Annotated in this window: 54 protein-coding genes (1 of these 54 only partly in view); 23 read left to right on the top strand and 31 right to left on the bottom strand. The window is 75.8% G+C overall.

What is annotated here, in order from left to right; all coding sequences use genetic code 11:
- The 5 genes from ACIF8T_RS26680 to ACIF8T_RS26660 all read left to right on the top strand — a co-directional run.
- Window positions 1-475, top strand: the 3' portion of a protein-coding gene (locus ACIF8T_RS26680; protein ID WP_400038636.1) for a nucleotidyltransferase family protein. Its footprint begins 224 nt before the window's first position; only the last 475 of its 699 coding nucleotides appear in the window; its start codon lies off the left edge, out of view; its stop codon occupies window positions 473-475.
- Window positions 472-759, top strand: a complete 288-nt coding sequence (locus ACIF8T_RS26675) for a hypothetical protein (RefSeq protein WP_400038635.1) — start codon at window positions 472-474, stop codon at window positions 757-759. The genes ACIF8T_RS26680 and ACIF8T_RS26675 overlap by 4 nt, the downstream gene beginning before the upstream one ends.
- Window positions 756-1,523 (top strand): metallophosphoesterase, encoded by a 768-nt coding sequence (locus ACIF8T_RS26670; RefSeq protein ID WP_400038634.1) that lies wholly within the window; start codon window positions 756-758, stop codon window positions 1,521-1,523. Before ACIF8T_RS26675 ends, ACIF8T_RS26670 begins: the two co-directional genes overlap by 4 nt.
- A 335-nt stretch (window positions 1,524-1,858) precedes the next feature.
- On the top strand, window positions 1,859-3,523 hold the full coding sequence (locus tag ACIF8T_RS26665; protein ID WP_400038633.1) for an alkaline phosphatase D family protein: 1,665 nt from the start codon (window positions 1,859-1,861) through the stop codon (window positions 3,521-3,523).
- A gap of 172 nt (window positions 3,524-3,695) precedes the next feature.
- Complete coding sequence (locus ACIF8T_RS26660) at window positions 3,696-5,072, top strand: alpha-lytic protease prodomain-containing protein (RefSeq protein ID WP_400038632.1); 1,377 nt, start codon at window positions 3,696-3,698, stop codon at window positions 5,070-5,072.
- A gap of 98 nt (window positions 5,073-5,170) precedes the next feature.
- Here ACIF8T_RS26660 and ACIF8T_RS26655 read toward each other — a convergent pair whose 3' ends face one another.
- From ACIF8T_RS26655 to ACIF8T_RS26635, 5 genes are read right to left on the bottom strand one after another with little or no spacing between them, the layout of a single operon-like run.
- Window positions 5,171-6,274, bottom strand: a complete 1,104-nt coding sequence (locus tag ACIF8T_RS26655; protein ID WP_400038631.1) for a serine hydrolase domain-containing protein — start codon at window positions 6,272-6,274, stop codon at window positions 5,171-5,173.
- On the bottom strand, window positions 6,271-7,188 hold the full coding sequence (locus ACIF8T_RS26650) for a DUF6895 family protein (protein WP_400038630.1): 918 nt from the start codon (window positions 7,186-7,188) through the stop codon (window positions 6,271-6,273). The genes ACIF8T_RS26655 and ACIF8T_RS26650 overlap by 4 nt, the downstream gene beginning before the upstream one ends.
- On the bottom strand, window positions 7,185-8,156 hold the full coding sequence (locus tag ACIF8T_RS26645) for a DUF6895 family protein (RefSeq protein ID WP_400038629.1): 972 nt from the start codon (window positions 8,154-8,156) through the stop codon (window positions 7,185-7,187). Before ACIF8T_RS26645 ends, ACIF8T_RS26650 begins: the two co-directional genes overlap by 4 nt.
- Window positions 8,153-8,848 (bottom strand): hypothetical protein, encoded by a 696-nt coding sequence (locus tag ACIF8T_RS26640; RefSeq protein WP_400038628.1) that lies wholly within the window; start codon window positions 8,846-8,848, stop codon window positions 8,153-8,155. The genes ACIF8T_RS26645 and ACIF8T_RS26640 overlap by 4 nt, the downstream gene beginning before the upstream one ends.
- 21 nt (window positions 8,849-8,869) lie before the next feature.
- Window positions 8,870-9,058, bottom strand: a complete 189-nt coding sequence (locus tag ACIF8T_RS26635; RefSeq protein WP_400038627.1) for a hypothetical protein — start codon at window positions 9,056-9,058, stop codon at window positions 8,870-8,872.
- Window positions 9,059-9,309: 251 nt separating this feature from the next.
- Between ACIF8T_RS26635 and ACIF8T_RS26630 the strand changes: the two genes are divergently transcribed.
- Window positions 9,310-9,702: a DUF2267 domain-containing protein gene (locus tag ACIF8T_RS26630; RefSeq protein WP_400038626.1), complete on the top strand. Its 393-nt coding sequence runs from the start codon at window positions 9,310-9,312 to the stop codon at window positions 9,700-9,702.
- Between the two features lie 82 nt (window positions 9,703-9,784).
- Here the strand turns inward: ACIF8T_RS26630 and ACIF8T_RS26625 are convergent, their stop codons facing one another.
- Window positions 9,785-11,248, bottom strand: coding sequence for an aminotransferase class I/II-fold pyridoxal phosphate-dependent enzyme (locus tag ACIF8T_RS26625; RefSeq protein ID WP_400038625.1), 1,464 nt, complete (start codon window positions 11,246-11,248; stop codon window positions 9,785-9,787).
- A 149-nt stretch (window positions 11,249-11,397) separates the two neighbouring features.
- Here ACIF8T_RS26625 and ACIF8T_RS26620 point away from each other — a divergent pair, with 149 nt between their 5' ends.
- From ACIF8T_RS26620 to ACIF8T_RS26600, 5 genes are all read left to right on the top strand, one after another.
- Complete coding sequence (locus ACIF8T_RS26620; protein WP_400038624.1) at window positions 11,398-12,576, top strand: amidohydrolase; 1,179 nt, start codon at window positions 11,398-11,400, stop codon at window positions 12,574-12,576.
- Between the two features lie 150 nt (window positions 12,577-12,726).
- On the top strand, window positions 12,727-13,215 hold the full coding sequence (locus ACIF8T_RS26615; protein WP_400038623.1) for a DUF1360 domain-containing protein: 489 nt from the start codon (window positions 12,727-12,729) through the stop codon (window positions 13,213-13,215).
- A gap of 5 nt (window positions 13,216-13,220) precedes the next feature.
- Window positions 13,221-14,048: an AAA family ATPase gene (locus ACIF8T_RS26610; protein WP_400038622.1), complete on the top strand. Its 828-nt coding sequence runs from the start codon at window positions 13,221-13,223 to the stop codon at window positions 14,046-14,048.
- The gene (locus ACIF8T_RS26605) at window positions 14,045-14,578 is read left to right on the top strand and encodes a DoxX family protein (protein WP_400038621.1); all 534 of its coding nucleotides are present in this window, start codon (window positions 14,045-14,047) and stop codon (window positions 14,576-14,578) included. Before ACIF8T_RS26610 ends, ACIF8T_RS26605 begins: the two co-directional genes overlap by 4 nt.
- Before the next feature lie 101 nt (window positions 14,579-14,679).
- A complete protein-coding gene (locus ACIF8T_RS26600) occupies window positions 14,680-15,240 on the top strand; it encodes a hemerythrin domain-containing protein (RefSeq protein WP_400038620.1) in 561 nt (186 codons plus the stop codon).
- Between the two features lie 270 nt (window positions 15,241-15,510).
- Here the strand turns inward: ACIF8T_RS26600 and ACIF8T_RS26595 are convergent, their stop codons facing one another.
- On the bottom strand, window positions 15,511-16,554 hold the full coding sequence (locus tag ACIF8T_RS26595) for an NAD-dependent epimerase/dehydratase family protein (protein WP_400038619.1): 1,044 nt from the start codon (window positions 16,552-16,554) through the stop codon (window positions 15,511-15,513).
- A 528-nt stretch (window positions 16,555-17,082) separates the two neighbouring features.
- On the opposite strand from ACIF8T_RS26595, the gene ACIF8T_RS26590 reads away from it, so the two are divergent.
- Window positions 17,083-18,333: an MFS transporter gene (locus ACIF8T_RS26590; RefSeq protein WP_400038618.1), complete on the top strand. Its 1,251-nt coding sequence runs from the start codon at window positions 17,083-17,085 to the stop codon at window positions 18,331-18,333.
- A gap of 258 nt (window positions 18,334-18,591) precedes the next feature.
- Here the strand turns inward: ACIF8T_RS26590 and rfaE2 are convergent, their stop codons facing one another.
- From rfaE2 to ACIF8T_RS26540, 10 genes are all read right to left on the bottom strand, one after another.
- Window positions 18,592-19,998, bottom strand: a complete 1,407-nt coding sequence (gene rfaE2, locus ACIF8T_RS26585) for a D-glycero-beta-D-manno-heptose 1-phosphate adenylyltransferase (RefSeq protein ID WP_400038617.1) — start codon at window positions 19,996-19,998, stop codon at window positions 18,592-18,594.
- On the bottom strand, window positions 19,995-20,630 hold the full coding sequence (locus tag ACIF8T_RS26580; RefSeq protein ID WP_400038616.1) for an SIS domain-containing protein: 636 nt from the start codon (window positions 20,628-20,630) through the stop codon (window positions 19,995-19,997). The genes rfaE2 and ACIF8T_RS26580 overlap by 4 nt, the downstream gene beginning before the upstream one ends.
- Before the next feature lie 211 nt (window positions 20,631-20,841).
- Complete coding sequence (locus tag ACIF8T_RS26575) at window positions 20,842-22,122, bottom strand: glycosyltransferase (RefSeq protein ID WP_400038615.1); 1,281 nt, start codon at window positions 22,120-22,122, stop codon at window positions 20,842-20,844.
- Complete coding sequence (locus ACIF8T_RS26570; RefSeq protein WP_400038614.1) at window positions 22,119-23,084, bottom strand: glycosyltransferase; 966 nt, start codon at window positions 23,082-23,084, stop codon at window positions 22,119-22,121. The genes ACIF8T_RS26575 and ACIF8T_RS26570 overlap by 4 nt, the downstream gene beginning before the upstream one ends.
- Entirely contained in the window at window positions 23,081-24,166 is a 1,086-nt protein-coding gene (locus ACIF8T_RS26565) for a glycosyltransferase family 9 protein (protein WP_400038613.1), read from the bottom strand. Before ACIF8T_RS26565 ends, ACIF8T_RS26570 begins: the two co-directional genes overlap by 4 nt.
- Window positions 24,167-24,698: 532 nt before the next feature.
- Window positions 24,699-25,742 (bottom strand): glycosyltransferase family 2 protein, encoded by a 1,044-nt coding sequence (locus ACIF8T_RS26560; protein WP_400038781.1) that lies wholly within the window; start codon window positions 25,740-25,742, stop codon window positions 24,699-24,701.
- A 23-nt stretch (window positions 25,743-25,765) separates the two neighbouring features.
- The gene (locus tag ACIF8T_RS26555; protein WP_400038612.1) at window positions 25,766-27,427 is read right to left on the bottom strand and encodes a carbamoyltransferase; all 1,662 of its coding nucleotides are present in this window, start codon (window positions 27,425-27,427) and stop codon (window positions 25,766-25,768) included.
- A gap of 98 nt (window positions 27,428-27,525) precedes the next feature.
- Entirely contained in the window at window positions 27,526-28,488 is a 963-nt protein-coding gene (locus ACIF8T_RS26550; RefSeq protein WP_400038611.1) for an NAD-dependent epimerase/dehydratase family protein, read from the bottom strand.
- Between the two features lie 378 nt (window positions 28,489-28,866).
- On the bottom strand, window positions 28,867-29,382 hold the full coding sequence (locus ACIF8T_RS26545; RefSeq protein ID WP_400038610.1) for a hypothetical protein: 516 nt from the start codon (window positions 29,380-29,382) through the stop codon (window positions 28,867-28,869).
- A 118-nt stretch (window positions 29,383-29,500) separates the two neighbouring features.
- Window positions 29,501-29,824: a hypothetical protein gene (locus ACIF8T_RS26540; protein WP_400038609.1), complete on the bottom strand. Its 324-nt coding sequence runs from the start codon at window positions 29,822-29,824 to the stop codon at window positions 29,501-29,503.
- 286 nt (window positions 29,825-30,110) lie between these two features.
- Here ACIF8T_RS26540 and ACIF8T_RS26535 point away from each other — a divergent pair, with 286 nt between their 5' ends.
- Window positions 30,111-30,980, top strand: a complete 870-nt coding sequence (locus ACIF8T_RS26535) for a fructosamine kinase family protein (RefSeq protein WP_400038608.1) — start codon at window positions 30,111-30,113, stop codon at window positions 30,978-30,980.
- Window positions 30,981-30,983: 3 nt separating this feature from the next.
- Here the strand turns inward: ACIF8T_RS26535 and ACIF8T_RS26530 are convergent, their stop codons facing one another.
- The 6 genes from ACIF8T_RS26530 to ACIF8T_RS26505 form a co-directional block, all read right to left on the bottom strand.
- Window positions 30,984-32,642 carry a catalase gene (locus ACIF8T_RS26530; protein ID WP_400038607.1) on the bottom strand — a complete coding sequence of 553 codons (1,659 nt, stop codon included), beginning with the start codon at window positions 32,640-32,642 and terminating at the stop codon, window positions 30,984-30,986.
- 161 nt (window positions 32,643-32,803) lie between these two features.
- On the bottom strand, window positions 32,804-33,577 hold the full coding sequence (locus tag ACIF8T_RS26525; protein ID WP_400038606.1) for an alpha/beta fold hydrolase: 774 nt from the start codon (window positions 33,575-33,577) through the stop codon (window positions 32,804-32,806).
- Between the two features lie 163 nt (window positions 33,578-33,740).
- Window positions 33,741-33,977 (bottom strand): hypothetical protein, encoded by a 237-nt coding sequence (locus tag ACIF8T_RS26520; protein ID WP_400038605.1) that lies wholly within the window; start codon window positions 33,975-33,977, stop codon window positions 33,741-33,743.
- A gap of 349 nt (window positions 33,978-34,326) precedes the next feature.
- Window positions 34,327-35,850, bottom strand: coding sequence for a helix-turn-helix domain-containing protein (locus ACIF8T_RS26515; protein WP_400038604.1), 1,524 nt, complete (start codon window positions 35,848-35,850; stop codon window positions 34,327-34,329).
- Window positions 35,851-36,198: 348 nt separating this feature from the next.
- Entirely contained in the window at window positions 36,199-37,776 is a 1,578-nt protein-coding gene (locus tag ACIF8T_RS26510; protein ID WP_400038603.1) for an MFS transporter, read from the bottom strand.
- Between the two features lie 475 nt (window positions 37,777-38,251).
- Entirely contained in the window at window positions 38,252-38,725 is a 474-nt protein-coding gene (locus tag ACIF8T_RS26505) for a MarR family winged helix-turn-helix transcriptional regulator (protein WP_400038602.1), read from the bottom strand.
- Between the two features lie 174 nt (window positions 38,726-38,899).
- Between ACIF8T_RS26505 and ACIF8T_RS26500 the strand changes: the two genes are divergently transcribed.
- From ACIF8T_RS26500 to ACIF8T_RS26485, 4 genes are all read left to right on the top strand, one after another.
- Window positions 38,900-39,520 carry an L-threonylcarbamoyladenylate synthase gene (locus ACIF8T_RS26500; RefSeq protein ID WP_400038601.1) on the top strand — a complete coding sequence of 207 codons (621 nt, stop codon included), beginning with the start codon at window positions 38,900-38,902 and terminating at the stop codon, window positions 39,518-39,520.
- A 218-nt stretch (window positions 39,521-39,738) separates the two neighbouring features.
- Entirely contained in the window at window positions 39,739-40,503 is a 765-nt protein-coding gene (locus tag ACIF8T_RS26495; RefSeq protein WP_400038600.1) for a dienelactone hydrolase family protein, read from the top strand.
- 182 nt (window positions 40,504-40,685) lie between these two features.
- Window positions 40,686-42,191, top strand: coding sequence for a metallophosphoesterase family protein (locus ACIF8T_RS26490; protein ID WP_400038599.1), 1,506 nt, complete (start codon window positions 40,686-40,688; stop codon window positions 42,189-42,191).
- A gap of 98 nt (window positions 42,192-42,289) precedes the next feature.
- A complete protein-coding gene (locus tag ACIF8T_RS26485; protein ID WP_400038598.1) occupies window positions 42,290-43,318 on the top strand; it encodes an LLM class flavin-dependent oxidoreductase in 1,029 nt (342 codons plus the stop codon).
- 1 nt (window position 43,319) lies between these two features.
- On the opposite strand, the gene ACIF8T_RS26480 is transcribed toward ACIF8T_RS26485, so the two are convergent.
- The 5 genes from ACIF8T_RS26480 to ACIF8T_RS26460 form a co-directional block, all read right to left on the bottom strand.
- Window positions 43,320-44,294 (bottom strand): TauD/TfdA dioxygenase family protein, encoded by a 975-nt coding sequence (locus ACIF8T_RS26480; protein ID WP_400038597.1) that lies wholly within the window; start codon window positions 44,292-44,294, stop codon window positions 43,320-43,322.
- An 85-nt stretch (window positions 44,295-44,379) separates the two neighbouring features.
- Complete coding sequence (locus tag ACIF8T_RS26475; RefSeq protein WP_400038596.1) at window positions 44,380-44,802, bottom strand: RidA family protein; 423 nt, start codon at window positions 44,800-44,802, stop codon at window positions 44,380-44,382.
- Window positions 44,803-44,973: 171 nt separating this feature from the next.
- Window positions 44,974-45,441 (bottom strand): peroxiredoxin, encoded by a 468-nt coding sequence (locus ACIF8T_RS26470; RefSeq protein ID WP_400038595.1) that lies wholly within the window; start codon window positions 45,439-45,441, stop codon window positions 44,974-44,976.
- Complete coding sequence (locus ACIF8T_RS26465) at window positions 45,438-45,818, bottom strand: DoxX family protein (protein ID WP_400038594.1); 381 nt, start codon at window positions 45,816-45,818, stop codon at window positions 45,438-45,440. Before ACIF8T_RS26465 ends, ACIF8T_RS26470 begins: the two co-directional genes overlap by 4 nt.
- A gap of 76 nt (window positions 45,819-45,894) precedes the next feature.
- Window positions 45,895-46,677 (bottom strand): AraC family transcriptional regulator, encoded by a 783-nt coding sequence (locus ACIF8T_RS26460; RefSeq protein WP_400038593.1) that lies wholly within the window; start codon window positions 46,675-46,677, stop codon window positions 45,895-45,897.
- 90 nt (window positions 46,678-46,767) lie between these two features.
- Between ACIF8T_RS26460 and ACIF8T_RS26455 the strand changes: the two genes are divergently transcribed.
- The gene (locus tag ACIF8T_RS26455; protein WP_400038780.1) at window positions 46,768-47,937 is read left to right on the top strand and encodes an MFS transporter; all 1,170 of its coding nucleotides are present in this window, start codon (window positions 46,768-46,770) and stop codon (window positions 47,935-47,937) included.
- Between the two features lie 6 nt (window positions 47,938-47,943).
- On the opposite strand, the gene ACIF8T_RS26450 is transcribed toward ACIF8T_RS26455, so the two are convergent.
- Complete coding sequence (locus ACIF8T_RS26450; protein ID WP_400038592.1) at window positions 47,944-48,462, bottom strand: MarR family winged helix-turn-helix transcriptional regulator; 519 nt, start codon at window positions 48,460-48,462, stop codon at window positions 47,944-47,946.
- Between the two features lie 194 nt (window positions 48,463-48,656).
- On the opposite strand from ACIF8T_RS26450, the gene ACIF8T_RS26445 reads away from it, so the two are divergent.
- From ACIF8T_RS26445 to hemC, 3 genes are all read left to right on the top strand, one after another.
- Window positions 48,657-49,637 (top strand): ATP-dependent DNA ligase, encoded by a 981-nt coding sequence (locus ACIF8T_RS26445; RefSeq protein WP_400038591.1) that lies wholly within the window; start codon window positions 48,657-48,659, stop codon window positions 49,635-49,637.
- Window positions 49,638-49,786: 149 nt separating this feature from the next.
- A complete protein-coding gene (locus ACIF8T_RS26440) occupies window positions 49,787-50,563 on the top strand; it encodes an NPP1 family protein (RefSeq protein ID WP_400038590.1) in 777 nt (258 codons plus the stop codon).
- A gap of 176 nt (window positions 50,564-50,739) precedes the next feature.
- On the top strand, window positions 50,740-51,675 hold the full coding sequence (gene hemC, locus ACIF8T_RS26435) for a hydroxymethylbilane synthase (RefSeq protein ID WP_400038589.1): 936 nt from the start codon (window positions 50,740-50,742) through the stop codon (window positions 51,673-51,675).
- A 64-nt stretch (window positions 51,676-51,739) separates the two neighbouring features.
- On the opposite strand, the gene ACIF8T_RS26430 is transcribed toward hemC, so the two are convergent.
- Complete coding sequence (locus ACIF8T_RS26430) at window positions 51,740-52,261, bottom strand: hypothetical protein (RefSeq protein ID WP_400038588.1); 522 nt, start codon at window positions 52,259-52,261, stop codon at window positions 51,740-51,742.
- A gap of 574 nt (window positions 52,262-52,835) precedes the next feature.
- Here ACIF8T_RS26430 and ACIF8T_RS26425 point away from each other — a divergent pair.
- Window positions 52,836-53,627 carry an RNA polymerase sigma factor SigF gene (locus ACIF8T_RS26425; protein ID WP_400038587.1) on the top strand — a complete coding sequence of 264 codons (792 nt, stop codon included), beginning with the start codon at window positions 52,836-52,838 and terminating at the stop codon, window positions 53,625-53,627.
- Window positions 53,628-53,678: 51 nt separating this feature from the next.
- Here the strand turns inward: ACIF8T_RS26425 and ACIF8T_RS26420 are convergent, their stop codons facing one another.
- A complete protein-coding gene (locus tag ACIF8T_RS26420; protein ID WP_400038779.1) occupies window positions 53,679-53,999 on the bottom strand; it encodes an ANTAR domain-containing protein in 321 nt (106 codons plus the stop codon).
- 230 nt (window positions 54,000-54,229) lie between these two features.
- Between ACIF8T_RS26420 and ACIF8T_RS26415 the strand changes: the two genes are divergently transcribed.
- Complete coding sequence (locus ACIF8T_RS26415; protein WP_400038586.1) at window positions 54,230-55,048, top strand: VOC family protein; 819 nt, start codon at window positions 54,230-54,232, stop codon at window positions 55,046-55,048.
- Window positions 55,049-55,158: the final 110 nt, after the last annotated feature.

The following is a 55,158-nucleotide window of genomic DNA, read 5'->3' as shown; positions in this document are numbered from 1 at the left end:
GGCCGCGTACGCCCACGGCGGCGAGAAGAACCTGCAGCACGACGTCGACTTCTGCATCCGGCCCGAGGACGCGGAGGCGGTGGCCGCCACCCTGCGCGAGGCCGGCCTGACGGTCTACACGCCGCCGGAGGACTGGCTGATCAAGGCCACCTGCTTCGGCCAGGACGTCGACATCATCTTCGAGCTCGCGCACCGGCCCGTCAGCACCGAGATGCTCGACCGGGCCGAGGAACTGTCGGTGGAGTCGGTGCGCATGCCCGTGCTGGCGCCGACCGACCTGGTGTGGAGCCTGCTCGCCGCGTTCTCCGAGCACCACTGCGACTTCGGCGCGGTGCTGCCCATCGCGCGGGCGCTGCGCGAGAAGGTCGACTGGGAGCGGGTGCGCGACGACTGCGGCGAGGAGCCCATGCCCGCCGCCTTCTTCTTCCTCCTCGAACGCCTCAACGTCATCGCCCCGCGGAAGGAGCAGCCATGAGCGTCCAGGGCCCGCAGCACGCGGGCGGCACGGCGGCGGCCCAGAACCTGGACTACCGCGTCGCCCACCTCCAGGACCGCCTCGCGTCCGGCGACCTCGGCGAGCTGGGGGTGCGCATCGAGGTCCGCGGTGACGCGGTCCTGGTCACCGGCACCGTCCCCTCGACACCGTGCCGCACCGAGGTGCTGCGCCTGGTGGCGGACGAACTGGCCGGGCACCCGGTGCACTGCGACATCGTGGTCACCGAGACGTCCTCACCCGACCACGCGGAGGAACTCGCATGATCCGGATCGCCGCCGTCGGAGACATCCACATGGGCCCCGACAACCAAGGGGTGCTCCGTCCCGCCTTCGAGACCCTGCCCGACTGCGCCGACGTGCTGCTGCTCGCCGGCGACCTGACCCGGCACGGCACCCCGGACGAGGCCCGGGTGGTGGCCCGGGAGATCGAGGGGCTGGGGGTCCCGGTGGTCGCCGTCCTCGGCAACCACGACCACCACGACGACCGGCCGGACGAGGTCACGGCCATCCTGGAGGACGCCGGAGCGCACGTCCTGGAGGGCCGGGGCACGGTCGTGGTCAGCGACGGCAAGCGCATCGGCGTGGCCGGCACCAAGGGGTTCGGGGGCGGTTTCGTCGGCCGCTGCGCCGGGGAGTTCGGCGAGCCGGTGATGAAGGAGTTCGTCCAGCACTCCCGGCAGTGCGCCGACGGCCTGCGCAAGGCCCTGGAGGAGCTGGAAGCGGAGGGCTGCGACGCGCGCATCGCCCTCACCCACTACTCCCCCGTCCCGGAGACGCTGGCCGGCGAGCCCCTGGAGATCTATCCGTTCCTGGGCAGCTACCTGCTCGCCGAGGCGATCGACACGGCCGGCGCCGACCTCGCCGTGCACGGGCACGCGCACGCCGGCACGGAGCACGGGATGACGAGCGCCGGGGTGCGGGTGCGCAACGTCGCCCAGCCGGTCATCGGCCGCGCCTTCCACGTCTACCACCTGCCGGGGCGCGAGCGCGTGACGTCCGGCATGTCCTCCGGGGCGGCCACCGGCTGAGCCCGCCGCCCCACCACCCCGCGAGGGCCACCGCCCCGCCGAGCCGCCGGCACCGCGCCGGCGGCTTCTTCCTGCGCTGCGCCGCACCCCGTACCCCCTCTCGTGTGACCGCCCCGCACGGCGTGCCCGTTTCGCCGATCTTGTCTGCTTAGCATGCAGGCTCCGTGATCAGCGGGCCCGTGTCGCGCGGCCGCAGCACGGCCGGCGGCCGCGGACCGCGTCCGCCGGCCGGGGCTCGGCGCCGGTCCGCGCGGGGGCGGCCGCCCGGGGGGCTCCTCGCTCGTCGTGCCGTTCGCCCGTCGGAACCGCCCGCTCCCCCGACGAGAGGACACCAGATGGCGCTGACGGGCCGTCACCGACCACCCGCGGGACACGCGTTCTCCCCGCACGACGCCGTACTGCGCGCCGCCGCCCCGCGCCTCGCCCGCCGCCGCTTCCTGACCGTCACCGCGGCGGCGGCCGCGCTCGCCTTCACCACCAACCTGCCGGCCCGCGGCGCGGTCGCCGCCCCGGAGCGCGACGCGGCGCGGATCCCGGACGACCCGTTCACCCTCGGAGTCGCCTCCGGGGACCCCCTGCCGGAGTCGGTGGTGATCTGGACGCGGCTCGCGCCCGAGCCCTTCGAGGCGGACGGCGGTCTGGGCGAGGAACGGGTCACCGTCGAATGGGAGGTCGCCGTCGACGAGTTGTTCGGCGCCGTCGTCCGTTCGGGCACCGCCACCGCCCACGCCGAGTACGGGCACAGCGTGCACGTCGACGTCACGGGTCTCTTCCCGGGCAGCACGTACTTCTACCGGTTCCGCGTCGGCACCTTCATCAGCCCCACGGGGCGCACCCGCACGGCGCCCGCCGCGTTCAGCCCCGTCTCCGGCCTGCGGCTGGCCGCCGTCGCCTGCCAGGCGTACACCGACGGCTACTTCACCGCGCACCGGCATCTCGCGCAGGAGGACGTCGACCTGGTCTTCCACCTCGGCGACTACCTGTACGAGTACCCGGTGGACTCCGCGGGCGGCGCCCGCCAGTACGCCGGCGGCACCCTGCCCGACGTCTTCAACCGCGAGACGCTGACGCTGGCGGACTACCGGCTGCGCTACGCCCTGTACAAGAGCGACCCGGACCTGCGCGCCGCGCACGCCGCCCACCCGTTCGCCGTCACCTGGGACGACCACGAGACGGAGAACAACTACGCGGGCGCCCTCGACGAGAACGGCACCCCGCCCGAGCAGTTCCTGCTGCGCCGGGCCGCCGCCTACCGGGCGTACTGGGAGAACCAGCCGCTGCGCGCGGCCCAGCTGCCGAAGGGACCCGACGCGCTGCTGTACCGCCGCCTGCAGTGGGGCACGCTCGCCCAGTTCGACATCCTCGACACCCGGCAGTACCGCTCCGACCAGGCCTACGGCGACCGGCCGCACGCGCCGGGCCCCGAGTCCGACGACCCGGCGCGCACCCTGACCGGCGCGGCGCAGGAACGCTGGCTGCTCGACGGCTGGAAGGCCTCCGGGGCGCTGTGGAACGTGCTGCCGCAGCAAGTGTGCTTCTCCCAGCGCAAGTTCGACGTCACCGCGGACGCCCCGCTGTCCATGGACGCCTGGGACGGCTACCGCGCCTCGCGCGACCGGATCGTCGCGGGCGCGAAGGCGGCCGGCGTCGACAACTGGATGATCCTCACCGGCGACGTCCACGTCGGATACGCCTTCGACGTCAAGGAGGACTTCGACGACCCCGGGTCCGCGACCCTGGGCACGGAGTTCACCTGCACCTCCGTCACCAGCGGCCGGGACGGCACCGACCGGCCGGCCAACTGGGACACCTACATGCAGGCCAACCCCCACATGAAGTTCTACAACGGCCGCCGCGGCTACGTGCGCGTCGAGCTGGGGCGCCAGTCGGCCCGGGCCGACTTCCGCACCCTCCCGGCGGTCACCACGCCCGACGCCCCCGTCAGCACGGCCGCGTCCTTCGTCACGGAGGTGGGCGCCCAGGGCCTGAAGCCCGCCTGACCCGCGCCGTGTCCGCCCGCGTACGCCGCCTGCCCCGTCCCCGTACTGCACATGGCGCCCCTTCGCGGCACCAAAGCGCGAAAGACCGGGGCCCGGCACATCGGTCCGGGCCCGCCGGGCAAGGCCTAAGGCTCCGCGGCGGCTTCGCCCGTGATCGAAGGAGATGCATCGAATGGCCCACAGACATGCCGTGACCGGCCGCCGTGCCGCGCTGACCGCGCTCGGCGCGCTCCTGCTCGCCCAGCTCCCGGCCGCCGTGGCCGCCGAGCCGTCCCCCACGTCGGTGCCCGCGCCCGGCGCCGCCCAGACCCTCGGGGCGGACAAGCCGGCGGCGGCGGTGCTGCACGCGATGGAGCGCGACCTCGCGCTGACCTCCGCGCAGGCGGCCGAGCGGCTGGTCAACGAGGCGGAGGCCGGCACCCGCGCGGGCCGGCTGGCCGGTGCGCTGGGCGACCGCTTCGCCGGGGCCTGGGTCCGCGGCACGACCTCGCAGGAACTCACCGTCGCGACCACCGACGCCGCCGACGTGGCCGCCATCGAGGCGCAGGGCGCGAAGGCCGCGGTCGTGAAGACGTCGCTGGCCGCCCTGCGGGCCGCCAAGGGGAAGCTGGACGCCGCCGCCCGGCGGCTCGACACCCGCGACACCCCGCTGTGGTACGTGGACGTCCCCGCGAACCGGGTCGCGGTGCAGGCCACCAGCGAGGCCGCGGCGAGCGCGTTCGTCAGGGCGGCGGGGCTCGACGGCCAGGACGTGGGCGTGCGGGTGACGGCGGACCGGCCGCGTCTGATGGCGGAGATCACCGGCGGGGACGCCTACTACATCGACGGGACCGCCCGCTGCTCGGTCGGTTTCTCCGTCACCAAGGACCAGCAGCAGGGCTTCGCCACCGCCGGTCACTGCGGCAGGCCGGGCTCGAAGACGGCGGGCTTCGACAAGGCGGAGCAGGGCGAGTTCCAGGCCTCCGCGTTCCCCGGCAAGGACATGGCCTGGGTGGCCGTGAACGGGCAGTGGACGGCCACCGCCCACGTCAAGGGCGAGTCCGACCAGAAGGTGGAGGTCGCCGGCTCGGCCGAGGCGCTCGTCGGGGCGTCGGTGTGCCGCTCCGGCTCGACCACCGGGTGGCACTGCGGGACGATCGAGCAGCACGGCACGAGCGTCAGCTACGCCGAGGGCACGGTCGACGGGCTGACCCGGACGACGGTGTGCGCCGAGCCGGGCGACTCCGGCGGGCCGTACGTGGCGGGTGCCCAGGCGCAGGGCGTCACCTCCGGCGGCTCCGGGGACTGCAAGAACGGCGGCACGACGTTCTACCAGCCGCTCAACCCGCTGCTCGGCGAGTTCGGCCTCACCCTGAAGACGAAGGCCGCGCAGGCGCAGACGCCGGGCCCGCAGGACAACGGCACCGTCGACGCGTGGGTCGCGGGCCGCGTCTACCAGGCGGGGGCCACGGTCACCCACGACGGGGTGCGCTACCACTGCCTGCTGACGCACCAGGCGCAGACCGCGTGGGCGCCCACGGGCACGCCCGCCCTGTGGCAGCGCGCGTGACGTCCGCTCCGCGGGCCGCTGCGGGCCGTCCGACGCCGGTCCCCGCCGGCGCCGGGCGGCCCGTCGGCCGGTGCGCCCGGCACGGGTGACGGTGGTCCCTACGCCTCCGCCAGCAGGTCGTACGCGGTGCTCATGAAGGGGTCGCGGGCGCGGAAACGGCGGGTGCACAGCGCGGCGAGGGCCGTGCCGGTGTCGGGCCGGAAGCCGAGGAGGGCCTGCTGGCCGAGGGTCGCGCCGCTGTGGAAGTACATCGGTCCGCCGTCGGTCGGGTGCCGGACCCAGGCGACGGTGTGCTCGTGCACGAGGTCCGGGCCGCGCCGCAGGACGGGGGTGCGCACCGCGCGCAGGGCGGCGGCCAGGTCCGGGTCCGGCACGCGGGACGGGTCGAGGTGGGCTTCGAGGAAGGTGAGCAGGTCGTGGGGGGTGGCCCGCAGGGCGCCCGCCGCCTGGAAGCCACCGGCGTCGAAGGGCGGCACGGGTGTCGTGCCGTCGGCGCCGTGGCCGGTGGCGTCGACGCCCGGGCCGGTGGCCCGCAGGTCCGTGTCCTTCAGCTCCAGGGGGCGCAGCACGCGTCCGGTGACCAGGTCCTCCCACGGGGTGCCGGTCGGCGCGCGCAGGGCGTGCCCGAGGACGGCGACGCCGAAGTTGGAGTAGCGCCACCGGGTGCCGGGCCGGTGGCGCGGCCGGTGCCGCAGGAAGGCGGCGACGACCCGGTCGGCCGGGTAGCGGGCGTAGGGGTTGGTGCGCCAGGCGGGCAGGCCCCGGAGGCGGAAGTCGGCGGGCAGGCCGGGCAGTCCGGAGGTGTGGGTGATCAGGTGGGCGAGCGTCACCGGGTCCCCGCCGGGCGCCCGGCCGCCGTCCAGGCACGCGGCGGCGGGCTCGCCGCCGGACAGGACGCCCTCCTGGAGGAGCCGGGCCAGCAGCAGTCCGGTGAACGTCTTGGTGGCCGAGCCGATCTCGTAGCGCAGTTCCTCGCGGGGCCGCGGCGGGGGTGGGGCGGTGCCGCCGCTGTGCACGGTGCGGCGGCCGTGCCGGGAGACGGCGAAGACGGTGTCGGGCGCGTCGGAGGCGGCGACCGCGCTCGCCAGGCGCTCGCGCAGGCGCGCGTCGTCCGCGGTGCCGTCCGCCGGGACGGCGGCGGCCGGGGCGGCCGCGTCGCCGGACGGCTGCCCCGGCCAGGGGGTGCGGCGGCCGGCCGTCATGACGCGCGGGCCAGCGCGGTCAGGGCGCGCGAGGTGGCCAGGACGGAGGCGAACGCGGCGACCAGCGTGGGGTGGTAGACGATGTCGAACACCTCGTCGGGGTCGCCCTCGGGCATCTCCCGCACGGCCGGCATGGCGCCGTCGGGCTGCTGCGCGGCGGCGAAGCCCTGCCAGGCCCGTTCGTCCAGGGTGGGGTCCGGCAGGCAGGCGTCGACGACGAGCAGTTCGCCGAGCAGGTCCCAGCGTTCGAGGTCGAGCCAGTCGTCGAGCCAGGCCGGGAGCCAGGCGGCGAGGTAGGCGGCGAGGCCGGGCGGCAGGCCGTCGGGCCTCTCGCCCCAGTCCGTCAGGTGGAAGACGTTGTGGGTGACGTCGTAGGCGATGCGCGCGTCGACCGTCCACGGCTCCGGGGTGGCGGCCAGCCAGGTGCCGCCCAGGGCGTCGGCCTCCGGCGGCCGGGGCGGCAGGCCGTAGCGGCGCTGGAACGCGGACTGGCCGAGCCGCCGGGTGGGGGTCTTCTCGCACGCGGTCCAGCTGTCCAGCCGGTGGTTCAGGGCGACGGCCCGCTCCAGGTCCGGGTGGCTGTAGCCGAGTTCCTTGAACGGGACGTACACCTCGAACGGGATGGGCGAGATGGGCTCGGTGCGCTGTCCGCGCACCAGCATCCGGCCGCCGTCGAGGACCTCCCGCCAGGCGTGGTCCACGAGCCGGCGGGCCAGCCGGGACTGGCGGGAGCCCGCCACGCCCTCGCGGAAGAGCACCTTGCAGATCATGGCGAGTTCGCCGACGGGCTTGAAGCGCTCCAGGAAGCCGACCTCGGGGTCCGCCTCGGGTTCCAGGCGGAAGCCCTCCCGGTGGGCCCACAGCCATTCCAGGGCGCCGACGCCGACGTGGTGGATCAGGCGGGTGTCGGTCATCCCAGCACTCCTTGTCCGCCGTGCCGGCGGGGGACGCCCGCCGGCGCCGGCTCGTCGGGACGCCCGAGGGTGAGGGCCTCGGCGAAGACGGCCATGAGGGTGGAGTGGTAGTGGAGGAGGAAGTACTGGTCGCTGTCCTCCCCGACGCCGTCGCCCTCCTCGGGGAGGGCGCCGGAGGCGTGCTGCGCCGCCGCGATCCGCGCCCAGGCGTCCTGGAGGACGGCGGGCTCGGGCCGGCGGGGCAGGCTGGCCGCGACGGCCAGCAGTTCGCAGCCGAGGTCCCACATCCCGGCGTCCAGGCAGGTGTCGAGCCAGGGCGGCAGCCAGTCGGCGAGGTAGCCGGCCAGGTCGGGGGGCAGGCCCGAGGGCCCGGCGTCGCCCCAGTCGGTGAGGTGGAAGACCACGTGGGTCAGGGCGTATCCGGACTCACGTTCGAAGGTCCACGGTTCCGGCAGTCCGCCCAGCCAGGTGCGGCGCAGGGTGCGCGGCATCGAGCCGCCGGAGCGGCGGACGGCGCAGCGCTCCTCGGCGTTGAGCACGCCGAGCCGCCGGGTGGGCTGCTGTTCGGTGAGCCGCCAGCCCCGGGTGCGGGCCACCACGGCGGTGGCCGCCTCGTAGCCGGGGTGGCGCAGGCCCGCCGCGGCCAGGGTGGCGTACACCTCCAACGGGTAGGTGGCGAAGGGCTCCAGGCGCTGCAGGCGCAGGAACAGCTCGCCGCGGCCGGTCTGCTCCCAGGCGTAGGAGAGCAGGTCGGCCGCGCACGCGTGGAGCGGGTCGGAGGGCGCCGTGCGGCGGCACACCGTCCCGCAGACCCGGGCCAGTTCGCCGAGCGGCTTCCAGATGCGGTTCACCTGGGCGTGGGCCGCGAGCGCGTCCTCGCCGAGCGCGAACTCGGCGCGGTGGCCGGAGATCCACGCCAGCGCGGCCTCGGCCACCCGCCGGATGCCGCGGGTGTCCAGGGCCGTCATACGGGGGCTCCCGCGCGCGCCAGCCGCGCGGCCCGCACCTGGAGCGCGACGAGCGGGTCGTCGCCGCCCATCAGCTCCACGAAGTCCAGGCCGGTGTCGAGTCCGAGCGTGGACGGCACGCCGTCGAGCAGGGTCAGCCAGCGTCCGGCGCCGGCGGCCTGCCGCCAGTCCCGGCGGCGCACCGCGCGGACGAAGCCGCGGGCGACGTCGACGGGGCGGTCCGCGGCCAGGCGTGCCACCGCGCTGTCCTCGCCGGGCAGCGCGAGCGGGGCCAGGACGGCGAGTTGGTGGGTGAGGAACTGCCAGCTCGCGCCGTCGAGCCAGCCGGTGCCGGGTTCGCCGTCCGGGCCGTCGGCGACGCCCGGGTCGAAGCGCCGCAGCGCGCGCCGCATGCCCCAGTGGCTCCACACCACGGTGGGGGCGGCGTCGGCGCGGGGCGGGTAGGCCTCCACGGCCTTGCGGAACACGGCGAGTTCGTCGGGCGGGGGCGGGAGGTGCAGCAGCGTGCCCGGCAGCAGCGCGTCGGCTCCCAGCACGCGTACCGCCGCCAGTGTCAGGCCCTCGGTTCCCGCCTCGGCGGCCGCCGGAGCGGCCGCGCGAGCGTGGTCCCCGCCCCGGAGGGCGGAGACCACTGCGGAAGCGAGGTCCTGCACCGCGCCCTGCAGGAGGGTCGAAGTGCCTGACTGCTCCATGGACTGCTCCTGTCGGTCCACTCAGCCCTTCTTCGGGCGCGGGGTGGGCGGCGACAGCAGCAGGCCGATGCCGCCCTGCTGCAGCGCGAGCGCGCCGCACTGACGGCTGTCGCGATAGATGCCGTCGGCCTCGACCGGGTCGAGTGCCGCCTCGATGTCGGCGCTCTTGATACCGGTCAGTTCCTTGGCGGTCTTCTCCGTGGAAGGCATAGCACCATCTCCCTGGGACTGAAGCGATTACCTTCACCCTCCGGATCACCGGAATGGGACAAATCATGCCAACTTTCACAAAAGTAACTTCAGTAACAATTTCAACATCTTGGGTGTGAGTGACCGGTGGGGCGGGGGGCGTTGACGACGGGTCAGCCGCACCGGGCCCGCGGCCGCCCGTCGTTATGAGCGAGGGGCGCGGGGGCACCCGGGCGGAAAGCCACGACCGGCTCGACGAGAGAGGCGCATCCATGCGGTACGACGAGTTCCTCGCGCGGGTCAGGGACCGCGGTGAGTACGCGAACCAGGAGGAGGCGGCGAAGGTCACCGAAGCGGTCATGGAGGTCCTGGCGGGCCGCATCACCGCGGAGGCGGCCCGGAACCTGGCCGCCCAGCTGCCCGCCCCGCTGGACGTGACGGTGACGGCCGCGGCCAACGAGCACCCCGAGTCCTACGGGGTGCAGGAGTTCTGCCGGCGCGTGGCCCAGCGCGCGGGCGGGCACGAGCGCACCGCGCAGTGGGACGCCGGCGCGGTGCTGACGACGCTGGCCGACACGGTCTCGGGCGGTGAGCTCAACCACCTCGTCAGCCGGCTGCCCAGCGGGTACGCGGTGCTCTTCGGCAAGGCGGACCTCGCCGGCTGAGACGGCCCCGGGCGGCCCCCGGACACGACGCGTCCCCCGGCACCTGGTGCCGGGGGACGCGTCGTACCGCGCCGGGCGGCGGTCAGTCGCGCGCCACCACGCGCAGGGTGCGCACCGAGGAGTCGGCCGCGTCCGGGATCAGCATCCCGTGCTCCACGCCGCTGCGCAGGTAGTCGAGCACCTCGTCGGTGATCACCTCGCCGGGCGCCACCACGGGCACGCCCGGCGGGTACGGGCTGATCATCTCCGCGGAGATCCGCCCCGCGGCGCGCTCGGCGGGCACGTGCTCGACCGGCGCGAAGAACGCGTCGCGGGGCAGCATGGCCTGTTCCAGTTCGAGCGCCGAGGGATCGGGCAGCCGGACCGGCGGACGCCGCTCGATGGAGTCCGCGTGCTCCACGAGGGCGCGCAGGGCGTCCACCAGGACCCGCTCGGTCTCGTCGTCGTCGGCGTGGGTGACGGAGGCGCTGATGCGGCAGGTGTCCGAGCCGCCGACGTCCACGTGCCGGTGGGCGCGCAGCCACTCGGCCGCCTGCATGCCGCTGATGCCGAGCTCCCGTACGTCGATCACGATCTTGAGCGGGTCGAGCGCGGCGGCGTGGCCCTCCTCGACGACCTCCCGGCCCATGGGCCTGAGCCCCGGCAGGTCGGCGGCGGCCGCCCGGACGCGCTCGGCGCGGCGCAGGGCCGCCTCCAGGAGGCCGTGCCCCTGTTCGACCATCTGGCGGCGCCAGCCGTCGAGCGTGGCGTACACGAGGGTGGAGGCGCTGGTGGTGCCCAGCAGGTCCTCCCGCTGCTTGAGGGCCTCCGGGGAGATCCGGTCGTACTGGAGGTGGAAGACGGAGCTCTGCTCGACGGCGCCGCCCATCTTGTGGACGCTGGTGACCACCAGGTCGGCGCCGGCGTCCATGCCCCAGGCGGGCAGCTCCGGGTGGAAGGGCAGGTGGGCGCCCCAGGCCTCGTCCACGATGACCGGCACGCCGAACTCGTGGCACACCCGGGCCACTCCCCCGATGTCCGCGCAGGTGCCCCAGTCGGTGGGCGTGATGAGCAGCATGCCCTTGGCGTCCGGGTGTTCCTCCAGGCGCTTGCGCACGTCGTCGGGCTCCGGCGGGTGGGCGAGGTGCCGTTCGACGTCGAACTTCGGGTGCACCCAGATGGGTTCGACGCCGTTGACGACGACGGCCGCGATCACCGACTTGTGGGCGTTGCGCGACAGCAGCAGCTTCTCGCCGGGTCCGGCCACGGCGAGCATCGCGGTCTTCACCGACAGGGAACTGCCGCAGGTGGAGAAGAACGCGTGTTCGGCGCCGACCGCGTCGGCCATCAGCTCCTGCGCCTGTTCCAGCACGCCCTGCGACTGGCGCCGGTCGTCCAGCCCGTTGAGCGACAGCACGTCGGAGCGGAACACGTCGAGGCCGACGACCTCGGCCACGCGCGGGTCGACTCCGCGCCCCTGCTTGTGGCCCGGCGGACCGTAGGCGATGTCGCCACGGCGCCGGAACTCCTGCAACGCCTCCAGCACGGGTACGCGCGAGTGATCCATCGTTCCTCCCAACCGGCCCAGGGCCCGGTACGGCCCGGCGGGCACACCGGGTCGTGTTGCACCGCAAGGGCGGCCGAAACCCGGCGGGTGTCGCGGCGGCCGCCGGTGAAACCCGTCCGGCGCACCGCACCCGACGCCGAGGAGGTCCCGTGGCCCGCACGCTGGACGACGTCCACCAGGACATCCGCGAGGAGGTGGCCGGCCGGGCGGACGCGCTGTGGGGCATCGCCCTGCGGCTGCACGCGGATCCCGAGTACGCCTTCGCCGAGCACCGGGCGGCCGCCCTGCTGTCGGGCGAGCTGGAGCGGGCCGGGTTCGCGGTGGAACGGGGGGTGGCCGGACTGCCGACCGCGTTCACCGCGCGCTCGGGCCGCGGCCGGCCGGCGGTGGCGCTGCTGATGGAGTACGACGCGCTGCCGGGCCTCGGCCACGCCTGCGGGCACAACCTCATCGCGGCCGCGGGACTCGGCGCGGCGCTGGCCCTGGCGTCCGTGCCGGACGTGTCCGAAGGGACCGTGCTGGCGGTCGGCACCCCCGCCGAGGAGGGCGGCGGCGGGAAGGCCCTGGAGGTGGAGGCCGGGGTGTTCGACGACGTCGACGCGGCCCTGATGTTCCACCCGGGGGTGTACAGCTGGACGCGGGCGCCGCTGACGGCGCAGGTGCAGTACCGGGTGGCGTTCCGCGGCCGGGCCGCGCACCCCACCGGCAATCCCACCGAGGGCGTCGACGCGCTCGCCGCGCTCGTGGAGCTGTTCAACGTCCTGGCCGTGCTGGGCCGCAGGCTGCCGGAGGCGTCCCACGTGCAGGGCATCGTCACGCACGGCGGCACGGCCACCAACATCGTCCCGGAGTACGCCGAGGGCCTGTTCGGGCTGCGCGCGGCCACCACCGGGGCGCTGGAGGACCTGGTGGGGCAGTTGCGGACCTGCGCGGAGGGCGTGGCACGGGCCACCGGCACCACCGCCGAGGTGGAGCGCGCCACCGTGCGCTACGACCACTTCCGCGACAGCGAGGTGCTCTCCGAACGGTTCGCCGCCCACCTGTCCCGGGCCGGCATCACACCGACCCCGCCGGTCCCCGGCGTCTACCTGGGGTCGTCGGACATCGGCAACGTCAGCACGCGGCTGCCCGCCGTCCACCCCTTCGTCGCGATCATGGACCCGGACGGCTCCGACCACACCCCCGAGTTCGCCGCGGCCGCCGCCTCCCCCCGGGCCCGCGAGGTCCTGGTCGCCGCGACACAGGCCCTGGCGTGCACCGCGGCGGACGTCCTGCTCCGCCCGGACCTGCGGGCGCGGGCGTGGGAGCGGCACCGTGCGGGGGTGTGAGGGGGGGTAAAAGCGCGGCAGGGCGAGGGGGCAGCGGCGCGAGATGGGAAGGACCGCGTCCGCTCACTGCGCGGGGCGCGTGTGGCCGTCGTGTCGCTGGGCACCCGGGGCGCGCCGACGAGGCGGAAACCCGATGGTCCAGGAGGTGTCATGACGGTTCAGGAGTCCGGCTACGACCAGGGCGAGGAACCCCTGAAGGGCTACGCGGCATTGGCCGGCACGTTCGCCACGGGCATCGCCCTGTTCGCCGTCGTGGCACGGCGCCGGGGGCTGCAGTTGCCCGACCGGATTCCGCCGTGGGACCTCGCCCTGCTGGGGACGGCCACGTTCAAGGCCTCCCGGCTGCTGTCCAAGGACAAGGTCACCAGCTTCCTGCGGGCCCCGTTCACCCGCCGCGCGGAGGACGGCGCGGGCAACGAGGTCAACGACACGGCGCGCGGCGGCGAGGCCCGGCGTGCCGTGGGCGACCTGGTGACCTGCCCGTTCTGCACCTCCGCCTGGCTGGGCGGCGCGCTGACCGTCACCTACGCCTGCGCCCCGCGCGCCGCCCGGCTGCTGTGCACCGGGCTGAGCGCCGTGACGGTGGCGGACTGGCTGCAGTATGCCTGGACGCGGACGCAGCAGAGCGTCGAGGACTGAGCCCCGTGCCCGGAGCCGTGCCCGACCTGGCCGTGCTGGTCGGGCTGCAGGCGTCGGGCAAGTCCGCGTTCTGCGCCCAGCGCCTGCGCGGCCGCTACGTCCTGGTGAGCAAGGACGCCTTCCCGCGCGGCGCCCGCCGCAAGCAGGAGCGGCAGATGCGCCTCGTCGAGGAGGCGCTGGCCGCCGGACGGTCGGTGGCGGTCGACAACACCAACCCCTCGCCCGAGGAGTGGGACCCGCTGGTGGCGGCCGGGCACGCCCACGGCGCCACCGTCACGGCGTACTGGTTCCCGCCGGACCTGGCGGCCTCGCTGCGCCGCAACGCCGCCCGCACGGGCCGTGCCCGCGTCCCCGAGGTGGGCGTCCGCGCCACGCACGGCCGACTGCGCCGCCCCACCCCCGCCCACGGCTTCGACACCGTGTTCGTCGTGCGCTTCGACGGGCGCGGCGGGTTCGAGGTGCGCCGGGAGGACGGGCTCGGCGGGCTCGGCGGGCTCGGCTCAGGGCCGGGGGGCAGGGATGACGCGCGGCGGGTGGGCGGATACGGCGTCCCGCCGGAGGGCGGATACGGCATCCCGCCCATGGATGGGCCCGGCGTCTCCGCCGAGGGCGGGTCCGGCGCCCCGTCCGAGGGCGGGTCCGGCGTCTCCCCCGCGGGCGGGCCCGGTCCGGGGCCGGAGGGCGGGGGCGGCGTCCGGCCGGACGGCGGCGCGGTCCCGCGTGCCGCCGGGGGTGCCCGGCCCCGCCGGCCGCACCGGGGCGTCGATTGGTTCGCCGCCCGGCGGGGAACCCGGCGACCACAGGTGCCACCGACCCCCTGGAGAGGTCCATGAGTCTGTTGCGTGTGCTCGGCCGCCCCCTGCTGGCCTCCATGTTCGTCGCCGGCGGACTGCAGTCCGTCCGCCGTCCCCAGGACGTCGCCCCGGCCGCGGAGCCCGTCGTCAAGCCGATCACCGAACGCGTCCCCGCCCTGCCCGACCGCACCGAGCAGGTGGTGCGGCTCAGCGGCGGCGTGCAGGTCGCGGCGGGCCTGATGCTGGCCACCGGCCGCATGCCCCGCCTGGCCGCGCTCGCCCTCGCGGGCACCCTCGTCCCCACGACACTGGCCGGGCACCGCTTCTGGGAGGCGGACGACCCCGCCGAGCGCACCCAGCAGCGCATCCACTTCCTCAAGAACCTCTCCATGCTCGGCGGGCTGCTCATCGCCGCCGACGACACCGGCGCCGCCCCCTCGCTGCTGTGGCGCGGCCGGCACGCGACCAAGGACCTGCGCCGTGACACCCGGCTGCTGACCCGTTCCGTGCGGGCCACCGCCGGGCCGGCCGCGGCCGCCGCCCGGGTCAGGGCCAAGCTCCCCGTCTGAGCCCGTCCGGGCGGGCCGCGTTAGCCCTCCGGGGACGGGGGGACCCGGGGGACGTGGTGTGTCGCCCCGGAACCGCCACGACCGGCTGGAGGTGAAGGACAGTGGGACACGGAGGAAACGTCATCGACGAGCTGATGACGGACCACCGGGAGGTCGAGGAGCTCTTCGGCAGGATCGAGGCGCTGCCGTCCGGCCATGAGGACCGCAAGACGTACGCGGACCAGGCCGTCATGGAACTGGTGCGGCACTCGGTGGCCGAGGAGCAGTACCTGTACCCGGCCGTGCGGGAGCACATCGACGGTGGTGACTCCCTGGCCGACAAGGAACTCGAGGACCACGCCCAGGCCGAGCGGATCATGAAGGACCTGGAGAGCTGCGACGCGGGCGACCCGGACTTCGACCGGCTCGTCGGCATGCTCATGAGCGAGATCCGCTCGCACGTGGCCGACGAGGAGAACAACCTCTTCCCCCGGCTGCGCGAGGCCTGCCCGATGGACGCGCTGAACGAGCTGGGCGAGAAGGTGCGGCAGGCGAAGAAGACCGCGCCGACCCGGCCGCACCCGGCCGCGCCGGACAAGCCGCCGATGAACAAGCTGATGGACAAGGGCGCCGGCATGGTCGACCGGATGCGGGACGCGCTGACCGGCCGCGGCAAGGACTGAACCGGCCCCGCGGCAGGACGGTGAGGCGGGAAAGGGGCCCGTCGCCGAGGCGACGGGCCCCTTTCCCGTGCCCGCCCTCCCCTGCCCCGCCCGGAACCGTCTGCGGCGGCCTCTCCACGGCCCGCACCACATCCCGGGCCGTGACCTGCCCCGGGCGGCGACCGGGCACCGGGCGGGTCCGCGCCCCGGTGGCCACGGCCCGCACCGCCGGACCGGCGAGCAGGGCGCCACCGGGCCCGACGGGCGGAGCGACCGGCGCCCGGGGCCTCCTCAGGGCAGCCACTCCCCCCGCCCCGGGCCCGTCACCGCCGCCGGGACGTGGCCGCAGCCCCCGGTGAGGGCGGCGACGGTGCGTTCCAGGCCGTCCTGCCACGCCACCCTGGGCACCCAGCCGAAGAGCTCGCGGGCGAACCCGGTGTCGGGCCGGTACGGCTCGGCGGGAGGGACCGGCGGACCGGCGAACTCCAGCCGCGAGCCGGAACCGGTCAGCTCGATCACCCGGCGGGCGATCTCGGCGACGGCGACCTCCTCGTCCGCCCCGAGGTCCACCGGCCGCACCGACCGGCCGGCGGCCACCAGCAGCACGCCCTCCACGGCGTCGTCGACGTAGCACGGGCGGCACGGCCGGCTGCCGTCCCCGGCGACCGTGAGCGGTCGCCCGGCCAGCGCCTGCCGCACGAAGGCGGGGATCAGCCGGCCGTCGTCGGTCCGCATCCGGGGGCCGTACGGCGCGAACAGGCGGACGATCCCGGCGTTGCTGCCACGGGTGCCCGCGTGTGCGGCGACCAGCGCCTCGGAGAACCGCAGCCACTCGGCGTACGCGCTGCGCGGCGCGAGCGGGTCGGCGTCGTCGTCCGCCCGCTGGACGGGCTCCGGGGGGAGGCGGGGCTCGTCGTCGTGGCGGGGCGCGGAGGCGAGCAGGAAGCGCGCGCCGTCGCGGTCGGCGACGGCCAGGGCGTTGCGGGTGCCGAGGCTGCCGGTGTCCAGGGTCCGCAGGGGCCGCCGCAGCCCGTCGTACGGGGAGGCCGGGCCGGCCAGGTGCAGGACCAGGTCGTACGGGCCCGGCAGGGCGTCCGCGCACCCGGGGTCGGCGACGTCGAGCTCCAGGAAGCGGAAGCCGGCGCGGCCGGTGAGGGCGCCGATGTTGTCGGCGTGTCCGGTGGAGAGGTCGTCGAGGCAGTCGACCTCGGCTCCCGAACCGAGCAGCCGCTCGCACAGGTGCGAGCCGAGGAAGCCCGCGCCGCCGGTCACGAGGGCCCGCCGCCAAGGGGGCGGCGCCGCCGGCACGCCGGTGAACGTGGTCGTCGGCATCATGAGGACGCCTTCTTTCTCCGTGGGGCCCGGCCCCGTCGGCGCCGGGTGGCGGCGGCCGCCCGGGGTCGCGGTCGCGGTGCGTCGCTCCATGCTCCGGCACCGGCCGTCCCGCCGCAGCCCGTGCCCCTCCGGCGGCGGCGCACGGCCGTCCCCGCGAGCCGCCGGGGGTGCTGTGGCCGCCGTCACCGCGCCGGGAGGCGCCCGGCCCTTGTGATCAACCACACTCACGTCCGCAAGTTCCCGGCCGCCGGGGCGATTTGGCCCTGCGGCCCGCCCCGCCGCGCACCGGCCCGGCGAGGACTGCGCGGACCCTTCTGCCACGATGGTCCGCGCCTGTCCCGGCGACGGGGAGCCGCCGCGCAGCGCTGCCGGTGTTCTCGCTGCCGTCGCTCCCCCTGCTGAGTCGTACGACTCGTCTTCGAGTACCGCACTGTGTCTTCCTCTCCTTCCCCCGCCCCGCCCGCCCCTGCGCCCGCGTCCGCCCGGGCCGGCTCCCGCTCGCCCTGGCGGTCGCTGCGGTACCGCAGCATGCGCTGGTGGTCCGCCGCCAACTTCGTGTCGAACGCCGGCACGTGGATGCAGCTCACGGTGCAGAACCTGCTGGTCCTGCAGATCACCGGGTCCGCCGCCGCCACCGGCCTGTCGATGTCCGTCCAGGCCGCTCCCGCCCTGGTGACGAGCCTGCTGGGCGGCGCGGCCGTCGACCGCTGGCCGCGCCGGCTGACGGCGGCCATCAGCCAGGCCCTGCTCGGCGCGGTCGCCTTCACGACCGCCGTCCTGGTGGCGCTGGACCGGCTCGACATGACCTCGCTGATGGTGCTGGCCGCGGTCACCGGGTGCGTCGCCACCGTCGACGGCCCGGCGTGCGCGCTGCTGGGCAACGACCTCGTCCCCCCGGAGGACGTGCCCTCGGCGATCGGCGTGGGCGCGCTGGTGCACCAGGCCGGGCGGCTCGTGGGGGCGGCCCTGGCCGGTGTCACGGCCGGCTTCCTCGGCACGGCCGCGGCCTACTTCGCGAACGGGCTGTCCTTCCTCTTCGTGGCCGCGGTCATCCCCTTCCTGCGTCCCGCGCGCGGAGCGGTCCGGCAGACCGCCGTCCGGCGCGGGAAGGGCGGCGCGCCGGGCCAGGACATGACCGTGCGGCAGGGCCTGGCCTTCTTCGCGCGGCGGCCCCGCCTGGTGGCTCTCGCCGGGGTCACCGCGGTCAGCGCGGTCTTCGGCCGCAACTACGGGCTCACCCTGGCCGTGCTCGTCACCGGGCCGCTGGCGGGCGGCGCCGGGGCGTTCGGCACGGTGTCCACGGTGCTCGCCGTCGGCGGCATCCTCGGCGCCGTCCTCGGCGCCCGGCTGCGCCGGCCGTCCGTGCGGCTGGTGGGGACGCTCGCGGCCGGCGGGGCGCTGCTCCAGGCCGTGGCGGGCCTGTCGCCGTCGCTGGCCGTGCTGCTGGCGCTCGTCCTGCCGATGGCCGTGGTGGAGTCCGTCTCGGACACCGCCGCGAGGGCCGTCCTGCAGACCGACCCGCCCGCCCACCTGCGCGGCCGCGTGCTGGGCGTGTGGGGCAGCGTCGGCACGGTCTGGAGCCTGGGCGGCCCGCCCGCGCTCGGCCTCCTCATGGAACTGGCCGGGCCGCGCGGCGCGCTGGTCACCGGCGGGCTGATCATCGCCGGCTCCATCGGCGCGGGCCGCCTGCTGCGCGAGCGCCGTCCCGCCGCGCCGGTGGTGCTCCGCTCGGAGGACGGCGACGTGACGGACCGCGCGGCCCTGGGGACGGCGGCCTGAGGCCTCCGGCCGGGCGGGGCGCGGGGCCCGTGCGCGCCGGGCGTCCACGGACTCCGGCCGCCTCGCACGGCCGACGGGACGGCGGCCCGGGGGCCCGGCCGTCCCGCGCCGCCGACCGTCCCGGAGCCCGGCCGCACCGTGCCGCCCGGGCCCGCGTCCCGCACCGCGCCGCCGGCCACCGCCTCGGGACCCGGTCGCCACTCGCCGTACGCCGCACCGTCCACGGCGCACGACGACCGCGCCCGGCCGGGTCCCGCCTCAGGACCCCGGTGTCCGGAGGGCCACCGCCGCGGCCTTCGCCGCCCTGCGGGCGAGGAGGGTCGTGGAGCGGCCGTCGAGGTAGGGCAGGACGACGGCCTGGCCTCCCCAGTCGCGCAGCACCTCCGCCTCGGGCAGGTCCTGGACGGAGTAGTCGCCGCCCTTGACCCAGACGTCCGGCCGCAGCCGGGCGAGGACGGCCTCCGGGGTGTCCTCGTCGAAGACCACGACGGCGTCGACGCTGCCGAGCGCGGCCAGCACGCGGGCGCGGTCCGCCGCCGGGGTGAGGGGCCGGCCGGGGCCCTTGCGGCGGGTGACGGACGCGTCGGAGTTGAGGCAGACGATCAGGCAGTCGCCGATGCGCCGGGCGCTCTCCAGCAGGCCGACGTGACCGGCGTGCACCAGGTCGAAGCAGCCGCCGGTGGCGACGACCGTGCCGCCCCGGGCCCGGACCCGCTCGGCGAGGTCGAACGCGTCCGACACGGGGTCGTCCGCCGCGGGCCCGGCGCGCTCGGCCCGCCACAGCTCCGGGTTGCCCGCACCGCCCGCCGCGACGAACGCGGCGGCCTCGGCGACGGCCCGTTGCAGCGCCTCCTCGGGGAGCAGCCCGTCGGCCAGCGCCGCGGCCGTCGTCGCGGCGAAGCAGTCGCCCGCGCCGCAGGGGTCCCCGCCGGCCCGGTAGGGCGCGGGCACGAGCATCGGGGTGCCCGTGCCGGGGCGGGCGAGCAGCACCCCGCGGTCGCCGAGGGTGACGGCGACGCCCGCCGCCCGCCAGCGCTCCGCGAGTTCGGCCCCGCGCTCGGCGTACGCGCCCAGGGAGGTGCCGCCGTCGCCGGGGCACAGGGCGAGCGCCTCGGCGGCGTTGGGGGTGACGAGCCGGGCGCCGGGCACGGGCGCGTCGCCCTTGGGGTGCGGGTCCCACACCAGGGGGGTCCGGCGGGCCACGGCCTCCAGGTGGGGCCGCAGCGCGCCCGCGGTGTGGCGGCCGTAGTCGGCGACCAGGACGGCGTGGGCCTGCGCGAGGGCGTCGCGCACCGCGTCGCCGGGTTCCCCGGGCGTCCCGCCGCCCCGGTCGATCCGCACGACGGGCCGCCCGCCCGCCAGGACGCGGGTCTTGACCGGCAGGGTGCCGTTCAGCGGGAGCTCGATGAGCCGGACCCGGCCGTGCAGGTCGCGGCGCACGGCCTCGCTGGCCTCGTCGTCGCCGAGCGCGGTCACCAGGACCACGTCCCGGCCGCCGCGGGCCGCGAGGGCCGCGGCGAGTCCGGCCCCGCCGGGGTGCCGCCGGTCGCCGGTGACGTCGACGACGGGTGCGGGCGCGTCGGGGGCGAGCCGGGTGGCGACGCCCTCGATGTCCTCGTCGAGCAGGACGTCCCCGACGACCACGAGCGGCTTGGGTCCGGTCATGACACCCTCCCGTGGGTGGTGACGGTGCGCCGGGCGACCGGGGTGGACACGGCGGCGTCGAAGCACTCGCAGAGCAGGTGGACGGCGACCAGGTGCGTCTCCTGCACGGTGGCGGTGCTGTCCGCGTCGACGCACAGGGACTCGTGGGCGGCCTCCGCGAGGGGGTTGGGGCCGCGTCCGGTCAGCGCCCACACGCGCAGTCCGGACCGCCGGGCGGTGACGGCCGCCGCGATGAGGTTGGCGCTGCGGCCGGAGGTGGACAGCAGCACCAGCACGTCGCCGGGGCGGCCGTGCGCGGCGACCTGGCGGGCGTAGACGTGGTCGAAGCCGTAGTCGTTGCCGATGGCGGTGACGCTGGACGTCTCGGCGTGCAGGGAGATCGCCGAGTAGGCGCGCCGCTCCTGGCGGTAGCGGCCGACCAGTTCGGCGGTGAGGTGCTGGGCCTGGGCGGCGCTGCCGCCGTTGCCCGCGGCGAGCAGGCGGCCGCCGCCGGTGAGGACGTCGGCGAGCCGTCCGCCCCAGTCCGCGACGCGGTCGAGGCCCTGGCGGCGGAACCGGTCCAGTGCCTCTTCCAGTGACCGGCAGTGCAGGTGCGCCGCGTCGAGCGCGGGGTGTGCAGGGTGTTCGGTCATGGCTTCTCGGGCGTACCGCCTCGTGGGGACGGCGGCGGGACCCGCACCTCCTTAGGACGTCGGACGTCGGTCCGGGGTCGGCGACGTCGGCGGGTGTCGGCGGGTGGGCGAGGAAGGGAGGCAGAGGGACTGGGGGCAGGAGGGCCGGGAGGCGGAGGGACAGGGCGCGGGGACAGGGGGCAGCGGGCGGAGGGACAGGGGAGGCGGGGTGTCAGCCGGCTCCCGTCGCGGCGGTCTCGGCGGCGTCCAGGACCTCGCAGTACGCCGTCTCGGTGGCCGCGGCGACCTGACCCCAGCCGTACCGGCTGAGCACCCGGCGGCGGCCGGCCACGCCGCACGCCTCCCGGGCCGCCGGGTCAGCGAGCAGCCCGGCGACGGCGCGGGCCAGGGCCTCGGGGTCGCGGGGCGGCACGAGCCGTCCGGTGCCCGGGTCGGCGACGGTGTCGAGCTGCCCGCCGACCGCGCTGGCCACCACGGGCACCCCGCAGGCCATCGCCTCCAGCGGCACGATGCCGAAGGGCTCGTAGTCGGCGGGGCACACCACCACGTCGGCGGAGCGCAGCAGCGGCGGCACCCGGTCGCTGGGCACGCCGCCGGTGAAGCGGACGCGGTCGGCGACCCCGGCGTCCCGGGCGACGCCGCGCAGCCGCCGCACCTCCGGGTCGTCGTCGAGCCGGTGCGCCGGGGGGCCGCCGACCACGAGCAGCTCGGTGTCGGGCAGCCGGGCGAGCGCGGCGACGGCCACCGCCGCGCCCTTGCGCGGCACGAGCCGGCCCAGGTGCACGATGCGGTGGCGGTGGGGTCCGCGCGGCGCGGCCCGGCCCCGGGGGGTGAACAGCTCGGCGTCGACGCCGCACGGCACGATGACGGCCTTGTGGGCGGAGATGCCCATGCGGGCCAGTTCGACGACCTCGTCGCGGCAGGTGGCGACGATCCGGTCGCAGCCCAGACCCACCTCGATCTCGCAGGGGATCCGCTCGCCGGGGCTGGTGTCGGCGAGCCGCTGGTGGCGGCGCTTGACCGTGCCGAGCGCGTGATACGTGTGCAGCAGGGGCAGGCCGCGTTCGCGGGCCGCGCGCAGGGAGGCCAGGCCCGACATCCAGAAGTGCGAGTGGACGACGTCCGGCGGCCGCCTGCGCCACGTCCGGGCCAGGTAGTGGCCGAACTCGTCCATGTGGGGCAGGAGTTCGTCCTTGGGCAGCGGCTCGGGCGGCCCGGCGGGCACGTGGTGCACCTCGACGCCGTCGCGCAGCGGCACCCGGTCGGGCAGGTCGGCCGCGTCCCGGCGGGTGTAGACGGTGACGCGGTGGCCGCGGTCGGCGAGCGCGGCCGCGAGGGAGGCGACGTGCACGTTCTGCCCGCCGGCGTCGACTCCGCCGAGCGCGGCGAGCGGGGAGGCGTGCTCCGAGACCAGCGCGACGGACAGCACGCCCGGGCCGAGGGGGTCGCCGCCGAGCGGGCCGGTGGGCAGGGGGCTGAGGGACGGGGTCATGAGCACACCTCCGTGAACAGGCGCTCCCAGTCGGCCAGGAAGCGCTTGAGCCCGTACCGTTCGAGGGCCGCCTGCCGGGCGCGCGTCCCGTCCTCGGCCGCGGCCTCGGGTTCGTGGAGGTAGCGGCGGGCGGCACGGGCCAGGACGTCGGGACGGGTGGAGAGGACGCCCGCGCCGGGCGGTACGGCCTCGACGGCCTCGGTGGTGGCGAGCGCCAGGACGGGCAGGCCCAGGTGCATGGCCTCCAGCAGGGACAGGCCCAGCGACGTCCAGCGCACCGGGTGCAGGTACATCCGGCGTTCGGCCAGGGCCGCGTGCAGTTCGGCCTGCGGCAGGTCGGCGGTGCGGCAGCGGTCCGGCGGCAGCGCGAGGTGCCCGGCCAGGCCCTCGGTGCCCATGCCGAACACGTCCAGCGGCACCGCCTCGGCCAGGGCGGGCAGCAGGTCCGTACCGGTGTACCGGCCGCGCCGCACGGGTTCGTTGACGACGACGGCGGCGCGGGCCAGCCGGCCGGTGAAGCGGTGCCCCGGGTCGACGATGCCGTGCTCGATCACCTCGGTGCGGGTGGTGCCGCAGTCCCAGAACAGCCGGTTGAAGTGCGTGACGTGCACGACGGTCAGGTCGGGCCGGTCCGCGCAGGGGTGCCGGGTGTCCGGCACGTCGCCGTCCGGGGCGTTGTGCTCCAGGTAGACGGCGGGCACGTCCCGGCCGGGGCGGCGGCCGCCGAGCCAGCGTCCGGCCAGCTCCAGCTCGTGCGGCCGCTGGAGCACGACCAGGTCGAACGGCGTGCCGGCCAGTTCCTCCGGTCCGGCCTCCCGGACCGAGGCGGGCCAGGAGAAGGTACGGGCCCGTCCCAGGCCGTCCGGCCCCCGGTCGGGGGTGACCGGAACGACGTAGGTGTGCGGGCCCTGGACGAACGCCGTCGTCCAGGAGCCGTGCACGTGCCACAGCAGGATGTTCATACGGCCGCTCCTCGCTCCGTCTGCTCCCCCCGGTCCCTTGCGTCCCCCTCGGTGCCGCCCTCCGCGAGCGCGGCCACGGCGGCGAGCACCTCGGCGTCGCCGATGCCGTCGAGGCAGGGGTGGCCCGGCACGGGGCAGTGCCGGGCCCTGGTGTGCGCGCAGGCCGCGCCCTGGTCGCCGAGCAGGACGTGCGGCACGCCGTACGGGGCCCACCGCTCGGCCGGGACGACCGGCGCGAACACGCTGACGACGGGCGTGCCGACCGCGGCGGCCAGGTGGGCGGGGCCGGTGTTGCCGGCCACCACCGCGCGGGCCCGGGCCAGGACGCCCGCCAGGTGCCGCAGGTCGGTGGCGCCGCCGAGGTCCAGGCCGTGCCGTCCGGCGACCCGCGCGGTCAGTTCCCGTTCCGCGCGGCCGCCGGTGACCACGACCCGGTACCCCTCGGCGGACAGCGCGGCCACCGCCCGCGCCGCGCGCCCCGCGCTCCACGCCCGCGCGGGCACGGCGGCGCCGGGGTGGACCACGACGTACGGTTCGGGCCCGGTGAGGTGCGTGGTGACGGGCGGGGGCGTGACGCGCAGCCGGCCGTCGTCGCCGGGCGGCAGCGCGAACCCGGCGGCCCGCGCCAGGTCCAGCGCGGCCAGCACCTCGTGGCGGTGCGGCCGCCGGTGGTGGCGCAGGTCGAGCAGGGCGCCGGGGTAGTCCTCGCTGTCGGCGGCGGTCCAGCCGACACCGGCGAGCTTGAGCAGCAGGGCGGCGGGCAGCGGGCTCTGGTGGTACGACACCAGCACCAGGGCCCGGTCGTAGCGGCCGGCCGTCAGCGTCTCGGTCAGCCGCCGGGTGGCCTCCCGCGTCACCCGCGCGGGCTCCAGCCCCACCCAGGGCGCCTCGTAGGTCAGCACGGCGTCCACGCCGGGCAGCAGGCGGCCGGCCGCCGCGCCCTGCGGGCCGCACAGCAGCGCGGTGTGCGAGGACCCGGCGGCCACGGCCCGGACGGCGGGCCCGGCCAGCAGCACGTCGCCCGCGCTGTCCAGCCGGACGACGAGCGTACGGGGCAGACGCCCGCGGCGGACCCGGATCATCGCGGCCTCCCCGCGGCCCGGCCCACCGCACGCGCCGCCCCCAGCACGCGGGCGACGACGACCACCCACGCGCACGAGCCGACACCACCGGAACGCGGCAGCGGACCACACGGGCCCGGGCTACCGGAGCACGGCAACGGACCACGCGAACCCGGCCTACCGGAGCACGGCAGCGGACCACGCGAACCCAAGCCACCAGGACGCGGCAGCAAACCACGCGAGCCCGCGCTACCGGAGCACGGCAACGGACCACGCGAACCGGCGCCACCAGGACGCGGCGGCGGACCATACGAGCCCAAGCCACCGGAACGCGGCAGCAGACCACACAAGCCCAAGCCACCGGAACGCGGCAGCGGGCCGCGCGAGCTCACGCCGCCGGCGGGCGGTCGCGCGGCGCGCGCCTCGCCGGCCGGCACGGCCGCGTGATCCGCCGGACGCACGGCCCCCGCACCCGCCGGATCCGCGGGCACGCCCGTGAACCCGGCGGGCGGCCGGGGGCCGTGCGCCGGGGTGCGCGGGGCGGTGGGGCGTTTCATGAGCGCAGCCGTTCCCTGGCCGCCTGGCGCGGCGCCGGGGACGGTTCCCCGGCCTCGTAGGGGACGTGCGGCGGTACCGCACGGTGCGCGATCCGCCCGCGCAGCCAGTGCCAGCACGCGGCGGGCGGCACGAGGACGCTGGTGAGCGCCATGGTGACGATCTCGTCGCGGGTGCGGGGCCCGGGCAGGACACGGGCCAGGGCGAACTCGGCGGTGCCGGCCAGCCAGGCCGTGGCGCAGGCCGCGGCGGCGCGGGGCCTGCGGAGCGCCGCGCAGCCCAGGGCCGCCACCCCGGCGCCCGTCACCGCGAGGTGGGTCCGCAGGCGTCCGCGGGGCGCGCCGGCGCGGTCCCACCAGTCGCGGCCGTGCAGCCGGGTCATCAGGACGTCGTCGGCGTTGCCGGCCTGGAGCCGGACGGAGATCCAGCGTCCGGCGGGCCGCACGGGGTGGGCGGTGGCGCGCCGGCCCTCGGTCAGCGTCCAGCCGGCGTCGAGCAGCCGCAGCGCCAGGTCGGCGTCCTCGCGGAAGGCCCGCCGGAACCGTTCGTCGAAGCCGCCGACGGCCTCCAGGGCCTCGCGGCGCACGGCCATGTCGGCGGTGATCCAGCGGGCGGTGGCGAGCCCGGCGGTGTTGCGTTCCCAGTCGGTGGGCGGCCGGTCCGCGGGCAGGGGCACCTCGATCCGGGCGGTGAGGCCGGCGGTCCAGGCGGCCGCCCCGGCGATGTCGAGGGCGAGGTCGTCGGCCCAGGTCGGCCCGGGGACGACGTCGTCGTCGAGGAAGACGATCCAGGGCACGTCCCCGGCCGCCCGCCACCCGGTGTTCCGGGCGGCCGCGGGCCCGCGGGCCCCGCCGTGCACGACCATGGTCCGCGCGCGCAGCGCCGGCGGCACGTGGGCCGCGAGCGTCCCGGCCGGGTCGGGCCGGTCGTCGACGAGCACGACCCGTTCGGGGCCCGGGCCGCTCGCCTCGGCCAGGGCGCGCAGGCAGGTGGCGAGGCCGGGCCGGCCGAGCGTGGGGACGACGACGGCGTAGCCGGTCATGCCGTCGGCCTCCGGCGCGGGCGTCACAGGCCACCGCCCTCGTGGGAGCGGAAGAACGCGCCGCGCCGGACCGCGTACGGGCCGATCGCGAGCAGGTCGACGGGCGAGGAGCCGAAGCACTCCAGGGCGTCGCGCGGGTCGTCCACCATGGGCCGGCCGGCGGTGTTGAGGCTGGTGTTGACGACGACGGGCACCCCGGTGAGCCGCTCGAACTCGCTCAGCATGCGGGCCACGAGGGGTTCGCGCGCCGGGTCGACGGTCTGGATGCGGGCGGTGCCGTCGACGTGCACGACCGCGGGGATGCGCTCCCGCCAGGCCGGCGCCACGTCGTGCACGAACAGCATGTACGGGCTGGGGATCGGCCCGTCGAAGATCTCGGCGGCGCGGTCGGCGAGCACCATGGGCGCGACGGGCCGGAACTGCTCGCGGCCCTTGACGTCGTTGAGCCGTTCCAGGTTGCCGGCGTGCCCGGGGTGGGCGAGCAGCGAGCGGTGGCCGAGCGCCCGGGGCCCGTACTCGGAGCGGCCCTGGAACCAGGCGACGATCCCGTTGTCGGCGAGGGCGCGGGCCACGGTCGCGGCGATGTCCGGCGGCCGTTCGAACGGCACGGCGGCCGTCTTCAGCCAGGCGCCCAGTTCCGCGTCGGACCAGTCGCGGCCGAGGTCGGCGCCGGTCATGGGCTCGGGTTCGTCGCCCGCGCCGGCGGACAGCAGCAGCGCGCCGCCCAGCGCCGTGCCGGCGTCACCGGCGGCGGGCTGCACCCACACCCGGTCGAAGGGGCCCTCCCGGGCGATGCGGGAGTTGGCGACGCAGTTCAGGGCGACGCCCCCGGCGAGGGTGAGCACCCGGTCGCGGGTCCGGCCGTGCAGCCAGCGCGCCAGGTCGAGCAGGGTCTCCTCCAGGACGGCCTGCGCGCTGGCCGCGACGTCGGCGTGGTCCTGCGTCCACGGCTCCTCCGGGCCGCGCGGCGCGCACAGGTCGTGCCAGGGCACGCCGCCGGCGTGGAAGCCGCCGTCGCCGGTCGGGTACACGTGGCGGCGCAGTTCGGCGAGCATCCGGGGGCGGCCGTGGGAGGCGAGCGCCATCACCTTGAACTCGTCCGAGGAGCGCAGGAACCCGAGGTGCCCGGTGAGCTCCTCGTAGACCAGTCCGAGCGAGTGCGGCAGGTCCTGGGCGTACAGCGGTTCCAGCCGGTCGCCCACGCGGCGGGCCGCGAGGTGGGAGGCGCGCTCCCCGCGGCCGTCGAGGACCAGGACGGAGGAGTCGGCGGCGTCGGGGGCGGCGAAGGCGCCGGACGCGGCGTGGGCCATGTGGTGCGGCACGAAGCGGACGATGCCGGGGTCCAGCCCGGGCAGGGCCGTCTTCAGGAAGCCGGGGGCCTCCCGGGCGTAGGTGAGCCGCAGGTGGTCCCAGGGGTCGTCCAGGCCCATGTCCTGCGCCGGCCGGGCCAGGTCGGGGTCGAAGCTGTAGGCGACCGCGTCGAGGTCCTGCGGGCGCAGGCCGGCGCGCTTCAGGCACCAGGCCGCGGCCTTCTCGGGCAGTTCCCAGGCGGAGAACGGCACCGGCCGCTTGCCGTGCTTGCGTCGGGAGAAACGTTCCTCCTCCGCGGCGGCGACGATCCGCCCGTCGACCACCAGGGCGGCGGCGGGATCGTGGAAGAGGGCGTTGATTCCGAGGATGCGCATGGGGTGGCAGGCCTTTCGGGGATCGGGACGGGCCCGGTGCTGCGGTGCGCGGGGTCCGGCGGGCCGGGGCGAAGCGGCCGGGGCTCAGCGGTCGGGGCTCAGCGGTCGGTCTGCTCGCGGAACCAGCCGATCGTGCGGCGCAGCCCGTCCTCGACGCGCACCCTGGGCTCCCAGCCGAGCTTGTCGCGCGCCAGCGTGATGTCGGGGCAGCGCACGGCCGGGTCGTCCACGGGGCGCTCGACGAAGCGGATCTCCGAGTCGGATTCGGCCAGCTCGATGACGAGCCGCGCCAGGTCCAGCATGGTGATCTCGGCCGGGTTGCCGATGTTGACCGGGCCGCGCATGCCCTGGGCGGCCGCCGCGAGGACGCCGCCGACCGTGTCGTCGACGTAGCACAGCGAGCGGGTCTGGCGGCCGTCGCCGGTCACGGTGAGCGGCTCCCCGGCGAGCGCCTGGCGGACGAACGTCGGCACGGCCCGGCCGTCGTGGCCGCGCATCCCCGGGCCGTAGGTGTTGAACAGCCGCACGATGCAGGTGTCGGTGCCGTGCGCCTCGGCGTGGGCGGTGGTCAGCGCCTCGCCGAAGCGCTTGGCCTCGTCGTACACGCTGCGCGGCCCCACGGGGTTGACGTTGCCCCAGTACCGCTCGTCCTGCGGGTGCTGCTGGGGGTCGCCGTACACCTCGGAGGTCGAGGCCAGCACGAAGCGGGCGCCCGAGGCGTGGGCGAGTTCCAGGGCGTGGCGGGTGCCGAGGCTGCCCGTCTCCATGGTGTGCAGCGGGAGCCGCAGGTAGTCCGCGGGGGACGCCGGGGAGGCGAAGTGCAGCACGAGGTCGGGCGGCCGCTTGATCGGCAGGCCCTCGGTCACGTTGGCCTGCACCAGGGTGAAGCCCGGCCGTTCCAGCAGCGCCGTGATGTTCTCGGGCCGGCCGGTGCTGAAGTCGTCCACGCAGGTGACGGCCGCGCCCGCGTCCAGCAGGGCCCCGCACAGGTGGGAGCCGACGAAGCCCGCGCCGCCGGTGACGACGGCGTGCTCCCAGTTCCGGGTGAAGGCGGTGGTCATCTCGGTCTCTCCTCGCTCGGCGGCGTCGGGCCCGGCACGACGGTTCCGCCTCGGGCTGCCGAGGGTGGCCGGAGGCCGTCGAGCCCACGCTCAGCCTCCGCCGAACGCGGGACCGCGGCACGGTCGCCTACGGCGAACGGGTGAAACACGCAGCGTGACGGAGGGAGGGTGGAGGCCGTCGGCGCAGGTCACGGGGGAAGTGCGCCCGGGGCGGGTGTCCAGGGGGTGCCGGGGCCGGGAGCGGTGCGGGACCGGTCCGAGGTCACCGGTCCGCCGGGTCACGGGAGCGCCCGGTCGCGGCGGCACCGGGGCACCGGGTTGCCGGGACACCGGTCAACGGTCACCTGTCACCGGTCCCCGGCCCGGCTCGGCCCGGGCTCAGGCGATGAGGGAGTGTCCCGGCCTGAGGAGGTCGAGGAGCTGGGCGTGGTGCAGTGCGGCCACGGGGGCGAGCAGGTCCGGGTGGCGCAGCAGCGCCGCGGCCCGGCGGTCGCCGGCGTCGGGCGCGAGCAGCCGCCGGAACGGGGCGGGCTCCCCGGTCCCGCCGACGGCCGTCACCGCCAGGGCGGCCAGGCCGGGGTCGGTGAGCAGGCAGGCCGCCCAGCTCGCCACGACCTCGTCGACCCAGGTGCGCCAGGGGTCGGTGCCGGGGTCGCCGGAAACGGCCGCGTCGGCGCCGGTGATCCAGTCGAGCCGGCCGGAGCCGCCCGGGCCCGCCACCCCGAGCAGGGCGGCGTCCATCGCCGTCGGGTACCTCAGCCAGGCCGCCACGGTGGCGGCCTGGCGCGCCTGGACCTCGCACAGGGCGGCGGCGAGCGCCCCGCCGGAGGCGGGGTAGGCGTGGGTCAGCCATTGCGCGGTCGCCGCGATGACCGGGGAGAGATCTGCGTGCACTGCCGGGCCGTCCGTGCTGCTGGTGAGGTCGGGGTCTGCACACGGTAGCCGCCGCCCGGCGGATGCGGACGTGAGCCGGACCTCCTCGGGGACGTGGCCTCGGCCACATCCCGCCGGCTCACCAGAACCGGTCGGTGAGCACCGGCTGGTGGGCGGCCTCGACGGTGTCCCGCAGGCGCAGGGCGACGCTGATGGTGGCGCGCAGCGCCGAGGAGCGTACGGTCTGGGCGGTCTCCGTGGCCAGGACCAGCAGGCAGGCGGCGGCCTGCTCGACCATCGGGAGGGGGAGCGCGTAGTCGTGGTCGGCGGCCGCGCGGAACGCCTTCAGGACGATCGCGGCGCCGTCGATGGTCCGCTGCGCGGCCTGCTCCAGGTGGTGCACGGCCTCCTCGCAGAGGGGGGCGGGCAGGACGATGGTGCGCTGGAACGCTGAACTCGTCATGCCCCGACTGGTCCCCGCCACCGGCCCGCCCGATCGGCGGGGGCCGGATATTTCACCGTCCCGCGTGACCGTTTCATGGCGAATGTCGCGGAACGACGCGCACCTTCGGACGGCGTCCGCCGCTCGCCGGGGGCGCCGGAGCGTCCGGTACGGGAACCGGTGGACGCGCCGGGCGGCCGCTGCCGGGACCGTACGCTGGGGCCGTGCGCCTGTGGTGGATCACCGGGAACGGGAATCGGGACGACACGGCCGCGCCGGACCGGCGCCCGGGCCGGGAGGTCCGGCGGTGAGCGGCGGGCGGGGCGAGGGGCCGGGGGCCGCCGCGGCCCGGCTCACCGGGCGGGCGGTGACCGGCGAGCGTCCGCTGTCGGGCGCCCTGACCGAGGTCACCCTCGACGACGGCCGGGTGGTGGTGGTCAAGCGCGGCGAGGACCCCGGGGCGGCCCGGGCCGAGGCGGCGGGGCTGCGCTGGCTGGCCGGGGCGGGCACGGTCCGGATCCCGGCCGTGCACGGCCTGGACGACGACTGGCTGGTCACCGAGCGGGTCCCGCGGGGACGGCCGACCCGGGAGGCGGCGGTGCGGTTCGGCGCGGACCTGGCCGCGCTGCACGCGGCGGGCGCCCCCGCGTTCGGCGCGCCCCCGCCGGGCGGCCCCGCGGACGCGTACATCGGCCGTGCCCCGATGCGCAACGCCCCCGGCGCCGACTGGCCGGGCTGGTACGCCGAGCACCGGGTGCTGCCGTACCTGCGGCGCGCGGTCGACCGGGGCACGCTGCGGCCCGCCGAGGCGTCCGTCGTCGAGCGGCTCTGCGAGCGGCTGCCGGAGCTGGCGGGTCCCGCCGAGCCGCCGGCCCGGCTGCACGGCGACCTGTGGAACGGCAACGTGCTGTGGGCCGCCGACGGTCACGTCCGGCTGATCGACCCGGCCGCGCACGGCGGGCACCGGGAGACCGACCTGGCGATGCTGCGCCTGTTCGGCTGCCCGCACGGGGACGAGGTCCTGGAGGGCTACCGGCAGGCGGCGCCGCTCGCCGACGGCTGGCGGGCACGCGTCGGCGTGCACCAGCTGTTCCCGCTGCTGGTGCACGCCGTGCTGTTCGGCCGGGGCTACGCCGAGCAGGCGCTGGCCGCGGCCCGTGCCGCCCTGGCCCGCTGAGGGTCAGCGGGTCACCACGTGCCGCTCGTCGGGCACGCAGTGGGTCATGGTCAGGCCCTCGACGTCCCGCGGCGGGTTCTTGCCGAGGTTGGCCAGCCGCTTGCGGTCCTCGTCGGTGAGGTCCTGGCTGGCCAGCGGTTCGAGGTCGGCGACGTCGTCCGGGCTGATGCCGAGGCCGTCGCCGACCCGGAGGCCCAGGTCGTTCTCGACCAGCAGGAAGTGCCACACCATGCGCTCCTGGACGGGCCGGTCGCACTGGGACAGCAGGTCGACGAAGTTCTTGACCAGGTCGTCGCGCTCCCAGTCCTCCATGAGGAGGTAGCGCTGGCCGGCCTGCAGGTAGTCGTTGGTCCGGGGGATGCGCTTGCGGGTGAGCCGGCCGCGGATCTCCGGGCCCTGCTCGTCGTGGGTCGGGTACTCGGCCTCGCGCAGCCCGCCGAGGATGGACGGCTCGTAGTTCACGGTCGGGTTCTCGCCGCCGCGGTCCACGAAGTACGCCATCTGGCCGCCGCGCTGGTTGGTGCGCACCTCGGCGTTCTTCGCCTGGTTGACCGGCAGCTGGAGGTAGTTCGGGCCGACCCGGTAGCGCTGGGTGTCGCTGTAGGAGAAGGTCCGGCCGACCAGCATCTTGTCGTCGGAGAAGTCCAGGCCGTCGACGAGCACGCCGGTGCCGAACGAGATCTGCTCGTTCTCGGCGAAGAAGTCCTCCGGCATGCGGTCGAGCACCATCCGGCCCACCGGCTTGGGCGGGAACTCCTGCTCCGGCCAGGTCTTGGTGTCGTCCAGCGGGTCGAAGTCCAGTTCGGGGTGCTCGTGGTCGTCCATCATCTGGACGAGGAGCTCCCACTCGGGGTAGTCACCGCGGGCGACCGCCTCGTACAGGTCCTTGGTGGCGTGGCCGAGGGAGCCGGCCTGCACGTTGGCGGCGTCCTCCTCGGTCATGGAGCGGACGCCCTGCTTGGGCATCCAGTGGTACTTGACCAGCTTGGTCTCGCCCTCGGCGTTGACCCACTTGTAGGTGTTGACACCGAAGCCCTGCATGTGGCGGTAGTCCGCCGGGATGCCGCGCGGGCTGAACAGGTTGACCAGCATGTGCATGGACTCGGGGGTCTGCGACATGAAGTCGAAGATGCGGCGCGGCTGCTGCTCGAAGGTGACCGGGTCGGGCTTGAGGGCGTGGATCACGTCGGGGAACTTGATCGCGTCCCGGATGAAGAAGACGCCCAGGTTGTTGCCGACGAGGTCCCAGTTGCCGTCCTCGGTGTAGAACTTCACGGCGAAGCCGCGCGGGTCGCGGGCGGCCTCGGAGGAGTCGCGTCCGCCGATGACGGTGGAGAAGCGGACGGCCAGGTCGGTCTTCTTGCCGCGCTCCTGGAACAGCTTGGCGCGGGTGTAGCGGCTGATCGGCTCGTCGCCCCAGGCGCCGTAGGCCTCGAAGAAGCCGTAGGCGGTGACGCCGCGGGCGTGCACGACACGCTCGGGGATGCGCTCCCGGTCGAAGTGGCTGATCTTCTCGAGGAACTGGTAGTTCTCCAGCGTGGCGGGGCCGCGGGCGCCGACCGTGCGCTGGTTCTGGTTGTCGTAGACCGGGTGGCCCTGGCGGTTGGTGAGCACCTTGCGGTCGTCGCCCGGCGCGGGACCGGTGCCGGATACGTCCGTCATGTTCGTGGGCTCCTTGAGCTCATGACCGGTGGCGGGCCCGGGCACAGCCCCGGGAAGCCTCCGGCCGGTGGCGGCGGACCCCCCGGGTACCCGGCCCCGCGGTATCACTCACGCATCGCGTTTCGCCTTTTCCCTGCGGGTACGGCAGCCGTCAGCTGCCGTCAGCTGGAGAGGAACCGGTCCAGCGCCGCCGTCAGCTCCGCGGGCTTCTCCACCGGCAGTTCGTGGCCCGCGTCCAGGACGCGGATCACCGCGTCGGGGTACGCCTTCGCCATGCGCAGCATCTGTCCCACCGGCAGTTGGGCGTCGTGGTAGCCGTGCACCATCAGCGTGGGGACGCGGATCTCGCCGACCCGGTCCAGGACGTCGAAGGCCCGCATCGCCGAGTACAGCGTCATCACCACCTCGCGGGGCGTGGCCGCCGAGGCGCGGATGTACGAGCGGATCTCCTCGCGCGGGTGGCCGGGGGCGAAGGCCCGCTGGATGTTGGCGGCGACGAACAGTTTGTAGGGGACGAGGGTCGACACCGCCATGAGCAGGCCCCTCCCCCGGCTGTAGGTCATCCGGCCGATGGAGTTCACCAGCACCATGCGCTCGACCCGTTCCGGGTGGGCCAGGGCGAGGGTCTGGGAGATCATGCCGCCCATCGAGTGGCCGACGAGCACGAACCGTTCGACCTTCAGGTGGTCGAGGAGCGCGACGACGTCCTCCGCCAGGTCCTCGATGCGCCGTGCTCCCGATCCGGTGCTCTCGCCGTGTCCCCGCAGGTCGAGCCGGACGACCCGGCGCCGCCGCGCGAAGTGCGCCATCTGGTGGTCCCAGCGGTGCCGGTCGGCGGTCCAGCCGTGCACGAACACCAGGGGCACGCCGTCTCCGTCGCGGGGGCCCTCGTCGTCGTACGTGAGCGTCGCGCCGTCGACCTCGAACTGCGGCATGGGCGGTCTCCTGGGGTGCGATCCGGTTACTGCCCGGTAGGGTAGTCGGCCGCGGCCCGGGCGTCAGCCGTGGTCCGCCCCGGCGGCGCAGGTCGCCGGCGGCACGGCGAGGGCCCGGCCGCCGCGTGCGTCGCGGTGGCCGGGCCCTGCGGTGCGCTCGGCGTCAGCCGCCGTTCAGCCGCGAGCGCAGGAGGTTCTTGCCCAGCTCGGCACCCTTGCGGCTGTCGGCCTGCGCCTTGCGGAACAGGTCCGCGACCTCGGTGTCCTTGGCGCGCTCGGCGTCCTGGATGTAGCTCTCCAGGCGGAGGGCGTTGCTCAGGCACGCCTCGACGTACCAGATCAGGTTGTAGTCCTTGTCCTGCGTACCGGTCACGCCGCCGGTCTCCGACTCACTGGTCATGCGGGCCTCCTCTTCGCGGTACTCGTTCCGGATCCGCACGCGTCCGGGCGAACGGCGCCCGGGGCGCGGACCTCCACAACGCCGGCCGGGTACCCGTGCTCGGACGAGGCACACAGGGCCGGAGGAAGTGGCCCGAACCGGACCCGCGGAGCCGCTCGGGCCGTCGCGCGAAGGGCGGTCCGGGGGCGGAGGAGGGCTGCCGCGGGGTGGAGTTCCGCGCGGGCGGCCCGGGTCGCCGCGGGGCACGGCCGGTCCCCCGTTCCGGTCGTGCCCCTGCGGCGCTCGCAACGTAACCGCACGCCGGAGCGGTTGTGAAGCGCGTCCGTGCCCGCTTCGCCGGCGTGAGGACTCACCCGTGCACAGGTGAGTCCGGATGGCCCGGATTCGCCCCTCGCAGGTCGGGCGGAGCGAGGTCGCCGAGGGCCAGGTGGGCGAGGACGACCTCGTACAGGTCGGTGCCGCCCGCGAGGAGCTGCCGCTGGAGCACCGGCTCGGCGCTGCGGACGTGCTCGCGGACGGTCTGCGCGTGGACGCCCAGGAGCTGGGCGGCGCGTTCGGCGTTGCCCCCGGCGGCGATCCAGGTGCGCAGGGTGCGCCGCAGGTCGCGGGCGTCCGCGTCGAGCCGGCCCAGCAGTTCGCCGGCCCAGGTGCGCAGCGCGTCGCCGGCCAGCAGGTCCGCGAGCACGGGGCCCGGTCCGCCGGATCCGGCCGGGAGCGCGGCGAGGCCCGCCTGGGTGTTGAGCGCCAGGTGGACGGCGGCCCGGACGGTGAGGTCGGAGAAGTCGGTGCCGAGCAGGGCCTCGACGCGTTCCATGCGGGCGCGCACGGTGTTGCGGCTGACGCCGAGCACCTTGGCCGTGTTGACGGCGGTGAACTCCAGGCCCAGCCGGGTGGTGGCGAGCAGTTCGGCGCGGGTGTGGTGCGGCAGGGCGTCGAGCGGGCGCAGCACGCCGACGGTCCAGGCGTGCAGCAGGGCCGGGGCCATCAGGCGCTCGGGATGGGTGCGTTCGGCGTACACCGCGGCCTTGTCGGAGCGGAAGTGGGCGACGGCGAGGGCGCTGACGGCCTGGCCGTAGGCGGTGGCGGTCTGCGCGAGGCTGTGCCGGGCGCTGCCGCCGAGGAAGGTGTCGCGGCGGCCGCTGACCAGGGACCGCAGTTCGGCGGCGCCCGCCTCGCCGGGCGCCACGACGATCACGTGGGCGTCGACGGCCGGGCAGCGCACCACGAGCGCCTGCTCGGCGGTGGCGCGCAGGCAGTCCTCGGCGAGCCGGTCGCGTTCCTCGGGGCTGCTCTCCGCCACGTAGACGCAGGCGGTGTCGGTGTCGAGGAGGCCGGGCCACAGGCCCGCGGCGACCCGGCGGGCCGCGACGGTGTCCTCGACCATCAGCAGTTGCAGGATCGCCAGCCGCAGGTCGGACGTCGCCCGCCGCAGCCGGTGCCCGGCCTCCGCGGTCTCCTGGGCGCGCAGCAGGAGTTCGACCACGCCGGCGGTGTGGGTGACGATGTCGGAGGTCCGCCGGTCGAAGGGGGCGGGGCGGGAGACGGCCAGCACGGCCGCCGCCGCGGAGTGCGCCCTGCGCACCCGGACGAGCCGCAGGTGGCGCCCGTGGTCCTGGAGCGCGGCGGACGCGATCCGCCCGGTGACGAGGTCGGCGAGCAGGTCGTCGTCCACGGGCGTCAGGGTCCCGGCGAGGAGGCCGCCGGCGTCGTCGCGCAGCGAGACCTCGGCGTGCGCGGCGGAGGCGAGCCAGGCCACCACCCTGCCGATGTCGCGCCCGGCGGGCTTGAGGTGCTCCAGCAGTTCCTGCGCCCAGGTCGGGCCCGCGCCGTCCGCCACCTCCACGCGACGGCCCTCGTCGTCTCGGCCAGCCACGTCGGCCCTGCCTCCTTCTGTCGTCACGCCCCGCGTCGCGGGCACGCCGGTCGGGGACGTTACCTCAAGGGTGCGGGAGGGCTCGCGGGACGGACGGGCGCGGGCACCGGGCGGCTCGTGGGACGGGGCCGGGAGGCACCGGACGGCTCACGGGGCGGGAGGCGGGAGGCACCGGACGGCTCGCGGGGCGGGAGGCGGGCCCGGCGGCTTCCGCCGTCGCCCTGCGGCGGAGGGCTCCCGTACGCGGGAGGGCTCCCGTACCCAGGACGGCCCCGCCCGCCGTCCCGGCGGGAAGCGCCGGGGCGGCGGGCGGGGCCGTGGGTGCCGGTGCCCGGGCGGGGCCGCGGCTCAGTGGGGGGCGGGCACCGACCGCCGGATGCCGACGGCGGCGAGCACCGCGCCGGCCAGGCACAGCACGCCGGTGAGCACGGCCGCGGCGTGCATGCCGCTGACGAAGGCCTGGCCGCTGCCCTCGACGACGGCGGCCCGCAGGACGGCCGGCATGTCGCCGGAGACCGGGGCGATGCCCATCGCCACGGCGTCCTTGGCCTCCGCGAGCCCGTGGGCCGTGTCCGAGGGCACTCCGGCGCCGGTGAGCTCCCGGGTCAGCGAGGAGCCGACCTTGCCGCTGATCACCGAGATCAGCACGGAGGTGCCCAGGGCGCCGCCGATCTGCAGCGCGGTGGCCTGCAGGCCTCCGGCCACACCGCCGTCCCGGACGGGGGCGTTGCCGACGATGGCGTCCGAGGCGGCCGACAGCACCATGCCGACGCCGAGGCCCAGCGCGACGAACGGGGGCCACATGGTGGCGTAGGAGGAGTCGGTCGCCCAGGTGAGCATGCCGAAGCAGGCGGCGGCCTGGAGCACCAGGCCGACGGGCATGGCGACGCGGGCGCCGAAGCGCTGGGTGACGGCCGCGCCCAGCGGGGAGGCGACCAGGGAGGCCAGGCTCAGCGGCAGGGTGCGGACACCGGCCTCGACGGGGGTGTAGCCGCGCACGTTCTGCAGGTAGAGCATGACGAAGAAGATCACGCCGAGCATCACGAAGAAGTTCAGGGCGGTGATGACCGTGCCGAAGGTCAGCGCCCGGCTGCGGAACAGCCGCATCGGCAGCAGCGGGTGGGCGGTCCGGTTCTCGTACCAGCCGAAGACCAGCAGGATCACCAGGCCGGCGCCGATCGCGCCCCAGGTGCCGGCGGACGTCCAGCCCCACGTCTCGCCCTTGACCACGCCGAAGATCATGGCCAGCAGGCCGAGCGCGAGCAGGACGACCCCGGGGATGTCGAACCGCTGCCGCTCCTCGGCGCTCCTGGCGGCGGGCAGCACCAGGGCGCTGAAGACGAGCGCGGCGACGCCGATGGGCGCGTTGATGTAGAAGACGGACTCCCAGTCGACGTGCTCGACCAGCAGGCCGCCGACGATGGGGCCGAGCGCGGTCGCGACGGCGGAGACCATGCCCCAGATGCCCACGGCCATGCCGAACTTCCGCGGCGGGAACACGGCCCGCAGGATGCCGAGGGTGTTCGGGACCAGCAGGCCGCCGAAGAGGCCCTGCAGGGCGCGGAAGAGGACGACGCCCTCGATGGACCCGGACAGGCCGATGGCCACGGACGCGACGACGAATCCGGCGACGCCGGTCAGGTAGAGCGTGCGCCGGCCGAAGCGGTCGCCGAGCTTGCCGCCGAGGATGAGGCTGGCGGCCAGGGCGAGCAGGTAGGAGTTGGTCACCCACTGCAGGTCGGCGGAGGAGGCGTCGAGGTCGCGGCCGATCTCGGGGTTGGCGATGGCGACGACGGATCCGTCGAGCTGGACCATGAACAGGCCGAAGGCGACCGCGACCAGGCTGAGCCAGGGGTTGGACCGGCGGCCGCCCTCGGGGGGTGCGGGGGCGGGGGAGGTCGGCTGATCCACGGAGGTGGACGGCATGGGAAGGGGCCTTGTCTTTCTTTCGGTGGACACGAAGAAGGTGGAGACGAAGAAGGGGTGGGAAGGGCCGGACGCGGGCGGGCACGGGCGTGCGCGCCCGGCGGCACGCGGCCGGCCGGGCAAGGGGGTGTCCGGGAGGGCGGGAGGATGCACAGCGGCATCACGGCCGCACCACGGCGGACGCGGTCACCGGCAGCGGCACCCGTACGCGCGCGGCACGCGGTCGTGCCCGGCCGCGCGGAGGGCACGGACGGTGCTCGGCGAGCCGCAGGGCGCGGGCGCACACCGGCGCCCCGCTCGACGAATCGCACGGCGTACACCGGCGCCCCGTTCACCGAGCGGCGCGGCACGCAGCAGCGCCCCGTTCAGCGAACCGCGCGGCGCCACCAGCGCCCGCTCAGCGAACCGCGGAGCGCACCGTACGCGTCACGGATCCTCAGCGAACCGCGGAGCGCACCGTACGCGTCACGGATCCTCAGCCGGCCGCGGGGTGCAGCGCCCGCGTCAGGGACTCCAGCGCGCCCAGGGCGGAGCCGAGGGCGTCCAGCTCGCCGTCGGTGAGGGCGACCAGCGCGTGGCGGAGGTAGCCGTCCTCCAGCCGGCGCACCTCGGCGAGGTGTCCGCGCGCGGTGGCGGTCGGGTAGAGGTGGGCGACCCGCTTGTCGGCGCTGTCCTGCCGGCGTTCCAGCAGGCCGCGCTCGGTCAGCTGGGTGACCAGGGCGCTGACGTTGTTGGGCTTCATCAGCAGCGCCTCGGCGGCCTCGCGCACGGTCGCGCCCTCCCGCTGCGCCACGAACCGCAGCAGCGCGAGCTGCGCCTCGGGCGGCTTGGGGTGCGGGAAGTCCCGCGCGATCCGCCGGTCCAGGGCCCGGTGCAGCGCGGGCAGCAGCGCCGCGAGCTCGGAGGCTACGCGGTCGGTGTCGCTGCGGGGCGCACGGGCGGTGGACATGCGCCGAGAATAAGGTATGCACATATAGGTATGTCAAGCGAGGCAATCACGGTGCACGACGGCCCCGGAGGCCGAGTGGCGGGATGGCGGGGTGGCGCCCGGCGGGCCACCGGACACGCCCCCTCCCGCACCCACCGCGGAGCCCCGCTCCACCGCACGGCATAAGCTCGGCGGATGGCGAAGTACTACGACGTGCACCCCGACAACCCCCAGCCGCGCACCATCAGCCAGGTCGCCGACAGTGTCCGCTCCGGCGCGCTCATCGCGTACCCCACCGACTCCTGCTACGCGCTCGGCTGCCGGCTGGGCAGCCGTGACGGCATCGAGCGGATCCGCAGCATCCGCCGCCTGGACGACCGGCACCACTTCACCCTGGTGTGCCAGGACTTCGCGCAGCTCGGGCAGTTCGTGCGGGTCGACAACGACGTGTTCCGCGCGGTCAAGGCCTCGACGCCGGGCAGCTACACGTTCATCCTGCCCGCGACCCGCGAGGTGCCGCGCATGCTGCAGCACCCGAAGAAGAAGACGGTCGGCGTGCGCATCCCCGACCACGTGGTGACGCAGGCGCTGCTCACCGAGCTGGGCGAGCCCCTGCTGTCCAGCACCCTGCTCCTGCCCGACGAGGAGGAGCCGCTGACGCAGGGCTGGGAGATCAAGGACCGGCTCGACCACGTGGTGGACGCGGTGGTCGACTCCGGCGAGTGCGGCACCGAGCCGACCACGGTCATCGACTTCTCCGGCGGGGAGGCCGAGATCGTGCGACGGGGCGCGGGCGACGTCTCCCGGTTCGAGTGAGCCGCGGCTGCGCGCGGCGCGCAAACCCCGGGCACCACGCTCCCCGGGAGCCCCGCACGGGCCGTGCGGGGCCGTCCCCGGGACGGCCGCGCGGTGCCGCGGCGGCGCCGACCAGGGGCCCTGCCTGAGGCCGGTCGTGTCACGATGGCCATGATCCGCCCCGCTCGCGGACGCGGGTCCCCGGCACGACACTCCCCCGCAGAGAGGCACCCCCAGCCATGACCGCCGCACCGGCCGTACAGGGCACCGCCGTCGACATCACCACCGAGGACGGCACCGCCGACGCCTACCTGACGCATCCCGCCGACGGGGAGCCGCGGCCGGCGGTGCTGCTCTACATGGACGCCTTCGGCCTGCGGCCTCGGCTGCGGTCCCTGGCGGACCGGCTGGCCGGGGCGGGCTACACGGTCCTGGTGCCGAACGTGTTCTACCGGCACGGGCGCGCTCCCGTGGTCGAGCTGCCCGAGTTCATCGACCCGGGGGCGCGTCCGGAGATCTTCGCGCGCCTCCGGCCGGTCATGACGGCCCTGACGCCCGAGCTCGCGATGCGGGACGCCGGCGCCTACCTGCGCCGGCTGGCCGAGTCCCCCGCGGCGGCCGACGGCCCGGTGGCGGTGACCGGCTACTGCATGGGCGCCCGCCTCGCCCTGCTGACCGCCGGGACGTACCCGGACCGGGTCGCCGCCGTCGCCGGGTTCCACGGCGGGCAGCTGGCGACCGACGCCCCGGACAGCCCGCACCTGGTGGCCGGCCGGGTCACCGCCGAGGTGTACTTCGGCCACGCCGACCAGGACCCGTCGCTGCCGCCCGAGCAGCGCGAGCGCCTGGAGAAGGCGCTGACCTCGGCGGGCGTCCGCCACCGCTGCGAGGTGTACACCGGCGCGCACCACGGTTTCACGCAGTCCGACACGGCCGCGTACGACCGGGCGGCGGACGAGCGCCACTGGGCGGCCCTGCTGGACCTGCTGAAGCGCACGTTCTGAGCCGGCGGGGCGGGCGCACACCCGGCCCGCCCACCCCGCGCCGCCTCCCCCGACGCGCGCCCCCGGGACCAGGCGTCCCGGCAACGCGCGCCCCGCCGGGCCCGGTTCGCACGACCCGGGCCGTCCGGGCGGCGCGCGGTCCGCCCTTCCGGCCGTCGCCGGCGCGTTGTTACGGTGCACCGGTGTCCGACTCCTCACGCGATACCGCCGCGGGCGCCGGCTGGGGCGCCGCCGAACCCGGCGCGTACCGGCGGCTGTTGCCGCCCGCGTCCGCGAAGATCTCCTGGCTCGACCCCCGGCTGCTGTGGGCCGCCCGCAACGGCGTGCTGGCGTCCTGGCTCGGCGATCCCACCGGCCGTACGCGCGGCCGCTGGGTGGCCCGGCAGGAGGCCGCCGGCGCACCCGCCGACAAGGTGATCCGGCGCACCGACCCGGACCGGTTCTCCTTCCTGGTCATCGGCGATCCCGGGGAGGGCGACGACCCCCAGTACGCCGTCGTGCCGGGGCTGCTGACGGCGGGCGGGGACACGAGCTTCGCCGTCATCGCCAGCGACGTGATCTACCCGGTGGGCAGCGCAGACGACTACGGACCCAAGTTCTTCCGGCCGTACCGGGACTACCCGGCGCCCGTGTACGCGGTCCCCGGCAACCACGACTGGTACGAGGACCTCGGCGGCTTCATGCGCGTCTTCTGCGACGACGCCCCGCCCCTGCCGCCCGGGCCCGCGCCCCGCCCCCTCACCCGGGCCTGGCTGCGGTCGCTGCTGTGGCACCGGCCGGACCCGGCCGACGGCCGGCACCTCTCCGAGGCCCGGAAGCTGCGGTCCGCCCCCGCCCAGCAGGCGGTCCAGCCGGGCCCGTACTGGGCGATCGACGCCGGTCCCGTGCGGATCGTCGGCATCGACACGGGACTCCTGGGGACCGTCGACGCCGAGCAGGGCGCGTGGCTGCGGGAGGTCTCCCGGGGGCCGCGCCCGAAGATCCTGATCACCGGGTCCCCGCTGTACGTGGACGGCCGGCACGAGCCGTGCCCCGTCGAGGGCGGCGGCACCGTCGACGACATCGTCCGCGACCCGGCGCACCGCTACATCGCGGCGATCGGCGGCGACATCCACAACTACCAGCGCTATCCGGTGACGTTGGCCGACGGCCGCGTCCTGCAGTACGTCGTCGCGGGCGGCGGCGGGGCGTTCACGCACGCCACCCACACCATTCCCCGGGTGGCGGTCGCGGGCGTCACCGAGCGGGACTTCCGCTGCTACCCGCTGCGCGGCGACTCCCTCGCCTTCTACAGCCGGCTCTACGGCCGCCGCCTGCGCATGCCCCGCTTCTTCACGCTGACCGAGGCGGAGGCGACCGCCGTGATCGCCGAACGCCTCGGCATCCCGCCCACCCGCGCCCCGGGCGCGCCCGTGCGCGTCACCCGGCGCGTCCGCCTGGTCGCCGGGCTGCTCGGCACCGCCCGCCGCCCGGACCGGGCCCGGCGGTTCCGGCTGCCGGTCCGCAAGGTCTACACGCAGGTGTTCTCGCCGGGCTCGGCGACGTACAGCCCGCCGTTCTTCAAGTGCTTCCTGCGCCTGGACGTGAGCCCGGAGGCGGTGCGGCTGCGCTGCCACGCGGCGACGGGCAACCGGGCCCAGGAGATCGCGCCGCCGGTCGAGGACGAGGTGACGATCCCGTTGCCCTGAGCGCGGGGCGGCCCGCCGGCCCGGGCGGCGGGAACAGGACCGGCGGGGGCCGGGTTGGCACCGCCGTGGAGCATCCGAGATCCGACCGGGGAGGGCTCGTGCCGCCGACCTCACGACCGCTGCGCAAGCTGGGGTTCCTGACCATCGGGCTGTTCGACGAGGCGGATCCGCGCCGCGGCCACGAGACCACGCTCGACCTCGTGGAGCTGGGCGAACGCCTGGGCTTCGACAGCGCGTGGGTCCGCCACCGGCACCTGCAGTACGGCATCTCCTCCCCCACGGCCGTCCTGGCGGCGGCCTCGCAGCGCACCCGCCGCATCGAACTGGGCACCGCGGTGATCCCGCTGGGCTGGGAGAACCCGCTGCGGCTGGCCGAGGACCTCGCGACGGTCGACGTCCTGTCCGGCGGCCGGCTCAACCCCGGTGTCAGCGCGGGCCCGCCGACGCACTACGACCACGTCAAGGACGCGCTGTACCCGGACACGGCGGACGCCGAGGACTTCGGTCACGGGCGGGTGGAGCGGCTGCTTCGGTTCGTGCGGGGCGAACCGGCGGCCTCGTTCCGCGGGGCGGAGGGCTTCGAGGTGTTCTCCGACCGGGTGCAGCCGCACTCCCCGGGGCTGGACCGCCGCATGTGGTACGGCGCCGGCAGCCTGGGCTCGGCCCGGTGGGCGGGCGCGCACGGCATGAACCTCCTCACCAGCAGCGTGGTCAAGGCCGAGGGGCCCGACGGCGCGCCCGCGGACTTCGCGGCCGTGCAGCTCTCCCACATCCGCGCCTTCCGCGCCCACCACCCCGACGGCGACGCCGCCCGCGTCTCGCAGGGCCTGGTGGTCGTTCCCACCGACTCGGCCTCGCCCGGACAGCGGGCGCGGTACGCGGAGTACGCCGCCGCGCGCACCCCCCGTACGCGTGCGCCGCAGGGCCCGGCGCGGCTGCTGTTCGCGCCGGACCTGGTCGGCCCCTCCGAGGAGATCGCCGAACGGCTGCACGCCCACGCCGCGTTCCGCGAGGTGGACGAGGTGGCGTTCGCGCTGCCGTTCAGCTTCGGGCACGAGGACTACGTGCAGATCCTCACCGACATGGCGGTGCGGCTCGGCCCGGCACTGGGCTGGCGCCCCGCCTGACTCACCAGCGGCCCGGTGCGCTGCCGGTGACGGGCTCCGACGGCCTGCCGTCCACCCCGACCGGCACGTCGCCGGCGAGCATCACCCGGTGCATGATCCGCGGGAAGCCGAGGTGGGCGGTGTCGCCCGGCGCCAGGTGGATGGTGGCCCGGTTGTCCCAGAACGCCACGCTGCCCGGCTCCCAGCGGAACCGGACCGTGTACTCGGGCCGGGTGGCCTGCTCCAGCAGCATGTCCAGGACGGCGCCGCTCTCGGCGCGGGACAGGCCGGTGATCTGCTCGACGTAGTAGCCGTTGACGAACAGCACCCGCTCCCCCGTCTCCGGGTGGACGCGCACCAGCGGGTGCACGGAGGCGACCTGGTGGTCCAGCAGGTGGCGGACGTAGGCGTCGTCGCCGGGCCGGGGCTGGTAGCCGACCCCGAGCCGGTGTTCGGCCCGCAGTCCGTCGACGAACGCGCGGACGGGGCCGGACAGTCCCGCGTAGGCGGCGGCCAGGTTCGACCAGGTGGTGTCGCCGCCGTACGGGGGGACGGTCTCGGCGCGCAGGATCGTCGCGGCCGGCGGGTCGATCCGGGCCCCGTGGTCGCAGTGCCAGCCGCGCAGCAGCGTGTGCCGGCGGCGCCGCAGCCACTCGTCGTGGTCCATGCCGAACCGGCCGCCCAGCTCCAGCCGGTCGGCGGTGGTCTCGATCTCCGGGACGTCCGGCGGCGAGGCCTTGCCGCGCCGGGGCAGGACCACCGGCTCGCCGAACCGGCGGGCGAACGCCACGTGCGCGGCGTGGTCCAGCCGCTGCCCGCGGAAGAACACCACCTTCCAGCGCAGCACCGCCCGCCTGATCGCGGCGATCACGGCGTCGTCCAGGTCACCGGCCAGGTCGACGCCGTGGATCTCGGCGCCGATGTGCCCGGCGGCCGGCCTCAGCTCCGCCCCGGCGTCCCGCAGCGCCTCGTCCGTCGTGGGGCTGTCCGTCGTCATGCGCACTCCGCTGGTCGTGGGCCCGTTCCTTCGGGGAGATCGTGACAGCGGGCACCCGGCCGGTGCGAGAGGGCGCCCCGGCGGATCAGCCGGCGGGCGCGGCGGCCGGCCGTACGGCGACCGCGTCGACCTCGAAGAGCATGCCCGGCAGCGCGAGCGAGGCGACCCCGCTGAGCGTCTGCGCGGGCAGCCGGTCCCCGAACCGGGCGTGCAGGGCCTTGCCGAGGACCTCCAGCTTGGCGGGGTCGTGGTCCACGATGTACGTCCCGAGCCGGACGACGTGCTCGAAGCCCAGCCCCACCCCGTCCAGCGCCGACCGCAGCCGGTCGAAGGCCAGGTCCACCTGGGCGGCGAAGTCGCCGGGCACCGGGGCGCCGGTGTCGTCGGAGGCGTACTGGCCGCCGATGTGGACGGTCTCGCCGGGCGCCGAGACGGCGTGGCTGTAGCCGAACGGCGTCGGGTCGTGCAGTGCGGCCGGGTTGGTGATGGTGCGCTGGTCGCGCGTCATGACCGGGTCCTCCCCTGGGGTGTGCGCCCGTTGCGGGCGGCGACGCGGGTGCGGCACGGGGCCGCCGGGGAGACCAGACCGGGCCTCCCGCACCTGCGAACACCGCGGGACGCGCCACCCATTCCTCAACGGCCCTTCTCCTCCCGGGCGTTGGCGGACACCGGTCCGTCCTCACGCCCGGTGGGCGCGCAGCGCGGCGAGTGCCCGGTCGGCGTGGGCGTTCATCCGCAGTTCGCTGCGGACGACGTCGAGGACGGTGCGGTCCTGCGCGATGACGAAGGTGGCCCGCTTGGTGGGTGCCAGGGAGAAGCCCCGCTTCACCCCGAACCGCTCGCGGACGGTGCCCTCGGGGTCGGACAGCAGCGGCATGCCGAGGGTGTGCCGTCCGGCGAACTCCCGCTGCCGCTCGACGGGGTCCCCGCTGATGCCGACCGGCCGGGCGCCGACGGCGGCGAACTCGGCGGCCAGATCGCGGAAGTGGCAGGCCTGCGCGGTGCAGCCCGGGGTGAGGGCGGCGGGGTAGAAGAAGAGGACGACCGGGCCGTCGGCGAGCAGTTCGGACAGCCGCCGCACGGTGCCGGACTCGTCGGGCAGCGCGAAGTCCTCGACGGTGTCGCCGACGGCCACCGGCCCGGTCACGACCGGCCCTCCCCGCCGCGCGCCACGCCGCGGGCCCACAGCACGAGCGGCACCTGCAGGGGCAGGCGGCCGAACGCCACGGCCCTCTGGGGGGCGGGGCGGTGCCGCCAGTCGACGGCCATCTTGACGTTGGCGGGGAACACCCCGGCGAAGAACGCGGCGGTGGCCAGCGCGGTCGTCCGGCGGGTGCGCGGCAGCGCCAGGCCCGCGGCCAGCGCGAGCTCGGCGGCGCCGCTGGCGTAGGTCCAGGTCCGGGGCGAGCCGGGCAGGCTGCGCGGGACGATCGCGTCGAACGGGCGCGGGACGGCGAAGTGGGCGACGCCCGCGGCGGCCAGCAGGCCGGCGAGCAGCAGGGGCGAGCGATCGGACCGGGACACGGTTCCTCCTCTGATGGCCTGCCGCCGGATATTACTGGACGGTAAGCACGCGGGCGGACGCGGGTCTTCCACACCGTCACCGGCGGCGGTCGCGGCCGCCCGGGGTGGTGCCGAACGCGCGGCGGTGCACCTCGATGAAGGCGCTGGCGGTGGACCAGCCGCAGCGGTGGGCGACGGTGGTGACGGGCAGGCCGTCGGCCAGCATGCGGACGGCGTGGTAGAGGCGCGCCTGGGTGCGCCACTGGGGGAACGTCATGCCGAACTCGCGGCGGAACAGACGGCTGAGGGTGCGCTCCCCCGCCCCGGTCGCGGCCCCGAGGGCGGCGAGCGTGCGGGTGTCGGCGGGGTCGGCCAGGAGGAGGGAGCAGACCGCGGCCAGGCGCGGGTCGGCGGGCGCCGGCAGGCGCAGCGGCTGCTGCGGGCAGAGGCGCAGCTGGTCGCGGAGCACGGCGAGCAGCCTGCCGCGCTCGGGGGAGGTGTCGCCGGGGTCGCGGGTGACGGCGAGGATCAGCTCGCGCAGCAGGGGTCCGACGGCGAGGACGGCGGGCGCGTCCAGGGCGAGCGGGTTGGCGCCGGGGAGCCCGACCAGGTGCAGGTCGAGCCGGCCGTGGGCGCGGTGGGCGTGGACGGTGCCGGCGGGCACCCACAGGGCCCGGGTGCCCGGCGCGAACCAGGTCCCGGCGTCGGTGACGACCTCGACGACGCCGGCGCCCGCGTAGACGATCTGGTGCTCGTCGTGCCGGTGGGCGTCGATCCGGGCGCCCGCGGTCAGGTACCGGGCGCCGGTCGGTGCCGTCGGCGCGTGGCGGACGTGCGGGGGCCGGGGACCCGGCGCGTCGGGGTGGCGGGTGTTCGACACAAGTCGGCAGATTATCGGAAGCGGGCCGTCTGCTCCGGCGCCGACGATCGCAGGGTGACGAACCGACGCACCCGCCGCCCCCTCGCGCTGATGTCCCTGGGCCACGCCTGCGTGGACGTGTACCAGGGAGCCGTCGCCGCGCTCGTGCCCTACCTGGTCGCCGAACGCGCCTACTCCTACGCCGCCGCCTCGGGCGTGCTGCTGGCCGCCTCCCTGCTGTCGTCGCTGGTGCAGCCCCTGTTCGGGGCGCTCACCGACCGGTGGGCGATGCCGTGGCTGCTGCCGCCGAGCGCGCTGGCCGCCGGGGCGGGCGTCGCCCTGAGCGGGGTGACGGGCTCGTACGCCGCGACCCTGGCGGTGGTGGCCGTCTCGGGGATCGGCGTGGCCGCCTACCATCCGGAGGCCGCCCGGGCGGCCCGGGCGGCGGCGGGCGGCAGCCACACGGCGATGGGCTGGTTCTCCTTCGGCGGCAACGCCGGTTTCGCCCTGGCGCCGCTGCTGGTGTCCGCCGTGGTCGCCGCCGGAGGGCTGGGGGCGTCTCCCGCGCTGGCCGTGCCGGCGGTGGTGGGGGCCGCGCTGTGCGCGGCGGCGGTGCGCTCGGCCGGGTCCGCTCCCCCGGCCGCCGGGCGGCCCCCCGCCACGGGCCGGGACGACTGGCCGGCGTTCCTCCGGCTGTCCGGCGCGGTGGTGTGCCGGTCGGTCGTCTTCGTCGGCCTGAGCGCGTTCGTCGCGCTGTACGTGCCCGAGCGGACCGGCGCGGGGCACGCGGCCGGCACGGCGGCGCTGTGCCTGCTCTACGCCGGCGGCGCGATCGGCACGGTGGCCGGGGGCCGGCTGGCCGAGCGGTACGGGCGGCTGCCGGTGGTGCGCGGGGCGTACGCGCTGACGGTGCCGGCCGTGGCGGGGGTGGTGCTGGTGCCCGGCTGGCCCGTCTACGGGTTCGTGGCGCTGGCGTCGGCGGGGCTGTACGTGCCGTTCTCGCTGCACATCACCCTCGGCCAGGACTTCCTGCCCCGGCGCGTGGGCACGGCGAGCGGGGTCACGCTGGGCCTCGCCGTGAGCGTCGGCGGGCTGGCGGCCCCGGCCCTCGGGGCGCTGGCCGACGCCACGTCGCTGCGCACCGCCCTGCTCCCGCTGATCGTGCTGCCCGCACTGGGCGGTCTGCTGCTGCGCGGCCTGCGCGAGCCCGTGGCCCCGCGGGAACCGGGCCCGAAGGCGCGGGTCCGGGGCATGCTGCCGGGCGGGCCGGGCGCCGGGTGACGTGCGTCAGGTGGCGGCCGGCGCCGCGGGCCGGGCCTCGGTGTCGTCGTCGGCCGCGTGGGCGAGGAAGTCGTCGACCATGCGGTGGAAGAGGGTGGCGAGCCGGCGCAGCTCCTCGGGCGACCAGCCGGCCAGGGCCATCTGCATCCCCCGCGCGCCGGCCTCCCGGACCCGGGCGACGGCCTGCCGGCCGGCCTCGGTGAGCTCGATGCGCTGGGCACGGCGGTCGTCGGGGTCGGGGACCCGGCTGACGTGCCCGGACCGCTCCAGCTGCTGCACCGTCCGGGTGACGTGCGAGGCCTCCACGCCCAGCCGGGCGGCCAGCTCCCCCGGGCGCTGCGGCTCGCAGTCGGCGATCTGCCGCAGCAGCGCGACGGCGGCCCGGTCCAGGGGCACGCCCGCCAGGGCCATCAGCCGCTCGTGGTGACGGGCGCGCGTGCTCAGGTACGTGATGCGGCTGAGCGCGCGCTCGATCTCGGTCACTTCCGGGGACACGGAGCCGTCGGGGAGCGGTGGTGTGGGCATACGACCGACTTTACCATCTCGTTGCCAAACTCAAGTATGCCGCACGGGGACGGAAGGGCACGTTCCGTCACGGCCCGGGCCGGAACGACCGACGGCCGGCCCGGAGCAGCCGCCGGCCCGCCCGCGGGGCACCGTTCGGGGGAACCTGCCGGCGGACCGGCGTGCGCGGCTCCGGGCGCGTCCACACCTCACCCGTGGACCTGCCGCTGATCCCTCCCATGCTCGCCACGCCCGGCACCCTGCCGCCCGCCGCGCAGGACGCGCACTGGGCCTACGAGACCAAGCAGGACGGCCGGCGCGTGGTGGTCTACCTCCCCGGGGACGGCGGTGTGCTGCTGCGCGCCCGGTCCGGGCAGGACGTCACGGCGGCCTATCCCGGACTCCGGCCGCTCGGCGCCGCGCTCGGCGCCACCCCCGCCGTCCTGGACGGCGAGATCCTGGCCCTGGACGAACGGGGCCGTCCGAGCTTCCAGTTGCTGCAGTCCCGGATGGGACCGGCGCACGCGCCGGGCCGGGCGGCACTGCGGGCGGCGGCGGTCCCCGTGCAGCTCGTGATCTTCGACCTGATGCACCTGGGACGGCGGTCCCTGGTCCGCCTGCCCTACGCCGAGCGCCGGGCCGCGCTGGAGGACCTGGGCCTGGACGGCCCGTCCTGGTCGACCCCGGCCGCGCTCGTCGGCCACGGCGCCGAGGCGCTGCGCGCCACCCGGGAGCACGGACTGGAAGGCCTGGTCTGCAAGCGGCTGGACTCGGTGTACGAGCCGGGGGTGCGCTCCCGGTCCTGGATCAAGATCCGCAACCTGCGCACCGAGGACGTGCTGATCGGCGGGTGGCTGCCGGGCAGGGGCCGGCTCACCGGTCTGCCGGGGGCCGTGCTCGTCGGGCAGCGGGCGGCGGGGCGGCTGCGCTGCGTCGGCGGGGTGGGGACCGGCTGGAGCCGGGCCGAGCGCGTGGAGCTCGCCGCGCTGCTGCGGGCCGCCGCGAGCGAGGTGTGCCCCTTCGACCCCGTCCCGGCGGTCGCCCCGGCCCACTGGGTGGTGCCGAAGCTGGTCGGCGAGGTCCGCTACAGCACCCGCACCCGGGACGGGATGCTGCGCCAGGCGTCGTGGGTGCGGCTGCGCCCGGACCTCGCGCCGCAGGAGGCGGCGGCCGACCTCCCCGACGACCTGGCGTGAGGCCGGTCCGGTTCCGGCCGCCGACTATTGGGCTGCCCTTCACCACGGAGTCGCCTGCACCCCCTTGGCATGCACGCGTCCAGTCGAGAAGCTGAACTCCCCCGCTCCCCACAGCCGTTCGGCTGCGCCCGGAACACAAGGAGGACGCAGTGCCGTCGAGCACGCCCGCATTCCGCAGCAGGAGGTGGCTCACCGGTCTGGCCGGTGCCGTCGCCCTCGTCGTCGCCTTCCCCGCCACCGCGTTCGCCGCGCCGCCCCCGGCGCTGCCCGCCAACGCCGAGACGCTGGACAGGACGTACCAGCCCGCCTACGACTACGACACCGACGGCTGCTACGCCACGCCCGCCATCGGTCCGGACGGCACGGTCAACGGCGGCCTCAACCCGACCGGCGCCCTCAACGGCAACTGCCGCGACGCCTCGGACCTGGACAACACCAACGGCTACAGCCGCTCCAAGTGCAACAACGGCTGGTGCGCCGTCATGTACGACCTGTACTTCGAGAAGGACCAGGCCCTCTCCGGCAGCAGCATCGGCGGCCACCGCCACGACTGGGAGCACGTCGTGGTGTGGGTGCAGAACAACACGGTGCAGTACGTGTCCACGTCCAACCACGGCTCGTACACCGTGCACGCCCGGTCCGCCGTCCGCTTCGACGGCACGCACCCGAAGATCGTCTACCACAAGGACGGCATCAGCACGCACTGCTTCCGCCTCGCCAACTCCAACGACGAGCCGCCGGAGAACCACGAGGGCACCTGGCAGTACCCGCCGCTGGTCGGCTGGAACGGCTACCCGGCGGGCATCCGCGAGAAGCTGACCGCGTACGACTTCGGCAGCGCCAATTTCGGCCTGAAGGACGCCAGTTTCGCCTCCAACCTGGCATCGGCCAAGCCGTCCGGCATCGCGTTCGACCCGTACGCCTGACGGGGCGCGGGCTCCGGCGGGGCACCGGTCCGCCGGGGCCCCGCCGCTCCCCTCCCGACCCGCGGCGACACGTCCGGCGCACGGCCTGCCGGCAGGTGACCGGAACGCGCCGACGGGCCGGGGCCGTTGGCCGGCGGGACGCGGGCACGCCCCCGGCGAAGGTCTATCGTGTCCGCATGTCCGTGCCCGAGCTGATCCGCATCGTGTCCCGCGACTCACCGATGGCGCTCGCCCAAGTGGAGCGCGTCCGTGCCGAGTTGGCGGCCGTCCATCCCGGTGTGCGCACCGCGGTCGTACCGGTGAAGACGACCGGCGACACGTGGCTGGGCGACCTGTCGAAGGTGGAGGGCAAGGGCGCGTTCACCAAGGAGGTGGACGCCGCGCTGCTGGCCGGCGAGGCCGATCTCGCGGTGCACTGCGTCAAGGACGTGCCCGCCGACCGGCCGCTCCCGGCGGGCACGGTGTTCGCCGCGTTCCTGCGCCGCGACGACATCCGGGACGCCCTCGTGCATCCGGGCGGGCTGACCCTGGACGAGCTTCCGGCCGGCACCCGGATCGGCACCTCCTCGGTGCGCCGGGTGGCCCAGCTCGCCGCCACCCGTCCGCACCTGCGGTGCGTGCCGTTCCGCGGCAACGCCAACCGGCGGCTGGAGAAGCTCGCCGCCAGCGAGGCGGACGCGCTGCTGCTGGCGGTCTCCGGGCTGGAGCGCATCGGCCGCCGCGACGTGATCAGCGAGGTGCTCTCCCCCGAGACGATGATGCCGCCCATAGGGGCGGGGATCCTCGCCCTGCAGTGCCGCGAGGACGACACCGGCCTGATCGACGCGGTCAGCGCCCTCGGCGACCCGGACACCCACCGGGAAGCCACCGCCGAACGCATGTTCCTGCACGTGCTGCAGGGTCACTGCAACAGTCCGATCGCCGGGTACGCGCGCGTGGACCGGGGCGGTGAGCTGTCCCTGCGGGCCTGCGTCTTCACCCCCGACGGCAAGACCCGCCTGAACGCCCACGAGTGGGCGGGGCGGCTGGATCCGGCCACCCTCGGCACGTCGGTCGCCGTGGCCCTGCTGCGGCAGGGCGCCCGCGAGATCATCGACGGCATCCCGCACTGACGGCGCCCCGCGCGCACCGGACCGGCGTACGGGCGCGACGCCGCCCGCACCGGCCCCGGCGGCGTCAGGCGGTGCCCTCCTCGGCCTGGTCGCGCAGGAAGACGCTCACCTGGTGCGCGAGGCTCTCGCGCGCGGCACCCGGCTGGGCCCCGGCCGCCGCCTCGTGCGCCCCGATGCCGCCCGCCCACAGCCGGCGGTCGGTCCACTCCTCGTCGACCCGCAGCTGGACCTGGACGTCCACCTGGCTCAGGGACGCCTCGGGACCGGCCGCGTAGAGCACGGCGGTGGCCCGGCGCAGCGGATAGACGTCGAAGCCCTCGATGAACTGGGAGTTGCGCCAGTCGATGAACGCGCCCTCGCCGTCGGAGCCGATCCGCACGTCGATCTGGCCGTCCTCCAGATGGACGCCGAGGTGCCGGCTGCCGCGGTTCTCGACGGTCACGCGGACGCTGAAGTACGTCAGCCCCTCGGCGGCGTCGTCACGTCCGCGGGGTGGCTCGGCGAGCTCCAGACGGTGGACGCGGACCCGCAGACCGGCATGCTCGTCGTACTCCTGCCAGTCCCCGACCACGTTGGGCTCGTACACAATGCACCTCTCGACCACCTCTGGAAGCTGCTTCCTATCTGTGCGCTCACGGCACTGTCAAATGCGCAGAATGCGCTGTGGCCAGGCAGTTCACCCCATTTGATCGGTGATCAAGCCGTGCCCAGCGGGAATCGGGGCGGGAGCGGGGAATCCGCCCGGTCCGGGCGTGCCGTACATCACGTCGCCGCGCCGGGGCCAGCGGGGCGGGCGACCCGGAGCCGGTCCGGGCGAGGCTCGCACGGCGGCCGGCGCGCGGGGCGCCGGCGGACCGGGACCCCGGCCCCGTCCTCCGCGCCGGTTCTCACTCCCTGAATTCCGCCGTATCCACGACGTGCCCGCGCGCTTTCCCTTCCGTCGTTCCGGTCGACAGCGCATCATCACCCGGTCGCATTCCGTCACGTATTGCCGGAATTGTTTCGCCGGTATCGTGTTCGGGAAAGGGCAATTCAGTGCTTCGGACAGGAGGCACGCCCGCAGGGAACGGGCCCGCCCGGTCCCGGTGCCTCCGCCAGGTCCGAGCCGGCGCTTCCCGCGGTGTCTGTCCCTTCAGCACCTGCTCAGGGAGGTGCGCATCATGCGTATCGCCGGCAGCACCACATCGCACCCCCACGACGACGCCCCGGACACGGCCGAGGCGTTCGCACGCCTCTCCCGGCTGCCCGACGGTCCCGCGCGCAAGGCCCTGCGGGACGAGATCGTCCAGGCCTGGCTGCCCATGGCCGAGCGGATCGCGGTCCGCTTCCGGGGACGGGGCGAGGCCCTGGAGGACCTCTACCAGGTGGCCGCCCTCGGCCTGGTCAAGGCCGTCGACCACTACGACCCCTCCCGCGGCAACGCCTTCGAGGCGTACGCCGTACCAACGGTCACCGGGGAGATCAAACGCCACTTCCGCGACCACATGTGGACCCTGCACGTCCCGCGCCGGGTCCAGGACCTGCGCAACCGGGTGCGGCAGGCCGCCAAGGAACTGTCGCAGACCACCCCGGGGCGGCCGCCGACCGTGGCCGAGATCGCGGAGTTCGCCCACCTGACCGAGAGCGAGGTGCGCACCGGGACGGAGGCCCTGGAGTGCTTCTCGGCGCTCTCCCTGGAGGCGGAGATGCCGGGGACGGACGGCTACGCCCTCGGGGACGCGATCGGCGGGCCCGATCCGGCCTTCGAGACCATCGTCGACCGCGTGGCCGTGAAGCCGTGCCTGGAGGCGCTTCCGGAGCGCGAGCGGCTCATTCTCTATCTGCGGTTCTTCCGGGGAATGACGCAGAGCAGCATCGCGGAACAGCTCGGTATTTCGCAGATGCACGTCTCCCGGCTGCTCAGCAGCTGTTTCGCCCACCTGCGCGAGGAACTGCTCTCCGAGATGCGGTGACGGCGGATGCCGGAGAATGCGCCCCGGGGAAATCCCGCGCCGCCGGACGGGTCACCGTTCCGGCGGCGCGCCGGGAATCTGGGTCGGTCCGAACCGGTCGAGGGCGTCTTCCAGCTCCGCCCTGATCTCCGCGGGCATGACGCCGCTGCGGCCCCAGAGGAGAATGAGCTCGGCGACAGTGCGCAATTTGATGTTCGTGTGCTGGGAGACCTCCTTCAGCACCGCCCATCCCTCGTCCGGCGCCACCCGGCCGAGCGCGACGACCATCCCGATCGCCTGGTCCACGACCGCGTGGGAGACCACCGCTTCCTTCAGCTGCTGTATCTCCTCCTGCAGCGCGAAGATCCGCTCCGATTCCCCGTCCGTGGGCATGATCACCTCCGGGTCCGGTGCGCCGCGGCCGTGCTGCCCCGACGCGGTCCGACGCATCCATCGTCCTCACTCGCCCCCTCGCGTGCCACCGGTGCGGGGCGGCCGGCGCGTCCCCGCGCCGGCCGGGGTCCGCGGCCGGGACACTCGGCAGGCGGCCGGAGCGGTTCAGGACGGACACTGGTGACAGCCCTCCGGCGGCTGCCGGCCGACGAGACCAGGACGCGACTGCCATGAACGACGAGATGCCCTCCCCCTCCGGTGCCTCCCCCTCCGGTGCGACGCGCCGCCTCTCCACCCACTCCGTGTTCGGCGCCCCCTGCTGGGTGTCGCTGACCAGCCGGGACATCAAGGCGACCGAGGAGTTCTACTCGGCCGTACTGGGCTGGCAGTGGCGGCCCGTCCGGCTCGGCGACCGGTTCCGGATCGCGCTGGCGGACGGCTCGCCGGTGGCCGGGATCGCCGGGGTGGCGACGATGTGGCAGATGGCGGTGGCGTGGACCCCCTACTTCGCCGTGGCCAGCGCGGACGAGGCGGTGGCCCGGGTGCAGGAGCGCATGGGGACGACCGCGGTTGGACCGATCTCCCTGGCGCCCGGCCGCGCCGCGCTGCTGGCCGACCGCGACGGGGCGACCTTCGGCATCTGGGAGGGCGAGCTCTTCACCGACTGGGAGACCTGGCGGCACGCGCAGCCCGTCTTCATCAAGCTGCACACCCGTGACGCCTTCGAGGCCGCGATCTTCTACGGCGAGGTCCTCGACTGGGCGTCCGGGCGTCCCGGCTGCTGCGAGGTGCAGTACGAGGGCGGCGAGGTGGTGCTGCGCAGCCACGGGTACGTGGTGGCGCGCATCGAGTCGGGGGCGCTGGAGGCGGCCCCGGACCCCACGATCCGCCCGCACTGGCAGGTCCACTTCACCGTCGACGACGTCTCGGCCTGCGCCCGCACGGCGGAATTGCACGGCGGCAGCGTCCTGTCCAAGGGCAGCGACGAGGCGGTGCTGCGCGACCCGGACGGCGCCCAGTTCACGGTGACCGCGCGCCGCGCCGTCTGACCGGCCACCGGGGAACGGCCGGGCGGCCGGGCGGGGTGCGAGCCCCGCCCGGCCGCCCGGCCGTGGACCCCTCAGGAGGCCTGCGCCCGGGACGGCCGGGACAGCAGCAT

Origin of the sequence: Streptomyces sp. NPDC085946, from assembly GCF_044540485.1 — a bacterium.
Lineage (GTDB): Bacteria > Actinomycetota > Actinomycetes > Streptomycetales > Streptomycetaceae > Streptomyces.
This window is presented reverse-complemented; position numbering and strand designations above follow the sequence as displayed.

Bases quoted from the DNA above. Each gene is read 5' to 3' on its own strand.
- ACIF8T_RS26675 (WP_400038635.1), top strand. From the start codon at position 472: ATGAGCGTCCAGGGCCCGCAGCACGCGGGCGGCACGGCGGCGGCCCAG.
- ACIF8T_RS26670 (WP_400038634.1), top strand. From the start codon at position 756: ATGATCCGGATCGCCGCCGTCGGAGACATCCACATGGGCCCCGACAAC.
- ACIF8T_RS26665 (WP_400038633.1), top strand. From the start codon at position 1,859: ATGGCGCTGACGGGCCGTCACCGACCACCCGCGGGACACGCGTTCTCC.
- ACIF8T_RS26660 (WP_400038632.1), top strand. From the start codon at position 3,696: ATGGCCCACAGACATGCCGTGACCGGCCGCCGTGCCGCGCTGACCGCG.
- ACIF8T_RS26655 (WP_400038631.1), bottom strand. From the start codon at position 6,274: ATGACGGCCGGCCGCCGCACCCCCTGGCCGGGGCAGCCGTCCGGCGAC.
- ACIF8T_RS26650 (WP_400038630.1), bottom strand. From the start codon at position 7,188: ATGACCGACACCCGCCTGATCCACCACGTCGGCGTCGGCGCCCTGGAA.
- ACIF8T_RS26645 (WP_400038629.1), bottom strand. From the start codon at position 8,156: ATGACGGCCCTGGACACCCGCGGCATCCGGCGGGTGGCCGAGGCCGCG.
- ACIF8T_RS26640 (WP_400038628.1), bottom strand. From the start codon at position 8,848: ATGGAGCAGTCAGGCACTTCGACCCTCCTGCAGGGCGCGGTGCAGGAC.
- ACIF8T_RS26635 (WP_400038627.1), bottom strand. From the start codon at position 9,058: ATGCCTTCCACGGAGAAGACCGCCAAGGAACTGACCGGTATCAAGAGC.
- ACIF8T_RS26630 (WP_400038626.1), top strand. From the start codon at position 9,310: ATGCGGTACGACGAGTTCCTCGCGCGGGTCAGGGACCGCGGTGAGTAC.
- ACIF8T_RS26625 (WP_400038625.1), bottom strand. From the start codon at position 11,248: ATGGATCACTCGCGCGTACCCGTGCTGGAGGCGTTGCAGGAGTTCCGG.
- ACIF8T_RS26615 (WP_400038623.1), top strand. From the start codon at position 12,727: ATGACGGTTCAGGAGTCCGGCTACGACCAGGGCGAGGAACCCCTGAAG.
- ACIF8T_RS26605 (WP_400038621.1), top strand. From the start codon at position 14,045: ATGAGTCTGTTGCGTGTGCTCGGCCGCCCCCTGCTGGCCTCCATGTTC.
- ACIF8T_RS26595 (WP_400038619.1), bottom strand. From the start codon at position 16,554: ATGATGCCGACGACCACGTTCACCGGCGTGCCGGCGGCGCCGCCCCCT.
- ACIF8T_RS26590 (WP_400038618.1), top strand. From the start codon at position 17,083: ATGCGCTGGTGGTCCGCCGCCAACTTCGTGTCGAACGCCGGCACGTGG.
- rfaE2 (WP_400038617.1), bottom strand. From the start codon at position 19,998: ATGACCGGACCCAAGCCGCTCGTGGTCGTCGGGGACGTCCTGCTCGAC.
- ACIF8T_RS26580 (WP_400038616.1), bottom strand. From the start codon at position 20,630: ATGACCGAACACCCTGCACACCCCGCGCTCGACGCGGCGCACCTGCAC.
- ACIF8T_RS26575 (WP_400038615.1), bottom strand. From the start codon at position 22,122: ATGACCCCGTCCCTCAGCCCCCTGCCCACCGGCCCGCTCGGCGGCGAC.
- ACIF8T_RS26570 (WP_400038614.1), bottom strand. From the start codon at position 23,084: ATGAACATCCTGCTGTGGCACGTGCACGGCTCCTGGACGACGGCGTTC.
- ACIF8T_RS26565 (WP_400038613.1), bottom strand. From the start codon at position 24,166: ATGATCCGGGTCCGCCGCGGGCGTCTGCCCCGTACGCTCGTCGTCCGG.
- ACIF8T_RS26560 (WP_400038781.1), bottom strand. From the start codon at position 25,742: ATGACCGGCTACGCCGTCGTCGTCCCCACGCTCGGCCGGCCCGGCCTC.
- ACIF8T_RS26555 (WP_400038612.1), bottom strand. From the start codon at position 27,427: ATGCGCATCCTCGGAATCAACGCCCTCTTCCACGATCCCGCCGCCGCC.
- ACIF8T_RS26550 (WP_400038611.1), bottom strand. From the start codon at position 28,488: ATGACCACCGCCTTCACCCGGAACTGGGAGCACGCCGTCGTCACCGGC.
- ACIF8T_RS26540 (WP_400038609.1), bottom strand. From the start codon at position 29,824: ATGACGAGTTCAGCGTTCCAGCGCACCATCGTCCTGCCCGCCCCCCTC.
- ACIF8T_RS26530 (WP_400038607.1), bottom strand. From the start codon at position 32,642: ATGACGGACGTATCCGGCACCGGTCCCGCGCCGGGCGACGACCGCAAG.
- ACIF8T_RS26525 (WP_400038606.1), bottom strand. From the start codon at position 33,577: ATGCCGCAGTTCGAGGTCGACGGCGCGACGCTCACGTACGACGACGAG.
- ACIF8T_RS26520 (WP_400038605.1), bottom strand. From the start codon at position 33,977: ATGACCAGTGAGTCGGAGACCGGCGGCGTGACCGGTACGCAGGACAAG.
- ACIF8T_RS26510 (WP_400038603.1), bottom strand. From the start codon at position 37,776: ATGCCGTCCACCTCCGTGGATCAGCCGACCTCCCCCGCCCCCGCACCC.
- ACIF8T_RS26505 (WP_400038602.1), bottom strand. From the start codon at position 38,725: ATGTCCACCGCCCGTGCGCCCCGCAGCGACACCGACCGCGTAGCCTCC.
- ACIF8T_RS26500 (WP_400038601.1), top strand. From the start codon at position 38,900: ATGGCGAAGTACTACGACGTGCACCCCGACAACCCCCAGCCGCGCACC.
- ACIF8T_RS26495 (WP_400038600.1), top strand. From the start codon at position 39,739: ATGACCGCCGCACCGGCCGTACAGGGCACCGCCGTCGACATCACCACC.
- ACIF8T_RS26480 (WP_400038597.1), bottom strand. From the start codon at position 44,294: ATGACGACGGACAGCCCCACGACGGACGAGGCGCTGCGGGACGCCGGG.
- ACIF8T_RS26475 (WP_400038596.1), bottom strand. From the start codon at position 44,802: ATGACGCGCGACCAGCGCACCATCACCAACCCGGCCGCACTGCACGAC.
- ACIF8T_RS26455 (WP_400038780.1), top strand. From the start codon at position 46,768: ATGTCCCTGGGCCACGCCTGCGTGGACGTGTACCAGGGAGCCGTCGCC.
- ACIF8T_RS26450 (WP_400038592.1), bottom strand. From the start codon at position 48,462: ATGCCCACACCACCGCTCCCCGACGGCTCCGTGTCCCCGGAAGTGACC.
- hemC (WP_400038589.1), top strand. From the start codon at position 50,740: ATGTCCGTGCCCGAGCTGATCCGCATCGTGTCCCGCGACTCACCGATG.
- ACIF8T_RS26425 (WP_400038587.1), top strand. From the start codon at position 52,836: ATGCGTATCGCCGGCAGCACCACATCGCACCCCCACGACGACGCCCCG.
- ACIF8T_RS26420 (WP_400038779.1), bottom strand. From the start codon at position 53,999: ATGCCCACGGACGGGGAATCGGAGCGGATCTTCGCGCTGCAGGAGGAG.
- ACIF8T_RS26415 (WP_400038586.1), top strand. From the start codon at position 54,230: ATGAACGACGAGATGCCCTCCCCCTCCGGTGCCTCCCCCTCCGGTGCG.